Raw genomic sequence first — 55,865 nt, 5'->3', positions numbered from 1 at the left:
GGCGCCCGCGTCACGACAGGGGGCAAGCCGCTTTCGGGGAACGGCTACTTCTATCCACCGACCGTCATCGAAAACGTGCCCACCGACGCCGCCATCGCAGGCGAGGAGATCTTCGGGCCTGTCGCCCCGGTCTACAGGTTCGAAACCGAACTGACGAGAACAATCGCTCCTGAATGGAAAGGAACCCGCCGGTCAGTTCGATAGCATAGCGTCGCTAGACCGGGAGGTGAGCTTGGCACACGAGCTCGCTCTTACGACGAGCCGTCTCCAGGCCCAATTCGATAAACCGGTTCGCGTGGTGGGCGAGCGCGACGTTGTCGTCCCAGAGGTTGCGCCAGATCGCCGTCTTGAGCGACAGGTCCCTGTCGACGATGGTCGTCGAGAACGATTCGAAAGTGACGTAGTCGTCCCAGCCGATCGCAACAAGCGCGTCGAAAATCGCTGCGAAGTCGATCGTGCCCGTTCCGAGATAGCCGCGATGGCTTTCGCCGATATGGACATAGCCGATCTTGTCAGCCGCGTGGCGAATGGCGAGGCCGACATCGGCCTCCTCGATGTTCATGTGGAACGTGTCGAGATGCAGGAGCACGTTGGACGCTCCGGTGTCGCGGATATAGGCCAGTCCTTGTGCCGCGGTGTTCAGCATGTTGCTCTCAAAGCGATTGACGATCTCGAGATTGAGCGTGACGCCGGCGGCCTTCGCCCGGTCCGCCACCTTCGACAGGGCGGAGACACTGGTGTCCCAGGCCTTGCGCGTCAGGCTGTGTTCCTGCTTGCCATGGGCGGAGCTAAGGATGCCGGCCAGTTTCGTGCCGCCCAGGTCGCGCACCAGGGCTACGGCGCGGTCGAGAATATCGACGCCGTTCGCCACGACCGATGCATCCTCGCTGGAAATGTCGCCCTCCGGCGGAAGGCCCATGCTTATCGCTACATCCAGGCCGAGTTCACCGAGGCGACCGGACAGCCATTTCACGTCGACCTGCTCGGGATCGAGATAGGAGAATTCGATGAGCTTGTAGCCGAGCCTGTGGGTGCTCTCGAGCGCCTTCTCAAGATCGCTCCTGGACGAGCCCGCGCTCCAGACGAAGGAATGGACACCGATTTTCGACATAGCCGGCCGCTTTCTGAAAGGAAAAATGGAAGATCGGCCGGGCACGCCGCTTGCGGGGCGCCCCGGCCGTCCGGGAGAAGGATTTAGCGGGCTGCGGTCCAGCCCTTGTAGTCCTTGACATTTTCAGCCGTGATCAGCTTCGGGTCGAGCAGCACGATGGGTTCGGCCGGCTTGTTGCCCTTCAGCACTTCGACGCCAAGCTGCAAGGCCTGGCCGGCCATGACATAGGGATCCTGCGAGGCCGAGGCCTTGATCATGGAATTGCCGCTGGCCAGCGACTTTTCAATGTCCGGCGCGCCGTCAACGGCCGTGAAGAAGAACTCGCTGCGGTTCAGCTGCTTGGCGGCAAGTTCCGCACCGATCGCGGTCGGGTCGTTGATGGCGAAGACCGCGTCGATCTTGTCGAAGCGGGTCAGCAGGCCCTGCATGACGGCAAGACCGCCATCACGCGAGCCCTGGCCGTTCTGGTCGTCAGACAGGATCTTGATGTCGGCATGTTTGCCGAGTGCGTCCTTGCACCCCTGGACGCGCTCGAGGATCGAGGAGGAGGCCGGGCCGTTGATGATGACGACGTCGCCCTTGTTGCCGAGCTTCTCGGCGATGTAGTTGCAGGCTTCTTCGCCAGCCTTGACGTTGTTCGTCATGACGGTGACATCGGCGCCGGGAGCCGAAACGTCGAATGCGGCAACCACGACGCCGGCGGCTTGCGCCTTCTTCACGGCGGGTGCGATGGCCTTGGCATCGACGGCGTTCAGCATGATGATGTCGACGCCGGCGGCGATGAAGCTGTCGACCTGCGAGACCTGCTTGTTCAGGTCGTAGTCTGCCGAGACGGAGATGACTTCGACGTTCGGATTGATTTCCTTGGCTCGGTCCTCGATACCCTTGATGGTTGCGACGAAGAACGGATTGCCGAGCAGGCCGACCGAGATGCCGATCTTGTTGAGGTCCTTGGCGGCGGCGGGCATGGCGATCGTGGCGGCGAGCGCGGTGCCAATGAAGAGCTTCGAGATGAGACGCATGTTTTCCTCCTTTGGTGGCGCGTTTTGCGCCGTTGTCTCCGGTAACGACCGGTTCGTTCAGCCGGACTTTATGTCCGGCCAAGTCCTTTCAGCCTGTACCGATCGAGGCCAACGGCGACGATGATGACGAGGCCCTTGATGATGTATTGCCAGATGTCCGAGACCCCCACGAGAATGAGGCCGTTGGAGAGCACGGCGATGATGAGCGCGCCGATCAGCGTGCCCCAGATGGAGCCGACGCCGCCGACGAACGAGGTGCCGCCGAGAATAACGGCCGCGATGGCATCGAGCTCATAGGCCTGCCCGAGCTGCAGGCCATTTGCGGCATAGAGGCGGGCGGCCGACATGGCGCCGCCGAGACCGGAAAGCAGGCCCGATATCGAATATACGAAGAGCAGCACCAGCGGCACCTTGATGCCGGTGAGACGCGCGGCCTCGGAATTGCCTCCGACGGCATAAATCCAGGTGCCGAGCACCGTGCGCTTGAGGATGAACCAGGAGACGATGATCGTCGCGATCGCGATGATGGCGAGCCACGGTATGCCGAACAGCGTACCGTTGCCGATGAAATCGAACGGCAGATCCGCATTGAAGACGGTCGTGTCGTTGCCGAGCAGGCGGGCAACGCCGCGGATGGCAGTGAGCGAGCCGAGCGTGACGATGAAGGGCGGAAGTTTGAGCCAGGCGATGATCGCGCCGTTGAGAAAGCCGCAGGCAAGGCCGGCAAGGATGGCGGCAGGAACGCCGAGCATGCCGAGATCCGGCACCAGCGAGACGATGACGGCGATCATGGCCGAGGCGGCGAGGATCGAGCCGACCGACAGGTCGATGCCTCCCGTCAGGATGACAAAGGTCATGCCCGCAGCCAGCACCATATTGATCGAGGCTTGCTGCATGACGATCGACAGGTTGTTGACCGACAGAAAGCGGCCGGAAAGCAGATGGAAGCCGATTGCGAGCAGCACGAGCACGGGCAGCATGCCGAGCGCAGTCAGCGTCGAGCGCAGCTTCAGCTTGTCCATTCGGGCCTGTTCGGTTTCGCTTGCAGCCATGGTTTCGTCCCGTTTCTCTGTTTCGTCACGCCGCCGCGCCGGCAGTGCCTGTTGCCAGCGCCATGATGGCTTCCTGTTCGATCGGCTGGCTCACCTCGCCGGCGATGCGCCCCTCGCGCATGACCAGAACGCGGTCGGCAATGCCGAGAATTTCCGGCAGATCGCTGGAGATCACGACGACGGCGATGCCGCTCTGGGCAAGGTCGTCGATGATGCGGTAGATTTCGGATTTCGCGCCGACATCGACACCGCGCGTCGGCTCGTCGAGAATGATCGCCTTCGGCCTGGTTTCCAGCAGGCGGGCCAGCAGCGCCTTCTGCTGGTTGCCGCCCGAGAGCGCGCCGACATTGATCTGCGTGCCGGCCGTGCGGATCGATAGCGCCTTGACGGCGCCGATGGCCCGCTCTCTCGCTTTGGCGAAGTTCAGAGCGCCGCCCGCCTTGGCATCCTCAACGATGACGCCGATATTGATGTTGTCGCTGATCGACATGTCGAGGAAGAGGCCGAGTGCCTTGCGGTCCTCGGTCAAGTAGGCGATGCCGGCATCGAGCGCATCCCTCGGCGAGGCAATCGCCAGGGTCTCGCCGTTCAGCCTGATCTCACCCGAGATGCGGCGGTCGGCACCGTAGACGAGACGGGCGAGTTCGGTGCGGCCCGAGCCGACAAGGCCGGCGATGCCCAGCACTTCGCCCGCCCGCACATCGAAAGTGCAATCATGCACGCGCTGGCCGTCACCGACATTGGTGACGGAGAGAACGGCGGCGCGCACGCCTTCCGCCTGCCGGTGCTCCTTCTTATAGAAGGACGAAAGGTCGCGGCCGACCATCATCGAGACCAGCTTGCCGGCCGAGAGGCCATCGCGCTCCAGCGTGCCGATATAGGCACCGTCGCGCAGCACGCTGACACGGTCGGAGAGCTGGTAGATCTCCTCCATGCGGTGGCTGATATAGATGACGGCGATGCCGTCGGCCTTCAGGCGGGCGATGACGTCGAACAGCCGGTCGGTCTCGCGCGTGGTGAGCGATGTCGTCGGCTCGTCCATGACGATGATGCGCGCATTGGTGGTTAGTGCGCGCGCGATCTCCACCATCTGCCGCTCGCCGAGCGAGAGTTCGGCAACCCGGCGAGTGGCATCGAAGCCGATGCCAAGCTGCTTGAGGATCGGCTCGGCCCGTCGGCGCATCTCGGCGTGATCGGCAAGGCCGAAACGCGACGGCTCGTTGCCGAGGAACATGTTCTGCGCCACTGTGAGGTTCGGCGCGAGCGAAAGCTCCTGATAAATGACGGCAATGCCATGGGCCTTGGCCTTCAAGGGATCGCCGAGCGTGACCGGCGCGCCATCGATCAGCACGGAGCCGCCGGGATCGGCGGTATAAGCGCCGGACAGGATCTTCATCAGCGTCGACTTGCCGGCGCCGTTCTCGCCCATCAAGGCATGCACTTCGCCGGAATGCACCGTGAGGCTGACATGCGACAATGCCCTGGATGCACCAAAGGTCTTGCTGATGTCGCGCATTTCAAGAAGGGGGGTCGTGGCCTGTCCGGTCATGCACGCTTCTCCCTGATCTCGCCCCGCGTCATCACCTCGACCTGCCGACGCCAGTCCTGCCTGTAGGCCTCGATACCGGCGATGGCAGCGGGCGCGGCCACCGCGCAGTCGTTGACGAAGGGATTGCTGCCCGAAGCGTCGAAGACGAGGGCAGCGGCGCCAAAGGCGCTTCCTTCCGGATTGGCGCTGGTATGAACCGTCTGGCCTGGCCTCAAGACGGCGAGGATGGCGGCATAAAGGCCGGTTTTTACCAGGCCGCCATCGATGACTATGGTATTTTGCGAACCGATGAGGTCGAGCGACTGATCGGTCATCAGCGCGACATAGAGCAGGGCGGCGGCGGCACGCTCCTCTCCGTCGACAACAGGGCCGCTGAAACGTCCGGCATGACCCTGCATGGGGCCGCCCGCGGCAAAGGAGGGCAGCGCGAAAGCGCCCTTGGCAATCACCGCGGCAACGGCCTCCACCGAAACCGGTCTGGCCCAGCCGCCGCTCGCGACATCATATTCCCGGCCTCCCATGAAGCGGATGGTGGCGACCGGCTGGTGATCGACCGTGACATTGGCCAGCATGTCGCGCGCGGGATCGAGCCGCTCGAGCGGGCTTGCAGGGTTGAAGACGATCACCCAGGTACCGGTCGAGACCAGCGTGAAATCGGAAAAGCCCAGCGAGCGATAGAAATAGAGCGCCGCATTGCTGTCGTGCACGCCATTATGGACGGCGATTTCCACGCTGCGCCCGTCGTCGAGCGATACGCGGTGCGTGCCGATCAGGCTTCCGGCCCGCGCAAACGCGGGCATCTTGCCGCGCCAGCCCATCCTATCGACAAGGCTGCTGAAATCATCGGCAAGCGGCGCCCACAGATGGGAATGGCAGCCGAGATAGGAAACCTCGGACACCGTGCAGCCTGAAAACTTCCAGCTCCAGAACTGCGGATAGGCCAGAATGGTATCGGCCTTCCCGAAGAGCGCGGGATCGCGCTCGTTCAGCCAGAGAAGGTGGCGGCCATAGTTGAAGCCGAGCGGCAAGGGCGGCGAAAAGGTTTCGCCGAAATCCGGCATGAGCGCATCGATGCGGCCGGCAATGTCCGACGGAGGTTCCTGCTCGTAATCGAGCACGGGATGAACAAGGGCGTCGCCGGCGACAAGCGCGAAAGTGCACCCATGGCCCGAGAAGGTGATCCGGTCGACGCCATGGTTGGCTACCACGCGGGCGAGCTCACCCTCCATCCATGCGAAGAGCGCCGCGTCGTCGAGAACACTCAGATCGCCCAACCGCTTCCAGATTGGGCGGGTGCGCGATTCATCGATAACCTTGCCGTCAGCCGAGAGCACGAAGAGTTTCGAATTGGTCTTGCCGAGATCGAAGACGGCGATGGGGGACGGGCTCAATTTTCCCCTCCCACGGTCGCGATCGTGATGGTGACGCCTGCCTCTTCCAGCATCTTGGCGGCGGCATCGGTCAGGCCGTCATCCGTGATGATGGTGCCGATGCGCGAGAGCGGCAGGGCGATGTTGCGCGGCTGGATGGAGAATTTCCGGCTGTCGGCCAGAAGCACGATCTCGTCGGCGCAGGCCGCGAGCTCGCCGATGACCTTGACGAGCAGCGGATGGGATTCGAGCAGCCCCTTGCTGCTGATGCCCTGGGTGCCCAGAAAGAAGCGCGAAGCGAAGAAGCCCGGCGCGCCGGCCGCCGGATCGTGAATGATACCGGGCTCGCGGTAGAGTTCGCCGCCGGCGAGCGACAGCTGGCAGGTGCCGTGCTCGCTCAGATGGGCGGCAAGCGGCATGGAATTGGTCCACAGCCGCACATTGCGCCGTGCCAGCAGCGTGCCGAGTTGGTAGCAGGTCGAGCCGGCATGCACGATGATGGCGTCACCATCGCGCACCAGTTCGGCGGCTTTCGCTGCAATCGCCCGCTTGGCCTCGACGGCAATGTCGCGGTTCTCGTCGTAGGGGCGGGCCGAGAGCCTGGCGCTGCCACCGGCCTCACCGGCGGAAATGCCACCGTAGACTTTCCGGGCGCGGCCGAGTTCATGCAGCTTGTCGATGTCACGGCGAATGGTGGCGGGAGAGGCGCCAAGGCGCTCCTGCAGATCGCGTACGGACGCAAAAGGCGTCTCGCGCAGCAGATCGATGATGGCCTTGTGGCGCTCGGTATCGTTCAAGACGGATCCTCCCGACGTCTCCCTCGTCGATGAGTAAAGATAGTCACAGAGATTGGAGAATGGCAAGATGCCTGACGTAGAATCTTCATAGTTGACGATTTTCGATCAAATAAATACGATTGCGAAAAAGTTTGCTCACATTCGGGAACCCGTGGGCAGGCGCGAGCTGGTGAGAGGAGGAGGCCGGCATGGCTTCAGGTATTCCGTCGGGCGACAACGCCGCCTTCGAGGCATTTCTTGCGCTTTCCAAGGCTGTCGGCAGCGACATCCTGAAAACGCAGGGCGCCGGTGGCAACACCTCCTTCAAGCGCGATGGCGTGATGTGGGTGAAGGCGTCAGGCATGTGGCTTGCGCATGCCGGCGAGCGTGACATCATGGTGCCGGTGGAGGTCGCTCCACTTGTGGAGGCGCTGAAGGCGGGCGATCCGCGCGCAGAAAAAGCCACCGACTTCGTCTTCGCAGATCTGAATGCCTCGGGGCTTCGTCCGTCGATCGAGACGAGTTTTCATGCCGCCCTGCCGCAGGCCGTCGTCGCGCACTATCATTGTGTGAACGCTATCGCCCTTTCCGTGCTGGAGAACCGTGAAGCGGTGATTGCAGAACGAATGGCGCGCCTGCCGGATCTGACCTGGGCGGCCATTCCCTACCGTCGCCCCGGCACGCCGCTTGCCCGCGAGATTGACCGTGTCGCCGCAAGCCGCCCGGATGTGCTGGTGCTGTTCAACCACGGCGTCATCGTCACGGGTGAGACGGTGGAGGAGGTGCGCGAGCGCATTGCCCGGGTGACGGCGGCGCTGACGGTGGAGGAGCGGCCGGCTACGGCGGCCGATCCGATGGAATTGCAGGTGCTGGCGGACGGGAGCGGTTTCCACCCCGCGAAGGATGCCGGCAGCCACAAGACCGCGCTCAGCCCGATAAGCGTGGCAATCGCGACCCGCGGCTCGCTCTATCCCGACCATGTCATTTTTCTCGGCACGGAAATCGGCGTGCTGGCCGACGGCCAGACGGCGGAAGCCTATGCGGCGAACCGCCGGTCACGGAACCTCCAGGTTCCCAAGATGCTGCTGGCGCCGGGGAAGGGCGTACTCCTGGCCAATGAGCTCACCGAGGGCGGCCGCGTCATGGCGCGCTGCCTCGCCGAAGTGGTTTCCCGTGTTCCGGAGGGCGCTGCAGTCGCCTATCTCGATCCGGCGCAGGAGCACGAGCTGACCCATTGGGAGGCAGAGCAATATCGACAGGCGCTCGACCGCAAGGCGAGCCGCCAGGCATGAGCGTCGCGGCACGGAGCGCCATCGCCCTCGGCATCGATCTCGGCACATCGGGAGTGCGGGCCGCGGCGCTCGCCACGGATGGCTCGCCGCTCGGCATGGCCGCCTTTCCCTTTCCGGATGCGGCGGCCGCGCGCTCGCCGGCCGTCTGGCGGCGGGGGGTCGAGGCATGCCTTGCCGAATTGTCCTCACATCTTTCCTTCGACTCGGTCGAGGGCATCGCGGTCGACGGCACGTCCGGCACGGTGCTTGCAGTCGATGCGGCAGGTGCGCCGGTCGGCGATGTCCTGATGTACAACGACCCCTGTCCCGACAGCGCTGTCGTCGAGCGCATCGCGCAGCGCGCACCGCCGGACAATCCGGCACGCGGATCGACATCTGCGCTGGCGCGCGCCATCCATATCTCACGCCAGCCCGGCGTGAAGGCCGTCCTGCATCAGGCCGACTGGATCCTCATGCAGCTCGGCCTTGCGGAGCGGGCGAGTGATGAGAACAACGCATTGAAGACCGGTTACGACCTGACCGCGGAGACCTGGCCGGACTGGCTGGAGGCCTGCGGCATGGACATTGCCCTTCTGCCCGCTGTCCGGCGCGCCGGGGCACCGTTGTCGGTTACCGGCGCCGCAGGGCGGGCGCTCGGTCTGCCGTTCGGCTGCCGCTACCATGCCGGCACGACCGACGGCTGCGCTTCCTTCCTGGCGACGGGAGCCTCGGCCGTTGGCGACGGCGTCACGGCGCTCGGCTCGACACTCGTCGTCAAGGTTGCTTCGGCCCGGCCGATCGACGCGGCCGACTATGGCATCTATTCGCACCGCATCCTCGATTTCTGGCTTGCCGGCGGGGCCTCCAACTCGGGTGGTGCCGTTATCCGCCATTTCTTCGATGGCGCGCGTTTGAAGGCAATGACGCCGCTGCTTCGGCCGGATGAGCCGACAGGCCTTTTCTATTATCCGCTCCTCAAGCCCGGCGAGCGATTCCCGACAAACGACCCCGCATATTCGCCTCTGCTGGAACCGCGCCCAGCGGACGATCTCGTGTTCTTCCAGGCGCTTCTCGAAGGCATGACGGCAATCGAAAAATCGGGCTATGACCGCCTTGCCGATCTGGGCGGCCCCCCGGTTCGATCCGTCCGCACGGTGGGTGGCGGCGCCGCCAACCCGGCCTGGACACGGATGCGTGAAAAAGCGCTCGGCGTTCCCTTCCTCCCGTCGCGCTCGGCAGAGGCCGCCGTCGGCACCGCCTCGCTGGTTCTTGCCGGAAAGGCCCGCTGGCCATGAGCATCGCGCCATACACGACCCTTGCTGCGCTGGTAGAGCGCTACGATGGTTTTCTCGTCGACCAGTTCGGCGTGCTCAGGGATGACGACCTTGCCTATCCCGGTGCTAACGAAGCGCTGCTCCATCTGAAGGCGCTGGGAAAGGCGATCGTCATCCTTTCAAATTCCGGCCGCAGCGGCGACTACAATGCGGAGCGACTGATCAAGCTCGGCTTCGATCGTGCCGGCTTCGACCGCTTCCTGACCTCCGGTGACGTGGCCCACGATATTCTCGCCGTGGAAACCGCCAACCGCTCCGGCCGCACGCGTTGCCTGACCATTTCCAGCGGCGGTGACCGCAATCTAGCCGACCGCCTGGGTTTCGAGAGCGTCGAGGATGCGGCGCTGGCCGATGTCGTGATCATTTCCGGCAGCGAAGCCGAGCGCATACTGCTTGCGGACTACCGCACGCTTCTCGAACCGGCCGCACGGCGCGGGGTGCCCTGCTATTGCACCAATCCTGATCGTCACAAGCTAGCGAAGAGCGGAGGTATTGCGCCAGGCGCAGGCAGCATCGCGCTTGCCTACGAGGAACTCGGCGGTCCCGTCCGCTGGTTCGGCAAGCCGTATCCGGCGGTCTACCGGCAAGCGAGGGCGCTGCTGAAGACTGTTCCGGCGGAGCGCATCGTCTGCATCGGCGACAGTCTGGAGCACGACATTGCCGGCGCTGCCGGCGCCGGCCTGTCGTCCTGCCTTGTCCGAACTGGCATCCTTGCGGATACGGCGGACTCCGGCCTCGCTTCCATCGCCGACAGCTATGACGTGCGTCCCGATTTCCTGATGGAGCGCTTTGGTCTTTGACTCCGGAGGCCGGGAGCTGCGACATTCTTTCAGACTTTACCAGGCGCTTTTTCTCAGCGAGAGCGTCGAGGGACTGGACGAGGGCGCTCACCTCCTCGAGACCTTCACAGCGGAGGAGCGGGAAAGGCTGGCAATTTTGGGCTCTTGACGGGATATGAACCGGCGGCCCCATTGGTGTTTCGATGCGCCGCGCGATCAATTTGGGGAATTTTTTATCTGGAGAAATACGCCCGCTTATCGAACACCACTCAGACCGACAACTTGCTCAACGATCGCCTCGAACGGCTTGTCGATATCGGCGGCGTACTCGTCTGTCTCCGGCGGTCGAGCGCTGCGAACTGGCTGTCGATGAGGCCGGTCGGCATGAAGTGGCCTGTGCGGGCGCCCATGCGCTCCGTGATCACGTCCTTCGTGCCGGAAAGGTGGACGAAGGTGACGGGCGCGTCGGCCTCCGCGCGGATGCGGTCACGGTAGCAGCGCTTCAGCGCCGAGCAGCCGAGAATGAGAGTGCCGTCCGGTTCGGCGAGCCTCTGGCCGATCAGGGTAAGCCAGGGCCAGCGGTCCTCGTCTGCGCTTGGCCGAGACCGTGAAGCTGTCCACCAGTCCCTTCAGCGTCGTGCTGATCTGCATGAGATTGTGCGTGGCGGCATTGGTCTCCTCGGACCATCGCGGCGTTCTGCTGGGTCATCTGGTCCATGCTGCCGATTCGGCTGACGGGATATTCACTCGAAGACGCACGCCGCATTGCCGACGGTCTTCTCCTGCGAGCGCCAGCGCGCCATCGTCGTCGATACCGTGGGCAAAGCACTGCGTCCGGCTTAAAACTCAGGCATGGGAAGCAAGCAGGCCGATGGTGGCATTGATTGAGATACCGTCAGCACGGATTTCGTGCCATGGCGGCGCACTTGCCGAAATAACATGATTGCAAAATTCATGTTTTTATGCCTATCACACGTCGAGGGCGGCGGTCGAGGGCGCTCGGGTCTTGTGGCGCGGAACGGAAGCTTGGACCGTGACGGAAAGCGCTTGGCGGGCACATGGGCATTCACGGAAACGACACACGCTACGAGACATATGTGGCGTACCGCGCAGAGCTGGTGCGATATGCCACGCCGATCCTCGGCTCGCGCGAGGATGCCGAGGACGTCGTGCAGGAGGCTTTCGTCCGCTTCGTACCGGAGGCGGCGCAATCGCCTTCGCGTCTCAAGTCCTATCTCTACCGCATCGTCCGCAATCTTGCCCTCGACACGCGCCGACGCCGCCGGCTGGAAGCGCACGGGCATCCCGACGACACGCCCTGGTGGGGCCTGCCGCAAGGCCATGAAACACCGGAGGCGCAGGCCCTTCTCTGCGATCACATCCGACAGGTCGAGGCCATCCTGGCGACCATGCCCGCACAGCAGCGCATCGCCCTTGAAATGCATCGCTTCGGCGGCTACCGCATCGAGGAGATCGCCAGCCATCTCGGCGTTTCGACGTCGAGCGCCCACCGGCTGATCCAGTCCGGACTGGTGAAACTCGTCGGAAAAATAGGATGAAGTGGAAAATCTGGCCGAGCCTTGGGAAAAACCGGCGCGCTATTCGTCTTATAGATGACGAACGCGATGGAGCGGGAAAGGCTTCTCGAGGATCATCGACGGAACTAAAGCGATTACCGGCACAGGCGGCACAGGCATGAACATTCCCCAGGAGATTGTCGAGGAAGCGGCCGGCTGGATGATCGCGCTCCAGGAAAAGCCCGAAGATGCCCATTGCCTGCTTCGCTTCGAGCGCTGGCTCGACCAGTCACCGCAGCATCGGCAGGCTTGGGAGCGCCTGCAGACTGCATGGCAGGCATTCGGCGCGACGGCCCCGGCCTTCACGGACGACTGGAAGGATGCGCCGCGCCGCGCCGATCCGCCCCGCGGCTACCGGCCGCGCCGCGCCGGCTTCCCGCGCCGGGCGGGCTTCCTCGGGGCAGCGGCGGCGGCGATGCTCTGTCTCGTCATGGCCGCCGGCCCCTCCCTTCTCCTTCACATGCAGGCCGACTACATGACCGCGACGGCCGAAAGCCGCACGGTGACGCTCGAGGACGGCAGCCTCGTGCATCTTGCCGGCGCCAGCGCCATCGCGACGGATTTCGAGCAGGGCCGCCGTTCCGTGCGCCTGCTTGCGGGCGAAGCCTTCTTCGAGGTGACGCCGGACAAGACCCGCCCCTTCACGGTCGATGCGAACGGCGTCGAGGTCACCGTGCTCGGCACGAAATTCGACGTCCAGACCGGCGACGAGATCACGGCGGTCGCGCTGGCCGAAGGCTCGGTGAAGGCCGTCGTCGAAAGCGCCGCGCAGGGAGAGGCCGAGATTCTCACGCCCGGCGACCTGCTGACGGCCAACCGGGCGACAGGCGAAGTCCTACGCACGACCGTGCCGGTCGGCGACATCGCCACCTGGCGCAGCGGGCAGATATTCGTGGTGGACGCCACCATCGGCTCTGTGGTGGAGCAGATTCGTCGCTACCACCCCGCCTGGCTCTCCCTGCCGGACCGCACGCTGGCCAGCCGGCGCGTGACGGGCTTCTACGATCTTCGCAAGCCCGATCAGGCGTTGGAGGCGCTCGTTGCGCCCTATGGCGGCAAGGTCCGGCATGTCTCGCCGGCCGCGCGCCTCATCAGCCGTTTCTAGAACGCGGTGCCGTCCGTGCGGGCGCAAAGGGCGCCAAAGAAAAAATATGACTGAAATAATCAAGGTTTAGCGCAAAGCCGCCGGAAAGGTGGGAAAAAATCCTGACCTATCCGTCTTTTCGTTGAGTGCCGCATGAGGCGGCCCCTTTTGAAGAGACGGGTAAGCATGCGTTTTCAGTATCCGGCGGTAACGGCCGAAAAGGGCAACGGGAAGAACCGGAGCCGAGCAATATTCCTCACGACGACGGCCTTCGCCGTCCTCTGCGGCGGCATGGAGGCCCCGGCACAAACGGCTCGGACGGCGGAAACGACCACCGAGAGCACCGCCTCGGCGGCAGCCCGCGTTCCCTTCGACATTCCGGCGCAGCCGCTGGCAAGCGCTGTGGGCGCCTTCGGCCGGCAGTCCGGCCTCCAGGTCACCCTCTCCTCCACGCAGGCCGGCGCCATCCGCACCAACGCGGTGATCGGCAGCTTCACGCCGGCCGAAGCCCTCACCCGGATGCTGGCCGGCACGGGCGTGCGCGGCAGCGTCCGGGGCGCTTCCGCCGTCATCAGCCTTGGCGGCGCCCAGGCTCCGGACCTGACGATCACGGACGGCTCGACGGCGCTCGAAGCGATCACCGTCGGAAAGAGCGCGCGCAATGCGGCGACCGGCGCCGGCTTCCAGGGCACGCCGGACTGGGTCTACGAGACGCCCGCGAGCGTCAGCGTCGTCTCCCGCGAGGCCATCGAGAAGAAGCAGCCGCGCAATGCCTATGACCTGTTCTCCGGCGTCTCGGGCGTTTCCGTCGCCGGCGCAGCGCAGAATCCCGGTGTCGCCATCAATGTCCGCGGCCTCCAGGACCAGACCCGCGTGACGACGACGATCGACGGCGCGCGCCAGAACTTCCAGCAGGCCGGACACGGCTACACGTCGAACGTCTATGTCGATCCGGCGCTGGTCAGGACCGTCGAGGTGGAGAAGAACGCGGCCGCCGGCGTCGGCAGCGGCGGCTCCCATGGCGGCGTGGTCGGCTTCCGCACGCTGACGGCCGACGACGTGCTCCTCGAGGGCGAGAATGCCGGCGGCTGGGTCGATGCAACGACGGGCACCAATGCCTACGAGTTCTACGGCTCGGCGGCACTTGCCGCCCGCACCTCCGATGATATCGACATCGTCGCCGCGCTCAGCCGCAAGCATCTTGGCGAATACGCCATCGGCAAGAACGGAACGCTCGTCGGCAATCCCGGCGGCGACAAGCCGGTCTTCACCGGCTCGGACACCACGTCGGGCCTTTTCAAGGCCGGCCTCGATCTTGAGAACGACCAGCGCATCGAATTCGGCTTCGTCGGCTACGACGCATCCTTCACCACCAGCACGGCGCTCGCGACGCTCCAGAACACCAACCATGTGCGCAACCTGACGGGCACGCTGACCTATACCTGGCAGCCGGACGATCCGCTCTTCGACCTCAAGGGCCAGCTCTGGTGGAACCAGACGGAAAACCGGCAATGGCGCTCCGGCCGCAACGACTACGGCGAGTTCGACGTCAAATACGGCCTGACCACCTACGGCTTCAATCTGGAGAACACCAGCACGGCCGAGCTTCCGGCAGGCGATCTCACCTTCCACTACGGAACGGAAATCTTCCTCGACCGCGCCGGCGCGGACGCCGTGAACCACGATGCCGGCGATGCGGACAACACATGGTGGTTCACCGGCCCCAATCCCAAGGGCGACCGCTGGCTTTCGAGCACCTTTGCTTCAGCGAAATACGAACACGAGGAATGGCTCGAGGCATCGGTCGGCGGCCGGTACGACTATTACAAGATCAAGGGCTCATCCGTGATCGATGGCGGCCAGGTCCAGACGGGAACCGAAACATACTGCACTTACCAGATTCCGAATGGCCCTTGCCTAGGCTGGGCCACGCGCCCGATCTACAGCGATGTCATACATGATATAGACATCGATCAATCCGGAGGGCATTTCTCCCCGGAGGCGCTGATTGCGGTCAAGCCGTTGGAAGGCTTTCAGGTCTTCGGCAAATATGCAGAAGGTTTCCGCCCCGGCACGCTCGGCGAAATGCTGCTCGGCGGCTCGCATATCGGCAATCTCATGGACTATGCGCCGAACGCGAATTTGAAGCCCGAGACTTCGCAGACCTGGGAAATCGGCCTCAATCTCAAGGCCGACGATCTTCTCACCGGCGGCGACAGTCTTCGGTTCAAGGCCGCATATTTCGACAAGACGGTCGATAACTATATCGCACTGGGAACGGTGAGCGGCAGCCCTGCGGTCGGCGGGCAGTCCAGCAGCTACTATGCCTACACCAACCTTCTCGGCGACTCCCGGCTGCGCGGGGTCGAGATCGAGGGGAACTACGATGCCGGCCCTTATTATGCCGGCGGCTCCTTCACCTACACGAAGGGTGATTTCTCGACGACCTACAGCGACGACCCCTGGGGCAACGCGACATCCACGGGCAACGGCACGATCCTCTATGTCTCGGTCGCTCCGAAATACCGCTTCACGGCTGATGTCGGCGTCCGGTTCTTCGACGACCGGCTGAATATCGGCGCGCGCGCGAACCGCGTCGTGCCTTCGGAGCAGCTCGGATTGTTCTCGACCACGTATCGGGCAAAGCCCTTCACCACCTTCGACATCTACGGTTCCTGGGATTTCAATGAGAACGCCTCGCTGCGCTTTGCCGTCAACAACCTGACGGACGTTGCCTATGTCGATCCCATGAACAGTTCCGACTTCCCCGCTCCCGGCCGCACGGCGACCCTTTCGCTCAAGGTTCGGTTCTGAGCTTCCATCGCGCCAGGGTCCGCCAGATCCGAAGCGTGAGACCGACTGCGTCCGAGACCCGGAGGCAGTCAACCCCTAGAAAGGAAAGCAAATGGCAACGATCGATTTCAACGACGCCAACAATGACGGCGTGGGCATCAATTTCCTCTCCTATCTCTCGAACTGGGACACCAACTTCACGCCCGGCTACTACGGCTTCTTCTCCGACAATCCGAGCGACTTCGTCGGCAACCAGTTCGCCGTCGCCGACAGCAACAGCACGACCGTCGCCGGCGTGGGTAGCGCCGATACGGTGGTGCTGGATTCCGGCAGCGCCGACGACCTCTACTACGACATGACGTCCCACGTGCTTGCCGGCGCCGTAGACGGCGCGACCTTCGGCCAGGGCCTCGGCTATAATTCGGGCACGGATACCTTCTCCCAGTCCTCCTGGGATATCGATATCAACGGCCTCGGCCTCACGGGCACGGGCCCTGCAAATGCGGTGCACAACTTCGTCTACGGTATCATGCAGGGCGACCCGACCAACCTGCTCAGCGTCCTGAACAGCCAGAACAACACGTTCAACGGCAGCTCGGGCAGCGACGTGCTCTACAGCTTCGACGGGAACGATACCCTGACGGGCAATGGCGGAGCCGACGTCTTCGTCTTCCAGGGCAGCGACGGCAATGACGTCATCACGGACTTCAACGCCGCGCAGGACTTCATCGACATTACCGCATGGGCTGCCGGCAGCGCGCTTTCTGTGAGCTACGCCTACGATGCCGTCAGCGGCCTCTACGACGCCACCGTCACGGACGGCGTCAATGGCAGCATCTCCGTCCAGGACATCGCGAACAGCTCGCTCGTCCTCGGCGTCAACCTGTTCGCCTGAGAAGTTCGCTGTAGTGTTGGTAGCCCCACAGCAGGCGCCGTCGCAGTCTTTGACTGCGGCGGTCGCTTCACCCCTCAGACGAGCATCCGTCGGAATAGCTCTCATCAGTGGCGTGGTCAACGTTCTGGCGCTGACCTCTCCGCTCTTCATGTTGCAGGTCTATGACCGGGTGCTGGCAAGCGGCAGCGTGCCGACCCTCGTCGGCCTCTCGATCCTGGCGGCCGGGCTCTATCTCTTCCAGGCCGGGCTCGACATCATCCGCGCCCGCATCCTCCTGCGCATCGGCGAGCATGTCGACGGCGTGCTGTGCGGCCGGGTACACGATGCCGTGGTGCGCCTTCCCCTTCTCGCGCGCATGCCGGGCGACGGCCTCCAGCCGCTGCGCGACCTTGACAATATGCGCGGCTTCCTTTCGGGCCAGGGACCGACCGCCTTCTTCGACCTGCCCTGGATGCCGCTCTATCTCGGCATCTGCTTCCTCTTCCATTTCTGGATCGGCATGACGGCGCTCGTCGGGGCCGTCATTCTCGCGCTCCTCACCCTTCTTGCCAATGCACTGTCGCAAAGGCCGGTGCGCGACGGCATCGCCCACAATATGGCCCGCAACGGCCTGCTGGAAGCCTCCCGCCGCAACGCCGAGGTCGTGCAGGCCCTCGGCCTCGGGGCGCGGCTGGAGGCGCGCTGGTGCCGGGCAAATGCGGACTATCTCGACGCCAACCGCCGGGCCGGCGACATAGCCGGCGGCCTCGGCAGCCTGTCGAAGACGCTGCGCATGATGCTGCAATCGGCTGTGCTGGGCGTCGGCGCCTGGCTGGTGATCGAGCAGCAGGCGACCGGCGGCATCATGATCGCCAGCTCCATAATGGTGGGGCGGGCGCTCGCCCCGATCGATCTGGCGATAGCGAGCTGGAAGCCCTTCCTCATGGCGCGGCAGAGCTGGAAACGCCTCCAGGACCTGCTCGGCAGGATCCCGCCCGTCCCGGAGACCATGGCGCTCCCCGCACCGCAGAAGGAGCTGCGCGTCGAAGGCGTCACCATCCTGCCGCCCGGCGAGAGGAAGCCCACCGTGACCGGCATCGGCTTTTCCATCCAGGCCGGCAGCGCGCTCGGCGTCATCGGCCCCTCCGGCTCGGGCAAGTCCACGCTGTCGCGTGCCCTCGTCGGCGCCTGGCCGGCGGCCGGCGGCAAGGTGCGCCTAGACGGCGCCAGCCTCGACCAGTGGGATCGCGAGGCCCTCGGCCGCCATATCGGCTACCTGCCGCAGGGCGTCGAGCTCTTCGACGGCACGATCGCCGACAATATCGCCCGCTTCGAGGAGGACCCCGATCCCGAGGCCATCGTCGCGGCCGCGCGGGCGGCGGGTGCCCATGAGCTGATCCTGCGCTTCGAGGACGGCTACGGGACGCGCATCGGCGAAGGCGGCTCCGCGCTCTCGGCCGGGCAGCGCCAGCGGATCGGGCTCGCGCGGGCGCTCTACGGCGATCCCTTCCTCGTCGTGCTGGACGAACCCAACGCCAATCTCGATGCCGAGGGCGAAGCGGCGGTCGTGCGCGCCATCGCCTCGGTGCGCGAGCGCGGCGGCATCGCCGTGGTGATCGCCCATCGCCCAAGCGCCATCGGCGCGGTCGACCATCTCCTGATGATGGAGGGCGGGCGCCAGAAGGCCTTCGGCCCGCGCGATGCGGTGCTGGGGCAAGTGCTGAAGCCCGCGCCGGCCATGACCGGACGCGGATATCCGGCGGGCGGCTTCGCCATGACGCCGCTGCGCGTCGTCGCCAGTCCTGCAAGCGGCCGCGAAGCGGAAACCACGGAGACGCCCGATGCCCAATCCTGAAACGATCGCCGCCGCCCGCTCCATTCGCCGGCACATGGCGGGCGGGCTGCTGGTCTGCCTGCTGCTCGTCTGCGGCGGGGGCGGCTGGGCGGCGGTCACCAGCCTTGCCGGCGCGGTGGTGGCCTCCGGCCATTTCGTCGTCGATTCCTACGTCAAGAAGGTGCAGCACCCGAAGGGCGGCGTGGTCGGCGAAATCCTCGTGCAGGAAGGCGATGCGGTCAAGGCCGGCGCGGTCGTCATGCGCCTCGACGCCACCCAGACGCATGCCAACCTCGCCATCGTCACGAAGCGGCTGAACGAGCTTCAGGCCCGCCTCGCCCGGCTGGAGGCGGAGCGCGACGACCGTGAAGCCATCGCCTTTCCCGCTGGCCTGCTGGAGCAGGCGGCCGGCGATCCGGACGCCGGCGCGGCGGTGCGCAGCGAAACCCGCCTGTTCGAGTTCCGCCGGCAATCGCGCGAGGGCAAGAAGGCGCAGCTTCGCGAGCGCATCGAGCAATACGGGCATGAGATCCAGGGGTTGAAGGCGCAGGAAGTCGCCTATGCCAGCGGCCTCGACGTGCTGCGCTCGGAGATCGCCTCGCAGGAGGGCCTGCACGACAGGGGCATTGTCTCGGTGCAGCGGCTGAACAGCCTCAAGACGCAGGCCGCCACCTATGACGGCGAGCGCGGCGAGAAGATCGCCTTCCAGGCGCAGGCCGAGGGCAAGATCACCGAAACGCGCCTGCAGATTCTCCAGGTCGATCAGGATGTGAAGACCGAGGTCGGCCGCGAACTGCGCGAGATCCAGGGACAGGTCGGCGAATACGTCGAACGCAAGGTCGCCGCCGAGGACGATCTCCGGCGCATCGACATCCTCGCCCCACAAGCGGGCATCGTCCATCAGCTCGCCGTCCATACGGTCGGCGGCGTCATCAATCCTGCCGAGCCGGTCATGCTGATCGTGCCGGAGGGCGACGATCTCGCGCTGGAAGTGCGTATCCAGCCGAAGGACATCGACCAGATCAGGCCCGGCCAGCGGGCAGTGCTCCGCCTCTCGGCCTTCAGCCAGCGCACCACGCCGGAACTCGACGGCCGCGTCTCCCGTATCGCTGCCGACCTCACCACCGACGACAAGACCGGCCTGTCCTTCTATCTCGTGCGCATCGCCGTCCCGCACACGGAGCTATCAAGGCTCGACGGCCTCGCCCTCGTGCCCGGCATGCCGGCTGAAGCCATGATCCAGACCGGCGAACGCACCGCGCTCTCCTATCTCGTCAAACCCCTCTCCGACCAGATCAACCGCGCGTTCAGGGAGGAGTGAAGTCGCACCCCGCTTATCCGAGCTAGGGTTGATATTAGGCACGTTGAGTTTCGTGAGCTCGTTTCGCAAATCCTGCCAATCGAAATAGCAGGCTTCAGATAGGCTGATATCCCAGCACGCCCTGCTGCTCGATGCTCACCTCTGTACCGATCGGCATGATCTTGAGGCTCACGATGACCTTCATCTGGCCTGGAAGGTTGGGATCGTCGAAACTGTTGGTGTAGACGAGATGCTTGCTGGGGACGAATTTCAGACAGGTGCCGCCGAAGGCGTGGCTTTCACCCGAAGTTGCGGAACGATGGCCTGGAGCTTCGGCCCGCGGATCCACCCATCCGTTATGTGTCGGGCAAGCGCGTCGGGTTTCGCTCGGGTCCCTCAACGACCGATAGCAAGCCGGGCGGATATTCGCCGGTGTGTTTCCCCGGCGATGTCACAAAAGCGATGATCGAGGCGTTCAGGGAGCGGTAGCCCTTTGAGCGGCGGGCGCTGGCGGGTGATGGAACCTGTTTAAGATCTGTTGAGATAGTCCAACAGGCGCGCACTTCGGTGGTGTGTCGTTTTCTCGATGGCTCACGCCTTGAAGCGCTCGAAGGCGGTGAGGCGCCGGATCGGAGGATCAGCGTCGGGCCAGCGGTAGATTTCAGCGCGCAGGTAGCGGAGTTCTTCGTCGAGCATGTCATCGGCCACTTCGACCCACCAGGATTTTGGCCGCCCGTCGCTTCCGTCCGACCATCGGTAGCCGCGGGCCTTAAGGTGGTCCTTCATCTCGAAGGGACTGTGCTCGGCAAAGATGCGAACCCGCGAGCGCTGGCTTGTCGCGAACAGTTCGGCGAACGGTGTGTTGCCCTGGTCCGGTCCGCCCTGGGCCAGAACCTCGAGCAGCGCGAAGCAGTCGTCGACGGCACGGTGCCCATCATGGAAGTAACCTGCCTGCCCGATGAGGTAGCCAAGCTTCGTTCCCTCGAACCCCCGTGCCGACCAGTCGATTTCGGAGACCGAGCAAGCCCATGCCTTCGGCGCGAAGACCGGGGAAAAGGTTTCACAGAAGGGACGGTCGAAGCCGGCGTTGTGGGCGATGATCAGATCGGCAGATTCGATCAGGGCCCGTACCCGGGCGATGTCGATCATCTGACCGGCCACCATGGTGTCCGTGATGCCCGTCAGCCGCGTGATGTCAGCAGGAATGGCGACACTCGGTTGCTGCAGTCCGCCATAGACACCGGTGACATCGCCGATGTTTCCGGCCGCGTCGAAGCTGAAGGCGACGATCCCGATCTCGATGATTTCGTCCTTGCGGGGGTTGAGGCCTGTGGTCTCCGTATCGACGATGACACCACGCAATGGAAAGCCGGGCCGCGGCGCATTCGCGATGGTGCGCGGCTCCAGTTTCCGCAGAACGCGATAGCGGCCGGTTCCTTCGAGCCGGCGCACCATATCGAACTCATCCTGAGCACCTTGCACGCCGTCCCTGGGGACGGACTGGGCCTTCACTTCGGGTTCCCTCGCCTTCCCCGTTCCGAACAAGTCGAACTGCTGCTTCATGCCACCCATCTCGCATTGGCTAGCGCATAACGCCGCGCGCTTAAGGGCTTCTTATAGAGCCTGCAGTGAACATTCGAAACTAGCGGATGTCGAAGCCGCAAAACAGGGCTGCGCTTGCTGCCCGAATTCTGAATCGGGTATGGGAGGCGGCTTGCCCTTCTCGATATAGTCGAGGGCCTTGTCGCGCTGAGCCTTGAAGACCATCGGCCCGAGCTGCGTCGCCTCGTCCATCGGATCGCCGATCAGGATCTTTTTTGTGCGTTCCTTGACGCGCGACAGGAATTTATCCTTGGTGCCCTTCTGCACGAAGACGCGCGTGCCGTTGGAGCAGGCCTGTCCCGTCGAATAGAAATTGCCGAACATCGCGCCGCCGATGGCGCTTTCGAGTTCGGCGCCGTCGAAGACGGCGTGCCGACGGTATCCTCGACATACTCGCCGTCGATGAAGTGCGAGGCTTTCAGTTGGGCTTTGAGCATCAAACAAGCCTCCTCCTGAACGTGGTGATCTGGACGGTTCGCCAGATAGAGGGATAAAAGGGCCTGCCCTCGCGGGCAGGCAGGTTCCATTCTCGGGAACGGAGAGAGCGGGGGAGCTGGCAGCTCACGAGCAGATGAGCGTCCGATATCATTCGACCGATCCGCTCTCGTGATACCTGTAGAGGTTGGTTATCGGCTCGATGACGGTCCAGACGCCCTTGATATCGGGTTCGATGGTGACGAAGTCGTCCGGTGGAATTCCGAGCCTTGTGTCGTCGGCGAACGCGATCTCCGCACGCCCGTCCATGACGCAGAAGGACACGGCACGATCATAGTGAATTTCGAAGGGCTCACCGGCGGCGGCCTCCCATTTCGTTCAGGAGGCCACTTCCCTCTTGACCTCGAGTGTGGCGCATGTCCGCTGAATATGTCCCGTCTTGATGTTACGATCCGACTGCATGGTCACGATGCTCCTCGGGCACGGCTTTGTAGTAGGGAACCTCCAACGCAGGCAGCGGTGCCCGGCCTCGGATGAGGTCGGAGGCTTTCTCCGCGATCATGAAGGTGGTGGCGTTGATGTTCGCGCTCGGGATGGAAGGGAATGGCGAGCCCTTTCTCTCCCGTCTGATGCGCGTCGTCGACAGGTCGTTTCCCGGTATCGAGTTGAACGTCATCTGCCAGATGAGCTTCCGGCTGCAGAAGCTCCTGGAGTACCGCAAGCTGGATCTCGCCATCGTCACGCTGCCGAACCAGAAAAGCCATTCGACGCTGCTAAGCCAGCCCAAGCTGGTCTGGGTCGCCGCCGGCGACTACGTCGTGCCCTGGCCGATGGCCTTCTATGCCGAAGGCTGCGCATTCCGGGCCGCCGCGGTTGCCGCACTGAAGAAACACGGCCACGCTGACCGCAAGGTCCTCACCACAGCATCTGGCGAGGTCATTAAAAGCGCGATCAACTCGGGACCCGCCATCACGGTGATGGCGGAGGGGACCGTACCGCCGGCCTTCTCGATCCTCCCGGCAAAATCAGGCCTTCAGGATCTCCCGCACAGCTGCATCCAACTGGTCGAGCGGGAAGACGGCCTGTCGCGGGCCGCCCTTCAGGTCAAGAATTCGATCATGAAGCTTCTTGGACGTGGCGGCTAACTAAATCGGCTCTTGAGCGATGTCGAACCGACGGCCCCGCCGTTGTTCCGCGTCGATCTCATCCGAACTCTTAAGACGTCAAAGACTTAGAACCCCAGTCGAAGCGATTGGGATCAGGCGGCAGAGATATAGAGCGATTGATTGCCGGCTTGCTCACTTCACGACGTTATGCACGGGGCGCCCCCGGAGCGGCGTCGCGGCTTCTATAGCCAAGAGTGAAAGCCTTGTTCCTAGTACCGGCTGACTAAGTTGAATCCTCCGCTCCTATTCGTATTTTTCGTATACGAATATTCTTGACGTGCCTGAATTTCCGGGTACGAATAATCCCATGAAGATCGTATGGGACGAGCCGAAGCGCGAAACGAACATTGCCAAGCACGGCTTGGACTTCGCGGGCCTGTCTTTCGAGTTCTTCCTGTCCGCCAAGGTCGTTCCGTCGACGGATGGCCGTCACCTCGCCATCGGCGAATTCAACGGCATGATCATCATTGCCGTCGTCTTTAAGCTCCTCGGCTCGGAAGCCCTCTCCGTGATCTCGATGCGACCGGCCAGCACCAAGGAAAGGAAGCTGTTATGACCAACAAGTTCTCTTCCAAGAGGCCCCTCACCCCAGAGGAGGAGGCTGAAATTCAGAAGATGATTGCCGCCGACCCGGACAACCCGGAACTGACCGAAGAGCAACTGGCGAAGGCCAAGCCTTTTGCTGAGGTGTTCCCCGGTATGGCGAAGGCTATGGAGCGGGAAGTTGCCAAGCGAGGCCGACCCCGTGCAGACGATCCTAGAGAGGCTGTTACCCTACGGCTGCCGCGATCCGTCCTTGAGCGCTGGAAGCGTGACCCCGATTGGCGGACGAAGATGGTGGAGGCCCTAAAAAGGGCTGCCGGTTGAGGTTCATCTGAACCTACACACTCCAGGCACGTTGTCACTTGGCAAGCACAAGGAGAGCAGCATGGACGACGACCTTATTTCCCGCCTCACTGCCGAGAGTGCCGACTTGCGATCGAGAGCACTGGAAATCGACAAATCTAGCGGCGAACGCGATACCGCCATGCTCATGAAGAGCTTGGCAACCGCCATGGAAGCTATCCGAGCCCTTGCCGCGACTACGGGACGATTGGATGGCCCTCCCGGGCTCGGCAAGAGTGGCGACTGATGAAATTTGAGAAGCCGGGGGGGTAAGCTGCTTTCGCGCGGCACAGGGCAAGGCCGGCCATTGCTGATCGAAATCGACGAAGATGACGGGCCTCAAGGACTCCGCTCTTGGATACGCTTATGCGGCTGTTAAGACGAGACGTCAGATCATCAAGCGCTGAGTACTTATTCTGATTCTTGTTCAGGTATTGACCAAAAGCGAACCTTCGATTTTCAATTTCGAAGATAGGAGACCGACTACCAGCTCACATCGCCGCCATTCGGCGAGATTGTTTGGCCCACCATGAAGCTTGCTTCCTCGGACGCGAGGAAGACGTAAGAGGATGCGATCTCCTCCGGTCTCGCTATTCGACGGATCGGAAGCTGTTGCTGTTTCCATCGCCGCCATTCGGGGTCACTGGCGCGCCAGGTAGCCGTGTCGGTCGGGCCGGGGCATACGCAATTGACAAGGACGCCCTTGGCTGCGACTTCCTGGGCAACGGCGGTGGTCAGCGCGACCACCGCCGCTTTCGTGGCACTGTAGACAGCCGCCCCCGCCGCCGGCTTGTGCGCCAGTTGGGAGGCGGTGTTGATGATGCGACCATATCCTCTTTCCAGCATCGGCGGCAGGCCGTGCCGCAACCCGAACGCGACACCGCGCAGATTGACGTCGAGAAGCCTTTGCCAATCGACCCAGTCCAGCGCGGTGAAATCGCCCGGCGGCTGGCCGATTCCCACATTGTTGACGAGAATATCGATACTTCCGTATAGCGCGACGGTCGTTTCTACGGCCGACGCGACATCCGGCTCGACCGTCACGTCGCATTCAACGGAGAAGGCTCCGCCCCCGTCCGTTGCGATCTCCGCCACGAGGGCCGCGCGTTCGGCCTCGTGGCCCCGGTCGGCAACGACAACGTTTGCGCCCTCACGCCCGAAGGCGAGCGCTACGGCGCGGCCGATACCGATCGCGCCGCCGATAACCAGCGCATTGCGTTTCGCAAGCCGGGGCATGCGGAACCCTCCTCTCCCGCAATCAGGCCGCGGCGGTAACCATGACCTCGACCGTATACTGGGGCGCCGCCAGTCGTGCCTCCACGCATGCTCTCACCGGCGCGCAGCCCTCCGGCAGCCAGGCGTCCCAGACCGCATTCATCTCATCGAAAGTACCGATATCCGTGAGCCAGATCGTCGCTGTCAGAATCCGGCCCTTGGCCGTACCCGCTTCCGCGAGCAATCCGTCGATGCGCGCCAGGATATCGCGGGTCTGCTCGCGCACGCTGGCGCCGGGCGCGCCGCTCGCCACCTGGCCGGCGAGGTAGACCAGGCCACCATGTTTGACGATCTGGCTCATGCGCTGGTTCGTGTAAGCGCGTTCGATGGTCATGTGTCTGCTCCTGAAATTGCGTTGTCTGGTCAGGTGAGGGATTCTTCGCGGCCCCGAACGAGCTGGGAAAGCGCCACGGCGATCACCAGCGCGCCGCCGTAGAAGAGATCCTGAACGAAGGTGTCGATGCCGAGGATGGACAGGCCCGTGATGCCGGTAACGAGGAGATAGACCGCGATCATGGAGCCGAGCGGATTGAAGCGCCCCGGCGAGATCGCGGTCGCCCCGAGATAGGCGGCGGCAAAGGCCGGCAGCATGAGCTGCGTTCCGGAGTTCGGATCCGCCGAGCCGGAGGTGCCGGCGTAAAGCACGCCCGCGATGGCGGCGAAGGCGCCGGAAGACATGAAGCAGATCAGCCTGACGCGCGTGACGGGAATCCCCGAAAGCCGCGCCACTTCCCGCCCGCGCCCGACGAACAACGCCTTGCGGCCGAACGACGTGAACTCGACGACATAAAGAAGGAGCAGCGCGAGGACGAGCGCATAGTAGAAGGCGAGCGGAATGCCCAGGAACCGCGTGAGGATGACCGCGTTGACGAGTCCCCAGTCAACGCCGCCGATCGTCCGCGAGCTGCTGATCCACAGCGTCAGTCCATGCAGGAACGTGCCCGTGCCGAGCGTGACGATCAGCGAGTGAATCCGGAAATAAAGGGTGAAGAACGCGTTCAGCAGACCCGTGAGGACGCCCGCAGCCACCGCGGCCATGATCGCAAGCCCGATTGGCCAGCCATAATTGACGTTCAGAACGGCGATGATCATCGACGAAAGCGTCAGCACCTGCGCGATCGACAGGTCGATATCGCCCGCCGTCAGCGGAATGATCAGTCCCAGCGTCAGGATCACCAGCACTGCCTGGGAGCCGAATATGCTGGAGAAATTCGGCCAGGTCAGAAACGTCTCGGGCGCGATCGCGCCGAAGATCGCGATGATCAGCAGCCAGGCGATCAGGAGCGCGAAGCGCTCGAGCTCCACAAGGAAGCGGCGCCGGCCGTGGCGCGGGACGTCATGGCCCGCAGGGGGATTTTCTGTGACTGCTTTGCTCATCGGGGATTCTCTTCCAGAAGGGCGGGTGCCGCCTCGAGCGTACCCGCAAGGCTGTCGAGGCAGCTTTCGGTGATGGTGGTCTTGTTCACGTCGGCGCCCGTCAGGCTCGCCACGACCCGGCCATGGCTGAAGACGAGGACGCGGTCGCAGATCATCTCGAGCTGCTCATGATCGGAACTGGCGCAGATGACTGCCGCGCCGCGGGCTGCCGCGTCCCGGATGAAGTCGTAGACCTGATGGCGGGCGCCGACGTCGACACCCTGCGTCGGCTCGTCAAGGAGGATGACCGCGGGTTCCGTCTGAAACCATTTGGCCAAAACGACCTTCTGCTGATTTCCGCCGGACAGTTCACGGATGAGGCGCTCGGGATCGCGGGGGCGGACGTCGAAATCCTCCACCAGTCGGGCGGCGTGGCGTGCCACCTGAGCGGCGCGGATGAAGACCGTCGGCAGCGAACGGCCTAATGCCGGAAGGGCGATGTTTTCGGCAACCGTCAGCCCCTCCGCGATCGCCGCCTTCTGACGGTCCGCGGGAACGAGCACCATGCCGCGATCGATCGCCGCCGCCGGCGTCATGCCGGGAAGACTTACCGTCTCGCCCGAGACCGTGAACGTGCCGCTTTCAGCCTTCTCGGCTCCGTAGAGATAGTAGGGGACCCGATCATAGCCCGATCCCACGAGACCGGTGAGCCCGAGCACCTCGCCAGCCTTCACCTCCAGGTCGAGCGATGCCAGTTCGGCCGCCCGAAGGCCATGAACCGATATCGCCAGCTTCCCCTGCGGCTTCGCGGACACCGGCCGTTCCGAGGCGAGATGGCGCCCAACGATCGCAGCGATGAAATCGGCCTTGCTGGCTTCGGGGGTCGTCAGGGTGGCGGCGATGCGTCCGTTGCGCAGCACGGTCGCGCGGTCCGTCAGTTCCTTGACCTCGTCCACGTCGTGCGAGACGAAGATGATGCTGGTCCCCTGCCCCGCAAGCGTGCGGACGAGCGCGAAAAGCCGCTCGACATCCACGCGCGACAGGAACGGCGTCGGCTCGTCGAGAATGAGGAGACCACCCTTGCCGCCCGTCGTCTCCATGATCTCCCTGAAGGCACGGATGATGGCGACCAATGCACGCTCGACCGGAACGAGATCGCTGACGGGCAGGCGCGGATCGATGTCCAGGCCAGCCTCGGCGAGGATCGCGGCGGCCTCGCGATGGGCCGCGCCCCAGCGGATGAAAGGATTGGCCTGCCGCACGAGCCGACGCGCCAGCAGGTTCTCCGAGACCGAAAGCGACGTGACAAGGCCGAGCGCCTGGTGCACGACGGCGATGCCGTACCGGTTGAACTCGCCGGGCGGCAGCGGCAGAGGCAGATCCACCCCCGCCAGCATCACCGCGCCACCGTCCGGCGCATAGACGCCGGAGAGCATCTTGATGAGCGTCGACTTTCCCGAGCCGTTATGGCCGAGGAGGCCATGGATCTCGCCATGGCCGACCGTAAGCGAGACATTGTCGACAACTTTTGAACCGCCGAAGGACTTCGTCAGTCCTTCGACGATCAGATTGGCGGACCTGGACCCCGCCTTGGCCATTATTGCAGGCCCCAGAGCTTGCGGTAGCCGGCGAGATACGCATCGCCATAACCGGTGGAGATCTGCGGCGGCTTTCCGGCGGTGTCCGCGTTCGAGGCATCGAAGATGTAGAGCGGTACCTTGGGATCCTCGACCGGCGGCAGGCCGCACAGCATGCGCATCTCGGCATCGACGATGGCATGGGCGACCCAGTCGATGCTTTCGCCGATATCCATCTCGACTTTGCCCTGCTGGACGAGTTGCAGCACATAGGGGCTTCCGTTGAAAGTCGCGATCTTCACGCGGTTCGCCGACTGCGTCAGTTCCACGGCCGGAACGACGAACTGCGCCATGCCGTCATAGATCGGCAGGATATAGTTGACCGAAGGATCGCGCAGCAGCGCCGACTGAACCGTGGACTGCATCCGGGTCGCCCAATCCGTCACCGGCACGTTGATGTACTGGACCTTGCAGTCCTCGCACTCGTCCATCACCTCCTTGATGCCGTTCTGCAGGGAGTTGGCCGAGAAGGAATCCTCGGCGACGATGGCAAGGACGTTCGCCTTGCCCTGCGTCTTCAGGATCGCCCACTGCGCCATGAGGCGGCCGGCCTGGGTATAGTCGATATGCACGTTCTGGAACGGCTCCGGGGCCGGTGTATCGAAGCCGGAGGCATGCGCCGCGACGACCTTCAGCCCGGCCTGATCGACCTGCATGGCCTGCGGAAGCAGGACGCGCGGATCCGACATCAGCACGTCCACGAGATCGTAGCCCTGCGTGACGGCCTGATTGATACCCTGTATCCATTGCGATGGCTGGCCCTGTGTCTGGTAGTGGTCGTACTGGAAGCCGATTTCCTTGGCGATCTCGGTCATGCGGGTGGCCACGCCACCGGTGAACTCGACGGCGCTGGAGAACGACACCACCATCAGCTTCTTGTCCGCCATGCAGGTCTTGGCATCGAAGGGCTCGCCCGCGGGCACGAAGGCCGGCAGCTTCTGGTGCTCGGCGATGGTGGCCCCGATGGCATCGAGATCCGCCGCGCCGGCCGTAACCGGAATAGCGGCCATGGAGGAGAAAAGTGCGAGCCCCGCAAGGTTCGTGAGAAGTTTCGTCGTCATCTGCTTTCCCTCTGGATGAACCGCTGTCGCGGTGCGTTTTCTATTTTTTTGCAACAAGGCGTATCCGCCGTGAAACCAAGTGTTCCGCTCTGCCGCCAGGGTAGGATCGTAACCTCTGACATTTCATGCAATCGAATTGATTTGATGAAGACGCTTCAAGTTTCCTGAAGTAGTGCGGCCGCGTATGACCGGATACCCTCCGGCAGGGTGATACGCGCGCGCCAACCGAGATCCAGGGCCGCCGCATCCAGATCGTACGGACCTTGCGGATCGGAGAGCGGGTCGTCCCCTACGCCGACCGAGACGGATGGTCCCGGTACGATCATCCGGACAAGCTCTGCCAATGCACCCATCGTGATGCCCCGATCCGACGCGATCGTGTAGGCGGGCTTCCGGATGGAACCGGCGCGAGCGGCCGCCACGATGGCCTCGGCGACATCCTCGACATGGATGTAGTGGTAGCGCCGGTCGCGCCCATGAGGCAGCGTGACCGATCTTTCCTCCTGCCCTGCGAGGATCATGTCCCGGATGACGCAGGGCGTCCTGCGGCCCGGCCCGTAGACAGCCGCGATGCGAAGGCTCACGCCCGAAAGGCCGTATTGGCGTGAAAAGGCCTCGACCAGCGCCTCGCCGGCAACCTTGGTGGCGGCATAGACCGAGGCCGGATGCAACGGCCGCTCCTCTTCCACCACCACATCCTCCGGCGTCCGACCATAGACGGCAGCCGAGGAGGCGAAGACGAAACGGGGTACGCCGCGCGCGACGGCGAGTTCCAGCAGGTTCACGGTGCTTTCGATGTTCGTCCGCGCCACATGGCCGGGATCGTCCCGGTGCAGGGCGGGCCCCGAGACCGCGCCACAATGGACGATGGCCGCGAATTCACGGGAATGCGTGATCGCCGCGAGCTGCCGCGCGTCGCACAGATCGCAGGCAATCACGTCGCCTTGCGGATCGCCGGCAAGGTCGAGGCCAAGCACCGCGGTCCCGCCCCGTCGAAGCGTGGAGGCCACGGCTCTCCCGACGAGACCGGCCGCACCGGTGACGAGAACGACGCCGCTCATGACCGGGGCGGATGCGTCTTGCGCCAATGGTCGGCGATGTCGATCCTGCGGGTGACCCAGACGTCGTCCGCGGCCGCGACGTGATCGAGGAACCGCTCCAGATCCGCCGCCCGGCCGGGCCGGCCGACGATCCGGGTATGCAGGCCGATGCTCATCATTCGCGGAGAAACCTGCGCTTCCTTCCGCAGAAAGTCGAACGCCTGGATCAGGTAGGCGGAGAAGCTCGGCGACTGGTAGCCGAAGGTGTTCACGTAGCGTCCGTCGTTGTTGTCCAGCGTATAGGGCACGACGAGATGATCCTGCCCCTCCACCTCGACCCAGTAGGGCAGGTCGTCGGCGAAGGAGTCGGCATCGTAGGTGAAGCCGCCGGCCTCGATGAGCAGGCGGCGCGTGTTGATGCTCATCCGCCCGGTATACCAGCCGGTCGGCCGCGATCCCGTCACCTCGGTATGGATGCGGATCGCCTCGGCGATCTGCGCCCTCTCCTGCTCCTCGGGCATTTCGGCATATTGAATCCAGCGCAGCCCGTGCGAGGCGATCTCGAAATTCGCCTCCTTCATTGCGGCCACGGCTTCAGGATTCTTCTGCAATGCCGCCGCGATGCCGAAGATGGTCACCGGAAAATTCCGCTCGGTGAACATCCGGTAGAGCCGCCACCAGCCGACGCGGCTGCCATATTCGTATTGCGACTCGACATTGATGTTGCGGATGTTCGCGAAGGCGGGCGTCGGCTCCTCCGTGAGGAACGCCTCGCTCTGCCGATCCCCGTGCAGAACCGAGTTCTCGCCACCCTCCTCATAGTTGATGACAAACTGCACGGCGAGCTTCTTGCCGCCCGGCCACGAGGGATCGGGCGGATTGCGTCCATAACCTTTAAGGTCACGCGGATAGGCCATGGGATGTCTCCTTTTGTTCCTTAATATGCCAAGGCATGCAGCCCCGCGGCCAACACGCGAACCCCGGCCACGATATCCTCGATCGACGAGAATTCATCCGGCGTATGGCTCCGGCCGTCCTTCGACCGGACGAAGATCATCGCGACGTCCGCAATGGCCGCCATCTGCTGCGAATCGTGGCCGGCACCGCTGGCCATCGTCATGAATGGCACACCCTGCTCGGCGGCGACACGCTGGAGGGTCGACACAATGGCGGGATCGGACGGAGAGGGCTTGTGATCGAGCATGACCTCCCAGTCGATCTCCAGGCCGCGCCGCGCGGCGACCTCGTGCATCAGCCCCTCATGCATCGCGTAGAGCCTGTCTCGCACCTGCGGATCGGGATGGCGCGCATCGATGGTAAAGCCGACCTTGGCGGGGATGATGCCCGGAAAATTCGGCTCGACTACGACGCGGCCGATCGTCGTGACGGCCGGCCGGCCGATGCGGTGGGCCGTGTTGATCATCCCCGAGGCGATTTCGGCGAACCCGGCAAGCGGGTCGTGGCGAATGTCCATCGGGAAGGCGCCGGCGTGGTTCTGCACGCCCCTGATCTCGCCGCGGTAATGGCGGATACCGGTGATGGCATCGACGATGGCGACGGGAAGGCCGGCCTGTTCGAGGATGGGGCCCTGCTCGATATGCAGTTCGACGAAACTGCCAATGTCGTCGCGGCGCGCTTCGGGGATGCGCGCCGGATCGAGCCCGACATCGCGCATCGCCTGCGCGATGGTCTCGCCGGAAAAGGCGATGACGCGCTCGGGATCCTCAGGCGAGATGCGCCCGGTAACGGCGCGTGAGCCCCAATAGTTCGCATTCGGGAACCGGCTGGATTCCTCCTCGCAGAACGCAACGGCCTCGATCGTCCGCCTCGGCGTGCCGAACTGTTCCTTCAATGCCTTGAGGGCGATGAGCGCGGCCAGCGCACCCAATGTTCCGTCATAGCGGCCACCGGGCGTTTGGGAATCGATATGGGAGCCGGAGGCGACCGATTTCTCGTTCGTCGATCCTCTCAGCCTGCCCCAGACGTTGCCCACTGCGTCCCGGTGAACCTCCAGCCCCGCCGCAGCGCAGGCATCGGCATAGTAATCCGTCGCCCCGACCCATTCCGACGAATAGACCGTGCGGGAAATTCCCGTCTCCCCTACTGCCCCGAACGCGGAAATTTCCAGGATTGTTTTCTCGACGAATGCTGGGTCGATCTCGATGTACTTGGTAGACACGTTTCCTCGCTGTCTCTCGTATTTGTCCAGCAGCAGGCCCACGACCATAGCCGGGCGGTACGAAATTCATTCCACGCGGGGTATCTCAAGAAAAACGAATTCTTTGATTGACGAAATATCAGGAAAATTGAAGTATCCTCGAAAGCTTCGGGAGCGGGCATGAACCACCGGCATATCGAGACGTTCTATTGGGCCGCACGGCTGGGCAGCTTCGCTCAAGCCGCCCATCGCCTGAACGCAACTCAATCCGCCGTCTCCATGCGCATCCAGGAACTGGAGATGCGCATCGGCGTGCCGCTGTTCGATCGCTCGCAACGGACGGCGCGCCTGACCAACCAGGGCGTGCTGCTGATGCCCTTTGCCGAGGAGATCCTGCTGGCCGCCGAACGCTTCCGGCAGGCGGCGGCAGCCAAGGAGGAAGTGGTCGGCTATATCCGGCTTGGCGTGGCCGAGATCGTCGCCCTGACCTGGCTGCCCGAACTGATCAGCGTGGTGCGCCGCACCTATCCGCGGCTGCAACTCGAGATCGAGGTCGCGCTTTCGCATGTCATCGAGGAAAAGCTCGATGCGGGAGTTCTCGACATGGCCTTCGCAGCCTGCGAAATGCCCCAATCCAGATTTGCATCCACGATCCTCGAGTCGATCGATTTCTGCTGGATGTGCAGTCCGTCCGTTCCCGAGATACCGGACACAATCACACCGCGGAGCCTCAGCGAACTGCCAGTCGTCGCCACCTCGCGGGAATGGCAGTTCCGGGGCTCGACCCTGAACTGGATAACGACGAACGACGTGCATTTCCGTAACCTGACAATTTGCAATACATTCCGCACGGCAGCCGACCTGGTGATCGCCGGTCTGGGGCTCGCTTATCTGCCCGAGCGGCTCTATCAGTTTGAACTCGAGCACGGGCGGCTGAGGCGGCTGCGCTCCGATCCGAAGTCGGCTCCCTTGCAGATCTATTCGATAAGGCCGATCAACAATGGGCTGCCGGCCCATCAGTTGTTGGAGGGAACCGCTGAGGCTGTTGTGGCGGCCAACGGAAAAGGCGATGCTCGCTCCGGCGCCGAGACCGACCCTCCCGTTGCGCATGACGGTCACCATCAATCTCCACCCAATCAGACCATATGATCTTTACTTCGCAGGCCGCGCCGCCGCGGCTGCAGCGCGCCGAAGGCCATGCCCGGCTCGCCTTCCACCGCCGCCATGGGGCGGCTTGGCTGAGGACGCTCTACCAGGAAGGCTGCGTCAAGATCCGCCTTCCGAGACCCTTCCCCGGCCAACCGCCCGAAGCGGTCCTGATCAACATGGCCGGCGGGCTTGCCGGTGGCGACCGGATCGTCACTGAAATCGACATCGCGGAGACAATGGTGGCAACGGTCACCACGCAGGCCTGCGAGGTTCGCGCATGCGGTAGCTGAAAAGACGGCCTTGTTTGCCTTAGGTCAGCTGATCGATGTTCCCCGAATGCTTTACATCGGCAATGCAGATAGCTGACTCAGACGGCCAGTCGCCTCAACCGTCATCACGGCACGCTTGTCGAGCCAGCGGCATTGTCGATGCTTCCGGGCTTCAGCCCACCGGCTTGAAGCCGCCCTCATCAATTTCGATGACAAGACGGCGGCGGGCGGCGGACGCTTCCAAGCAGATAGGTCTTTGCCCCTTCGTCGACCGGAGATAACTGCGCTTCGGAGCGTTTTCCTCCCTACACGCCAAAACAGGATTATTAGCGGAATCGGAGACATTACAGCTAGGAAAGCTTGGTGGGTGTTCAGCTAGCATTCCCCAATGCGGCGTGATGAATCCGCCGGCGTAGAAAGGTTCCGCCGAGTATTCACAGAGAATGAGAGCGCTACCGCGGAGCACCATTTCGGCATCGACCGTGGAAATCATGTCGCTCGCGGCATCTTAGACACTCGGCATCCCTCTCATTTGCAGCAGCAACATTCGAGCGCCCGACAGATAGTCATGCGAACACTCGTTGAAAGGACTTGCCTCATCCGAGATCGCGCCGGGGACCAGCCCCCAGAGACAGTAGTAATTCTGGGTTCGGGCGTAGTTTTTGAGCTTGCGGAAAACCGGATCGGATTCCTTCGCGTCATCGGCGAGGCGGAGAATGGCGCCATAGTAGTCATCAAGGACCAGCAGGGCGCCGTGGGACATCCTTGGTATCTCAAGGCCGGTCGCATTGTAGGAAGCCGAGCGACTATACGCCTATGTCGACAACGCCTTCACCACCGACGCACCGGGTCGAGAGATCAGCATGCGCCTGGGTTACAAGTGGTAGCAGAAACCCATCCGCCGGCATTCGACCGAATGCTGGCGGTTTATCGCGGCAGGAATGCAGCCCGAAGCGAGGCGATGTTGCGCTCCACCGTCGCAGCGATGTCGGGCTCTTCTCCTTCAACGATAGAAAGCCTGACAAGCCTGTACCCTTTCAGGGTATCCAGAAGCGCCGGCCCAGTTTCGCTATCCAGAAAGACGACCGATACGTCATTGGTCTTCAGCCAGTCCGCCAGTTTGGCCGCGCGTTCGGGTGTCCATTCGTTCGGGGCTGCGGTGATCGACGCCCGCAGGTCGATACCCAGATCGGTGGAGAGATAGGCGAAATGTGGCGAGAGCGCGATGGCGGTAAGGTCGTCGGCCTCGGCAAGGGCCACGTCGCTCTGGGCCTTGAGGGCGAGAAGCTTCTGTTTCAGCGCGGCAAGATTGGTGGCGATGGCCACCGCGGAAGAAGGGTCCAGGCGGGATAGATCGGCTGCGAGCACGTCGGCCATGCGGCCGAGACTGCTCGGCGCCAGCCAAGGGGCTGAGCCTTCACCCGTCGCCGGCATCGGCGCGAGGTCTAGCGCGGCATAGATAGCATCGTCATCCGAGGGTCCAGCGATGGCGATGCCGTTGAGTGCGCCATCGAGCGGGCGGCCGGCATCGATCTCGACGATGCGGATATTGCTGCGGCGCGCATGGGGATAGAACGGATCCTCCGGCCAGAAGGAGCGGAAGGTGATGACCGCATCTGCATCCCCGGCCGCCTTTTCCAGAGCCGCCTTGCCCCGCCCGGAAAGATAGGAGGCGAGCCGCGTCGCCGGCAGCTTTATCGGCTGGATCGCCTCCACGGTGATGCCGCTCTCCCGAACGAGCAACGATGTCAGCGCGAAGGCGGCAGGATGCGCCGTCAACACTTTCGCCGCGCGCGTCTCCTGCGACGCCGCGACCGGCCGGCTCAGGGCGGGCATGGCAATCATGGTGGACAGCATGGTCCGCCGAGAAAGCAATCCGCTCATGCGGCATCTCCTTTGAGAGCGGGAAGCAGCGCGCGGGCGGCCGTGCAGCCGAGAAACAGGAAGCCGGCCGACAGGATGATCGCGGCTCCCGAGGGGATCGGCAGGTCGAGTTCCATGGGGATCATGATACCGGCAACCGTCGCGACGAGCGCGAAGAGGACGGAGAGCGCGAAGAAGCTCTTGAGCGAAGTTGAAACAGTCCGCGCCGCGGCTGCGGGAATGACGAGCAGCGCGCCGACCAGAATGGCACCGATAATCTTAACGCTCGCCACCGTCACCACCGTCACCAGCATGACGAAGAGATAGTCGAGCGCCTTCACCGGCAGCCCGCGCACCGCCGCCAGCGTCGGATTGAAACTCGCCACCATGAAGCGGTTGAAGAACAGAACCGTCAATGTCAGCACAAGCAGGCCGACACCGGCGAGAATGGCGATATCCGTGCCGGACACGGTCAGGATCGAGCCGAACAGCACGTTTTCCAGGATGTGGATGTTGATCCGGCCCGCCAGCACGAGAAGGATGCTGGCGCCGAGCGCCAGCGACATCGAGAGAAACACGCCGATCAGCGTATCGGCCGAGAGGCCGGTGCGGTTACGCAGATAGTTGAGCGCGATGCCGAAGATCAGGCAATAGCCGAACAGTGAACCATAGGGTCCGGCATAGGGCTCGCCGAATAGAATACCGATGGCCACGCCCGTCAGCGCCGCATGGCCGACGGCCTCGGAGAAGAAGGCGTGCCGCTTGACCACCACCAGCGTGCCAAGCCCGCCCAGCACCGGCCCGGCGATGAGGCCGGCCAGCAACGCATTGACCGCAAAACCATAGGCGAGCGAGGGCGGCACGTACCCGTTCGCCGCGAGCGCCATCACAGCCTGGCGGAAAGCCTCGAACCAAACGCTCATGCCGCACCTCCCGCCCGGTGCGAGAACAGCGCCAGCGCCCGTTCCGGGGTCAGCTCCGCCTCCGGCGGACCATCGAAAAGCACGGTGCGGCTGAGGCCGGTCACGCGGCCGGCGAGCCGCCGGACGGCGGCAAGGTCATGTTCGACCCAGAGGATCGTGGTACCGCGCGCCTTCAGGACGTTGATCAGTCTTTCGAAAATCCGCGCGCCCGCCTCATCGAGCGCTGCCATCGGTTCGTCAAGCACGAGGAGATCAGGCGCCGGCATCAGGCCCTGTGCCATCATCACACGCTGGCGCTCTCCGCCGGAAAGGGCCCCCATGCGCCGCCCGGCCTTGCCCTCCATGCCAACCTCAGCCAGCGCTGCAAGAATCATCGCCTTAACCGATGCTTTCGGCGACAGGAACGCCGGCCGGTTCGCCACGAGGGCAGCCAGAAAATCCATGACCGTCATCGGCAGACCGCGGTCGAACTCCAGCGCCTGCGGAACATAGCTGATCCGGCCCGGCTCGCGCGGCCAGTCGATGGCGATCGCGCCCGTATGCGGCGCCTGGCCGAGCAGGCAGCGGATCAGCGAGGACTTGCCCCCTCCATTGGGGCCGACAATTGCATGCACCGTACCCGGTTCGCCCCGAAGTGAGACGTCGGAGAGAACCTCGGTGCGCCCAAGCACCAGCGAGACCCGGTCGAACACGATGGCAGGACCTGATCGAACAACCGTTCCGGAAGGCACAGGCTGTGGGATGAATGCATTCACGGGCCCGCCTCCGCGCCGCCCTGTTCGCGGATCGCCTTCACCACCGTCGAAAAGTTTTCGGCCATCTCGACCTCAAACTTTTCCGACCGGTAATCGCCGTAGATGATGTGGGAAAGCGAATAGAGCCTGATGCCCGTCTCGCGCTCGATGGTCTCGACATAGGTCGAGGGAAAATTCAGCTCGGAGAAGATGACCTTCACGTCGAGCGCTTTGATCGCGTCGATGGTCTTTGCAAGCTGCGCCGGGCTGGGTTCGATGCCATGCGCCGGCTCGACCACCGCCGTCACCTCGAGGCCGAACTCGCGCAACAGGTAGTCGTAGGCACCATGGATCGTCGCGACACGGAAGCTGGCGCCGGGCATCGCGGTGAGTTCGGAGAGTGCTGCAGCCCGGATTTTCCGCAGGCGCTTCGCATAGACGCGGGCATTGTTCGTATAGTCGGCGGCATTATCCGGATCGAGCTTGCCAAGCTCGCGGGCAATCGTCTGGACCTGCTGGATGGCACCGGCAATCGACAGGAAGGTGTGCGAATTGACCACCTGGCCGGAAATCGTGCGGCTGTTGCCCATGCGGCTCGAAACGCCACCGACGGCTGCCAGCAGCGGCACGTCGCGATTGGCTTCGATGATCGGGATGGACGGTTTCTCCGAAGCCGCGATCATGCGTTCGGCGAAGTCGTCATGGCCGATACCGTTCAGCACCACCACGTCGAGCGTACCGATCTGGCGGATATCCTCGGCACGCGGCTCGTAGGCGTGCGGATTGAACCCGACCGGGATGAGCGGCACCACCTCGGCCTTGTCGCCGACGATATTGGCGACATAGGAATAGTAGGGGTGCAGCGTCACGCCGACCCTGAGCTTCCTCGCGGCTGCGGGAGTTGCGGCCTGCGCAGTGGAAAGGGAGAGGGCCATCGCACCCGCCAAGAGCGTGCGCCGCGAGAGGAGAAACGTCATTGGTCGGCTCCTCGTGTCACTGATGCATCGTAGCGGCTGACGATTTCCTTCCAACCGGAAGCGATCAATGCCTCGTTGGACAAGCCGGAAACGGCAGCATCCGCTGAACGGTACAGCCAGACGGAAGAAGCACCCTCCTCAGCGTGCCCATGCCCATCTTCGGCCGTCGCGATGCGCAGAAGCAGCGAGCCGGCGGTCTCGGCCGATGCCGTCGTACCGAGCCAGCCGGCAAATGCACTATCGGCCGGCACCAGGCTCCAGACATGATCGCCGCGTCCCTTGCTCGTCGCATCCTTGGTAAAGGGTGGCAGTGCCTCCTCGGCAAGCTCTTCCGGCGTCGGCACGCTGCCGGCGGCAAGCACGGAGGCGATCTCGTCCGCTGCCACCTTCATATCCGCATTGAGACCCTGCTCGGCCGCCGTCAGCCCATCGCGGGCATCGACCTGCCATTCGGCAATCGACACCACGTCCGGCGCGCGCGTGCGCAGGCTAACCACCGTTCCCGCGACAAGCACGATGGCGACACAGAGCAACATGACGAAGAGCGTCTCCCGCTCGGCACCGGCAGGGCGGACGAGGACACGCTTACCATTCTCCAGGGTCATGGGGCGAGCCCGTCAATATCCCGCCAGTCCACTTCCACGACATGGCCGGGACCGGCATCGAAGAGCACGTAGAATTCGCCGGATGGCCGGTCGAAGCGCACGACGGAATCGGACCCGAACTTGCCGGGAACCAATATCTGCTCGTCATAGGAGATGACGTCAAGCGTCACACCCTCGGCGCCCGTTCCGTCCGAAAAGCCGCCCTTGCAGGCCACCTTGCCATCCTCAAGCGCACAAGTGCAGTAGGGGTAGTGAGCCGAAGCCGGCGAGGCGATCACTGCGGTCAGCACGGCAGCGAGCCAAAAAATTCGGTTTCGCATCGCGTCTCTCCGCGCTGTTTCAGCCACACGATTGTGGCGGGGGATGCTTCATCGAGGGAGATAGCCGCCTGATGCACCGTGCCGTCCCATCCTTCGACGGTAAGCCACAGGGCATCGGCGGGTTTCGCGCGCTCGGGGATTGGCACATCCGCCATCTGGCGATAGGGACCGCCCGACAGGACGACGCCGGCGGCACGTAGCGAGCGCGGCTTTCCGATCCGGAAATAGCTCGCCTTGATATGATCCGCATCCCCGGGGTTCCAGCGGATCGCGAAGGTCTTCATGTGACCGGCAAGGCCCTGATCGGTCGGCGCGCTGGTCATGTATTCCGCAATATGCACATGCCAGGGACCAATCGCCTTCTCGCCGAGCTCCCGCTGGCCGAGACCGGAATCGCCGAAGAACAACGCCTCTTCCCGAAAAAATTTCGGGCCGAGCAAGATGGGGATAACAAGCAGCAGCGCGCTCAGATGAAAGCACCAGCGATGCCGCCCGCCGGGAAGGCCGGCATGCGGGTTCGTCTTGACCTTCGCGCCCGTCATTCCGCAGCCTCCCGCACACCGTCAACTGATGGCAGGGATCGATCCGCGCTGATGTCACGCACCAGCTTGGCCGTCGCAAGCGCCGTGCGCTTCAACCAGATCATCATGCCGGAGAACACCATCATGGTGAGCAGCAGCCCAAAGAGGAAATAGACAAGCTTCAGCCAGAGGCCCGCGAAATCACCGGTGTGGAGCGGACGCATGCTCTCGGTCACGAGTTCGAGCGCCGAACGGTCGGAGACGCGGCGCGCCCATTCGACCTTGCCGTTGTAGGGGTTGACGTTGGCCGTCTCGAAGATCAGCGGATAGGCCCCCCGCCCGCCAACGACGATGTGACTGAAGGCATTGCTCGGCAGCGAGACGAAATCCGGGCTCAGATCCGGAAATTTCTCCCGCACCAGTTCGCCTGCCCGGTCGAGCGAAATCCAGGGTGCCTTCGCGCCGCCTTCGGCCGGAACGTCTTCGCGCGCCACGACGGGCGGGACACCCGCCGTCGATACGGTGATGTTGTTGTCCGCAAGGATCTGCTGGATCAGGAACCACCCTGCCGTCACCGCCATGATGGCAATGAACGGCACCGACCAGATACCGGCGAGACGATGGAAATCGCCCCAGAAGATACGCGCGCCATTGCGCAATCGCAGGCGCGGATTGAGATAACCGCGCCAGAATTTCTTGTAGACCACAAGCCCTGTCACGAGCGACCCCAGCATCGGGATGGACAGGGCGGATACCAGATACCACCCCCAACTCGTTGCGCCGACGAAGGGCACGAGCAGCCAGCCGTGCAGCGCACGCATGAAATAGCGGAAATCGAACACACCGCCCACACCCTGGATCGCCCCCGTATACGGATTGACGAAGAGCGAGCGCGTGCGCCCGTCCGGGTAGCTCACGAAGACGTCCAGCGCGAAGATCGATTTGACCGGCCGCGAGATGAAGCTCACCGCCACGCCGGGCTCGGCCTCCTCGACGGCTGCGAGGATGGCGTCATAGCCCAAGGGCACGGCATCGGATGTCGGCCGGTTCGCCCGCACCTCCGGTTTGGCCAGCCAGACGATTTCCTGGCTCACCGTGGCGATCGTTCCCGTCAGACAAACGAAGAAGATCAACACCCAGAGCGGCAAGGCCAACCAACTATGGACGATCAACCACAGGCGCGTCGCCTTCTTCTTTTCCTTCGCCGGCCGTGTCGTTTCCATCAATTCCAGACTTCCAAGATCATAAGTGGACAGTGGCTCTCCTGTATTAGACGAACAGAGGCCAGCCGTGTCCCACCTCCAAAAGTGAAATAATTTTCCAATATGACGGCGGCCGATACCACGACCGCCGTCCCGGCTCTTGTCAGAAGGTGCTACGCAGCGTCAGGAGGAAGTTTCGCGGCTCGCCATAGACGTTGTTCTTCGCCAGAGAACCCAGTTGCGAAAAGTACTTCTCGTTGAACAGGTTGTTGACGTTGAGGGTCACTGACGTGGTTGCATTGACGTCATAGCGGAGGCTAACATCCGCAACCGCGTAGGCCCCTTGGGACAAGGTGTAGGGGATACCGATCGAGCCACCGGCACCGTCGGAAACATACTCGGTACCCTTCACGGTCGTCCTGCTCTGGGCACGCACACCGGCGCCCAGCGTCCAGGCTGAATATTCGCCCGGCAGATTGTAGGCGGCCCACAGTTTCACGAGGTGCTTTGGAGTGATAGCGCCGTAGAACGTGTCCGCCCCTTTGTTTTCATTAATGTTCAGCGTGTAACCGGCAAACAGCTGAAGACCGTCGACAACCTCGCCGCTCATCTCAAGATCGATACCCCGGCTGACGACGTCGCCCGATGCCGTGTAGCAGCAACTGCTGCCATTGTCGGGATTGTAGGCGCCGGTGAACGTCGGATCGTAAACCGCCTCACCATTCCTCGTCGTGTGATAGAGTGCGATGCCGGTGTTGAGGCCACTATTCAGAAGTTCGCCCTTCAGGCCCACTTCGTAAGTTCGGCCGGTCACCGGCTCCAATGGCGTGCCGGGTTCAGGTCCCCTGAGATAGTGCGCCTGCGACTTGTAGATATCGGCATAGCTTGCATAGGCCGTCCACTGGTCGGTGATGTCGTAGGTCACCGCGCCAAACGGCGTCAGCACGCCGTTGTCATTATAGTCGAGCGCCTCCGTCCAGTTCACCGAGCCATCGCGATTGTAGCTCGCCCGATGGAACGTCATGCCATAGTTGCCATATCGCGCGCCGACGATGACGTGCAGCGGGTCGGCGATCTCGAACCGGCCGCGCGCATAGGCGCCATAATGCTCTTCTCCGTAGGGGTAGAAATTGAAGTAATAGTCGGAGGGGAACGCGGGGGTATCGCTGTCCGACCAATAGGACGATTTGAGATCGTCGAGATTGACGGCAGGTCCGGCGAATTCGCCGCGTCTTACATTGGAGCTGTGCTTCGAGTAATCCAGCCCGACGACGATTTCGTGCTCTCGACCGAAGGCTTCGAACGCGCCGTCCACATGCGTGTCGAGCTGAACCTGATAGCCGTCGCCCCAATTGTAGGAGCCGTTGTAGGACAAGCCATCCTTCGTGACCGGGTCGACCACCCCTGTCACGAAACCATATTTGGCATCGTATTTGTGGCCGGCATAGGATCCGGTCGTGGTCCATGTCCAACCGTTATCAAATACGTGTTTGACTTCACCGAACACCTCCCAGTTCTCATGGTGAAGATAGCTCCAATCCGTCCCGAGGCTGGTGGATATCGGAAAATCAATCGCCGAGCCGTCGGCATAGCGCGGCAAGCCCACCGTCCAGGGCGTGCTGTCCTTCTTGTCGTAGCTCCCACCGAGCATGACGCTCGTATTGTCGGTCACGTCGGCTTCGAGCACGCCATAGAGCGCAAGGTTCCGGCTGTCGCTGATATCGTAGAAAGCATCGGTACGATCGAAAGCGCCTACGAAGCGTCCACGCAGGCCGTCGCCCTGCGTCAATGGCCCGGTTACGTCGAAGACGGACTTGACCGTGTTCCAGCTTCCGGCCGACAGTTCGCCCGATGCCTGGAATGTATCGAGCGGGCGCTTGCGGGCGAGGCTAATCACCCCTCCAGCTTCGCCATTGCCGGAATAAAGACCATCGGCGCCGCGCAGAACTTCGACCCGGTCATATTTCACAAGATCGACTGCCGAGATCGTGTCGAAAGCGCTCGTCACGCCCACGGCCCCGCCATCGACCCGGATGTTATTGATTTCGAACCCGCGCGAGAAAAAGCGCCCGCTGCCATAATACTGGTCAGGCGTCACGGTCACGCCTGTTGCCGTATCAAGCGCCTCGGCAAGGGTGGTAATGCCACGATCCTGAATCTGCCTTGACGTAATGACGGTCACCGATTGCGGCGTCTCGCGCAGACTCTCCGATGTCTTGCCTATCGTGCTCTCGCTGGTCGTATAGGAATTGCTGCCTTCGGTGGTTGCGCTGCCCCCGACCGTGATGGTTTCGAGCGCAGTCGAGCCGTCAACCGCGCTACCGACGGCCCCGGCGGCGACCGGATCGACAATCGTCACCGTATTGCCGTTGATGCGGGTCACGAGGCCTGTGCCCGCCAATATCCTGTTCAGCGCATCCGAGCGGCTCAGCGCCCCCTGCGCCCCGCCCGAGCTTTTACCGCGAACCAGATTGGCGTCGTAGAAAAGCTGAATGCCGGTTGCATTGGCGAACTGCACCAGAGCGCTCGACAAGGGCTGAGCGGGAATGGCGAATGCGGCCGCCCGCGCGGTACGACCGGATGTCGGCGTCTGCGCATGGGCCGGCATGTAGAGCGAGGCCGCTATGGCCAGTCCGCTCGTCATCATCACGAGAGCAACACTCCCCGATCTGCGTTGCTTGCGCTCACCGCAAGCGCCCGCGCCTGCCGTTCCCCATCCAGCCCCCATGGCATCACCTCTCGTCAATGGGCCTGCCACAGCAGGCGTATTTGTCATGCGGAGGCGCCCATCGAGCGCCCCTCATGAAAAAAGACACCCGGCGAGGGCTGACTAATGATCGATAGCGCAAATTATTTTCGGACTAGCGGCGGTAGACGACAGCGACGAAGCCGCCGGGATTCAGGACGCGGATCGACAAGGTTTCGGCGATCGTCCGCAGGGCCTGTTCGGCCTGCCGCGTCTCGAAGATCGCGGTGACGGGCATGTCGCCGATACTGTCATCCATGAGTAGGATGCGGCCGCGCCGGTAGCGTTCCAGCTCGCGCAGGACGCGCCGCAGCGGAACGTCTTCGAAGACGATCCTGTCCTTGCGCCAGGCAGTGACCTGCTCTCCGTCCACCGCCTTGGGCGCGCCGATCCCATTTGCGCTGTAGCTCACCTGCCAGCCTTCATCGACAGCGACGGTCCTGCCGGCATCAAGCGCCACGGCGACTGCATGTTCGGTTACCGACACCGTAACAGCGTCATCCGCAAGCTTGATGTCGAAGGCCGTCCCGAGTGCCTGCGTGGCTCCCGGACCGGCTTCGACGATGAAGGGGCGTCCCTGATCCGGCGCCACCTGGAAGAACGCCTCGCCGCGGTGAAGCACAATGCGCCGCTCCCGGTCATTGAACTGCACGGACAGAGCGGAATAGCTGCCGAGTTCGACGACGCTGCCATCAGCAAGCTGCAATGTCCGTCGTTCCGCAACATCGGTCGCATGGTCAGCAAAGAAGCCGGGCCGGGAAAGAACGTAGCCGCCGGATCCCACAGCGAGGATGGCAAAGCCGCCGAGCATCAAGGTGCGGCGGCTGAGCCCGCCCGACGCGCGCATGCGGTCATATTCCGGCTTAACGATATCAAAGCGGTCCCATAGCCGCGACGCCCGCTCGAAGGCCGCGACATTGGCCGGGCTCGCGGCGAGCCAGGCCGTGAAGGCGTGCCGGTCCTGCGCATTCGCCTTGTCGTCCTTCATCCGGACGAGCCATTTGAGGGCTTCGTGATAGATCGGGTCTGTCTCGGGGTCCGTCATGCTGTTTCCGCAGGGGCGTCTGCCTTCACTCCTAAAACACTTCACGCGCCGGAACCAATGACCGACAGCGGGTATTTTTTAGAGCCGGCGGTCAAGTTCGGCGAGCGCCGCAACGATCTGGGTAATCACGGTATTGCGCGATATGCCCATGCGGCTTGCCACCTCGTCATAGGAAAGCCCTTCGATGCGGTTCATCACGAAGGCTTCCCGCCGACGCGGCGGCAAGGCGGCCACGGCCTCCAGCAGCCGCCGCAGCTCACTACGGTAGAGCGCGATTGTCTCGGGAGACGGCTTCGTATCGGCGATCAGTTCCAGATCGAGCCCCGCCTGCTCGATATCTCCGCGCCGACGCGTGTCACGCAGATGATTGAGCGCAAGGTTTCGCACCGCCTGAGTGACATAGGCCGCATTCGGGGCAACCGGTTGTTCCGCTTTTCCAAGAATATTGGCGAAGACTTGCTGAACCACATCTTCCGCCGCAGCCGGATTACCGACGATCCGGCGCACGAAAGCGCGCAGACGCCCATGCTCCTTCTCGTATAGTCTGGCGATCTCCAAAGCGCGCGACGTCATCGCAGAGTTGCCCCTTACAGTTCCTCCTTCCGGTTAGAGAACCGGGTTTTCGAATGCAAACACATTGATTTAGAGGGATTCTAAGAGGTAAAGAATAAACTTGATTTATAAACTCATATTTTTATTGAAAAACATCGACTTCCCCCATCAGAGACCATCAACGAAGCAGACAAGCATGCACCGACGACATCGATCGTTCGTGGCTTGCCGTAGCAAAAATACCACATGCGGCACACGCGGCCGTCTAGCGGCCGCGTGTGTCCGGGGATATCAGAACGTCGCCTTGGCGGTGAGCAGGAAGTTCCGAGGTGCGCCGAACGAGTTCGAGCCTTCGAAGCCGCCAATGCTCTCGTAGTATTTCTTGTCGAGCACGTTGTTGACATTCAGCTGAAGATCGAATGTGTCGTTCACCTTGTACCCGATCACGAAATCCAGCACGGCATAGGGTTTCTGCACGACCGGCGTCACGCCGAGAGCGGGCCAGGTGTCCTTGAGCGAAACGGACGTCATCTTGCTTTGCCAGCGCAGGGCGCCGCCGATCCGCCACTTATCCATCTCGTCGGGAAGATGGTACATGGTGGAAAGCTTGAACTGATGCTGCGGCAGAAAGGTGTTGTAGAGGTCTCCGACAGCACCCGTGCCGGAATCCTTCGTGACCTGCGCATGCGTATAGGTGTAGCCGGCCATCAGGTTCCAGCGCGGCAGGATTTCACCGGACACCTCGAAATCGATGCCCTTGCTCTCGACCTCGCCGACACCCCGATAGCATTCCCAGCCGATTGCGCATTGTGCGCTCGGCAAGGATTCGGGAAGATTCTCCTGAAGAGTGTAGAAGAGGGAGGTGCCGATGTTCAAGCGCTCGTCGAGGAAGGTCGCCTTGGCGCCCACCTCGTAGTTCGTGCCCGTGACCGGATCCAGACCGCCACCCGACGCACTGGTATAGCCGGATTGCGGCTTGAAGACGCTCGTGTAGCTGGCATAGACCGAATAGGTGTCGTCGATATCGTAAATGAGCCCCGCGTAGGGCGTGAACTGGGCGTTCTGACTGAAGGTCTTGTCGACGATCCAGCCGGCATCGTCCGTCGTCGAATGATATTGGTACCAATCGAGACGGGCGCCGGTGATGAGCTTGAGGTCATCCCTCAGGGAAAACCGCCCCGTTCCGTAGACCGACGTCTCCTTGACCTCCTGCGTTCTCGACCACTTGCCCCAATAGCCGAGAACATCCGGAATGGGGAATGAATGTGGATCCCATGTATAGGGATCGATCGTCGTCAGGTCGAAGCCACCCGTCGCTGTGTTGTACGCGGATCCGACGTCATAGATCTCGCTGGTCCGGTGGCTTGCGCCGAATGCCAGCTCGTGCTCCTGGCCAAAAAGCTCGACGGGACCGGACGCGTAGGCGTCGAAACTGCGCTGGTCGCGCTCGTATTCATAGGCACCGCCACGCATGGCATAAACGGTGTTGCCAGCGGCATCGTAGGTCGGCACCTGAAGGAACGTGCCCTTCATGTCCATCGTCGTATCGAGCGCGCGCGCCGCAATCTTGGCCGTCCAGCCGTTGTCGAATTCGTGTTCTAGTTCGACAAAGCCACTTGCGCCAGCCTTATCCCAATAGGCCCAGGACGGAGACAACCGGGTTGAGCGGTCGATGTCGAGGAATGTGCCATCCGGGTTGGTGCCGAGGCCGTTCCAGTCGGCACCGGGATTGTCCTCGCGGTTGTAATAGCCCCCCAGGCTGAGCGTCGTGCTTTCCCCCAGGTCGAATTCCAGCGTGCCGTAGTAGAGTTGCCGCTTGTTCTCGTAGTCCTGGATGAAACTGTTCTTGTCCTGCAGGCCGGAGACGAAACGGCCTCGGATCGTGCCTTCCTCATTGAGAGGGCCGCCGGTATCGAGTTCCCCACGATAGTTGGCCCAGCTGCCGATGCTGGTCGTGACCGATGTTTGCGCCTCGTCGCCCGGCCGTTTGCGAACGAAATTCATGGTGCCGGACGGATCGCCGGTGCCGGTGACCAGCCCCGTCGCACCGCGCACAACCTCGACATGGTCATACATCGACAGCGTCCCGTCGGTGAACGTGTCCGGCTCGTAGTTCACCGGAAGTCCGTCCAGCATGAAATTGTTGATCGTGAAGCTGCGGGAATAGTATCGCTGGCGCTCGCCACCCCACTTGCGCAGGCTGAGACCGGTCGAGTTGCGGACCACATCCTCCACCGTCGTCATGGCCTGATCGTTCATCTTCTGCCGCGTGACGACCGCAACGGCCTGCGGCGTATCGTGGACGGCGAGCGGCAGCTTGGTTGCCGCGCCCATCGCTCCCGTCGTGTAGGATCCCGTGCCTTCGGTGACTGAATTGCCCGCGCCGACAACTGTGATGGTTTCAAGCTCCGTCGAACCATCATCGACACCCTCGGTGGCGCCGGTTGCTGCCGGGTCGATGATGGTGACCGTGCTTGCATCCGGAAAACGGTAGGTGAGACCGGTGCCGCTGAGAAGGCGATCGAGTGCCTGTTCACGGGTCAGTGCAGCCGAGACGGCCGTGCTTCTCTTCCCGCCGACAACACTCGAAGGCAATAGAAGACGCAGCCCGGCACGATCTGAAAAGAGCGTCAACGCGGCGCCGAGATCCTGCGCGGGAATGTCGAAAGCAGCGGTTACCGACCGCGCCGTCTTCGCCTGTGCCCCGGCAATGTCAGGCGCTCCCGCCACCGCGAAGCAACACGCGGCCGTGGCAAGCCATCCTTTTTTCCGCCACGACGCTCGCGCGTCGACCGTTGCTGTCATCTTGCCCATGAAACTGCGTCCCCTGCTCTCATCGATGCCAAGGACCTTCGTGCCCGCCGATCGGCTGGCCTCGTGTCCCCTCATAGCCAAGGACGACGCGGCATCAGCGATCTTGCAGTGCGAACTTCAAGAGAGATGATTTTTCAGTCAACAACGCTTATCGCAGGATCGTGACAAGCGGCAGATAGGAGATGCGGACAGGCAGAGTCGCCTCGATGGTGCGCAGGATCGCATCCGGATCGTTGAGATCGAACACGCCTGTCACCTTCAGCGCACGCAGTCTGTTGCTCAAGATGACAATCTCGCCGCCGCGATAGCGCCGGATTTCCGCGACGACCTCACCGAGAGGCTTGCCGTTGAAGATGAGTTTGCCGCGGCGCCAGGCTGTTTCGCTCTCCGCATCCACTGCCTCAGCGTGCAACGCATGGCCGATAGCATAGCGGACCTGATGGTTGGCACTCGCCATAACCCGTTCGCCGCCGGTCCCGTCCGTCGAGACGGCGACAGTTCCTTCAACCACCGTGACGACCACTTCGGCGGGGCGCATGTTCACGTCGAAGACGGTGCCTATGGCCTGTGTCGACCCATTCGCCGCCGCAACCACGAAAGGCCGGCTGGGATCGTGCGTTACGGAGAATGTCGCCTGCCCGTAGTAGAGGGTGAGCGAACGCCGGCCGGGGGTGAAATCAAAGGACAGAGCAGTGCGCGCATTCAACCGCACCGTCGAACCGTCCGGCAAGGTCTCCGTCCGCTGCTCACCCATCCCGGTCGTGTAATCGGCAAAGAGCGCGGGGCCGAGAAGGCCCGAGCGATAGGCTGCAGCACCAAGGAATACGACACCGGCAGAACCGAGAAGTGCCCGGCGGGTCGTAACGCGGCGTCCCCTGCCCCGCGCCTCGTTGCCCACGACACCGAGGCCATGCCAGATGGTTTCGGCCTCCTCGGCCGCAAGGGCGTGCTCCGGGGACCGTTCGCGCCATGCGGCGAAGGCCGCACGGTCGACATCACCGGCCTTGCCCGAATGGAGCAGCACAAGCCATTCGATCGCCTGATCGCTCAGTGCAATATCTGCCTGTTTCCGTTTTTTCCCGGACACGTCTCGCCCTCTTCCGACTTGCATCAGCCTATAACAAGGACGATGCCGCCTGTCCCGATTTGCAGCGGAAGAACAAAACGATCATGCGGTCGCGCGAAAATGATTGCGGCAGTGGCGCAGCGCCTGCGCCAGATACTTCGCCACCATGCTTTCCGAAACACGCAGCTTTCCGGCGATCTCACGATGGGAGAGGCCATCGCAGCGGCTAAACAGCAGGGCCTCGCGGGCTCTCGCCGGCAACTCCGCCAGCGCCAGCGCCAGAAACCGCAGCTGGTCCCGGTCGATCGCAAAGACCTCCGGCGAGGGATAGGTATCAGCGATCGCCTCGTAAAGCGCGTCGTCGCTCACGCAGCGGGCGCGATGGCGGTTTTCCCGGCGAGCAAGATCGATGGCGATATTGCCGGCGATGCGCAGGAGAAGCGCCTGATGATCATGAATGACGGCAGGTTCGTCCTTCATGCGCGACAGGCGGATCCAGGTCTCCTGCATCGCCTCCTCCGCCAGTTCATGCGAACCGGTGCGGCGCTTCAAGGCGCTGCGCAGCATCTTCCAATGCCGCAGATAGACCGACATGAGGTCGTCTTGAAGGTCGGTTACGGAGGTGGTCATTGCGTCGGGCTCGTGCGGGAAATCGGTGCCCAAGCCGCCGACCCGATAGTGCACGTCCGGACAGTTGGAGCCCCGAACCTATAAAGTTGCATTAAAATGTCAAGTTTATAGGTTCGGGATTCTTTCCTCTCTCCCCAAACTGGCGGCCCGGCGGGCCGCCCCGGTGACCTAGAACTTATGGGTGCCGGTCAGCATGAAGCTGCACGGTGCACCGAGAATGTTGGCATTGTCCGTATAGCCGACGCTCTTGTAGTAGGACCTGTCCAGGAGGTTGTAGACGTTGAGTTTGAACTCGGTGCGTTAATTCGGCTTGTACGCCGCCATGAGATCAACAAGGCCATAACCACCTTTCTTGGCATTGCCTTCGATCGCGCTCTGGACGCGGGCTGCGCCACGGCCGGTCGTGTTGCAACAAGAGTTCGGCCATTGGCCGTAACCCGCCGCCTCGGCACTGCGCTCGGCGATCGACTGGGACCAGGCCTTCTTCGACACCGTTTCTCAGATCGAGGTGCCGAAATGGTCGAAAGGCCGCATCGCGCTGCTCGGCGATTCCGCCTGGTGCCTTACCTTCGCCGGTCAGGGCACCTGCACCGCAATGGCCGGCGCCCACATCCTCGCCGCGGAACTTGCCCGCAAAGGCTACACGGAAGCGCTGGAAAGCTACAAAGCCCGAATGCGGCCGCTGGTGATGAAGATGCAGGCCGTCTCACGCTAGATCGGCGGGCACTACATTCCGCAGAGCGCCTTCGGCATGCGGGTGCAGTCCTGGATACTCCCGGTCATGCTGTCGCGTCCCTTCATCAGATTCACATCGAGCCGGCTTGCGGCGCCGCCTCTGGAGCCCGATTGAGGAAACGCACAAATAACTTGACTATCATAGTCATATATTGTGATCGTTCTCCGATTGAAACATGCATCGCGGCACACGGCCTCACGCCGGTTGTGACGCATCCCTCTCCTTCGGAGAACGCCGTGGAGATCATCCGCGCCTGTGGCCTCAACATCTTCCTGGAGACCGCCAGCGTGCGGCGGGAAATGGTATGGGAAAGCATCACGCCGCCCGGCCATTGGCTCGGCACCCTGCTGGAAGGCAGCCTTTCCGTGCGGCAGGAAGGCTTCGGCGAGCACCTATGGGAGAGCGGCGGCGGCACCATCTTCTCCGCCAGCGAAGATGTCGCGACGCGCCATGTCGTCCTGCGCGACGGCAGCGTGGCGGCCGTCTTCGTGCAGATCGAAGCGGAGATGGCCGAACCGCTGGTCGGCGGCGACACGCTGGCGCTGATCTCGCGCAAGACGCCGGATCCGCGCCTTTGCCTGCCGGAAGCGGCGCGCACCATCGCCTGGCAGATGCTCGGCTGCCCGCTGCAAGGCCCGGCCCGCCGCCTCTACATGACCGGCAAGGCAATGGAGATGGTCGCCCATGTCCTCGATGACGCTACCGCGCCCACCAATGCCGGCATCACGGCAGGATGGCCGGCGCGCGACATCGCCCGGGTGCACGAGGCGCGCAGCATCCTGCTTGCCGAACTCGCCTCGCCGCCCAGCGTGCCGGAGCTTGCCCGCCGGGTCGGCACGAATGCCAAGAAGCTGGGCAGCGGCTTCCAGGCGCTGTTCGGCACCAGCGTCTACGGCTTCGTCAAGGCGAACCGGCTGGATGCCGCCCGTATGCTGCTGGAGGGCGGCGAGACGTCTATCGCCCGTGTCGCCCGGCGGGTCGGCTACCAGCCGCAGCATTTCGCCACGGAGTTCCGCCGCCGCTTCGGCGTCGCGCCCACCACCATCGCCGGCAAGGCCCGCTGACCGATAGTCCGTTTCCCGAACGTCTTTGCCGCGATCCCGAACGGCCCTGCGATTGTCCCTCCCGCCGGCCCCATGCGAAGACCCTCGCAAACATGAGGGAATTTCATCATGAATGGAAAACGCCACGCCGCCCTGCGCGCCGCGACCGTCCTTGCGGCCACGGGCCTCGTTCTCATCGACGCCGGCTCGCCTGCCGCGCAGGAGCAGGAGGCCAGCGGCACCACGTCCGGGGCAACCGTCCTCGAACAGATCGTCGTCACCGCGCGGCGGCGCGAGGAGAAGATCCAGGAGGCGCCCGTCGCGGTGACCGCCATTCCCGAGGAGCTCGGCAAGGGCCGGACGGACACGATGGAGGATGCCGCCTTCAGGACGCCGAACGTGCTCTTCAACGGACAGGGCGGCCCGGTCAGCATTCGCGGCGTGACGTCGCTCGGCATTTCCGGCGGCGTCGACAGGCAGCCTGCCGTCGGCATGTTCCTCGACGACGTCTATCTCGCCCGGCCGATGGGCTATCCCTTCATCCTCGAGGACCTGGAGCGCGTCGAGGTGGTGCGCGGCTCGCAGGCGACGCTCTACGGCAAGAACACGATCGGCGGGGCGGTCAACCTGATCTCGCGCGAACCCGGCGACACCGCCGGCGGCGAATTCTCCGCAACCATCGGCACGGACCTCGACAGGCGCTTCAAGGCGGCCTTCGAGACGCCCATCGAGGGCACGGACTGGGCGGTACGCGCCTCCGCCGCCTGGAGCGGCAATCGCGGCTATATCGAAAACCTCGTTACCGGCGAGGATGTCAGCGACACCGATCTCTTCTCCGGCCGCATCGTCGCCACCGGCGAAGTCGGCGACGGCACGAAGATCAGGATCATCGGCGATTACACCCGCGACCGCAGCGACGGCGGGCTCTGGTATGCGCCGCTGCCGCTCGCCTTCGACCACGAGGCGACCCACGATTTCGAGCCAGAGAACAGCGTCGACAGTGGCGGTCTCTCCGTCCGCATCGACCATGAATTCGAAACTGCGCGGCTGACCTCCATCACCGCCTTCCGCGGCCACGAGATGAGCAGCTACCTCGACGGCGACTTCACCGCCACGCCCTTCATCGGCCAAGCCCAGGAAGAGACGCAGCGCCAGTTCAGCCAGGAAATCCGCCTCTCCTCGCTGGACGACGACGTCTTCCGCTGGAGCGGCGGGCTCTTCTACATGCATGAACGCTTCGAGGGCAGGCAGTATTTCGACCTCGCGGCCTTCCCGCGGGATGTCTGGAGCCGGGACGTTTTCGAGCAATCGGCGGACACGGTGTCGGTTTTCGGCGAGGCCGGCTATTTCCTGACGCCGCAATGGGAGCTTTCGGCCGGCGGGCGCTACACCTACGACCGAAAGTCGACGACGAGCGAGATCTCCTCGCCGAGCGGCAGCTCCATGTTCGGCACGCCCGGCCGGGCCGAGGGCGACGTGTCCTTCTCCAACTTCTCTCCGGAAGCGGCCCTCACCTATCACCTGTCCGAAGGCAACATCGCCTATGCCAAGATCAGCCGCGGCTACAAGTCGGGCGGCATCAGCCCCTATATCGAGGCGGACGGCACGGCGAACCGCTACGACCCCGAGACCACCACGTCCTACGAGCTCGGCACCAAGGCGACCTCGGCCGACGGCCGGTTCACCCTGGCGGCATCGCTGTTCTTCATCGACTGGAAGGACCAGCAGGCGGTGATCTACACGACGCCGTTCACCCGCGTCTATCGCAATGCCGCGGCGGCGACGTCGAAGGGCCTGGAGATCGAGGCCACCGCGCAGCTCACCGAAGAATTCGGGCTGCGGTTCGGCTATGGCTACACCCGTGCCGGATACGACGATTTCGTCGATACGGTGATGGGCGCGGTCTATACCGGCAACGACCTGCCCTTCGCGCCGCGCCACAGCGTCAGCTCGGGCCTGCGCTTCGAGCGGGAGCTCGAAGCCGGCGCCGTGCTGAAGGCAGGTCTCGACTATACGTTCCGCAGCTCCTACGCCTTCACCGCCGATAACGGATACCGGCAGGAACCGACGCATCTGGTGGATGCCCATATCGGCATCGAGAAGGACGGCTGGAGCGCCAGCCTCTGGGCGAAGAACCTGACGGACGAGCGCTACCTGAAGAACTATTTCAGCTATAGCGGCACCGACATGGGCGTGGCGGCCCCCGGCCGGACGATCGGCATCACGCTGGCCAAGGTGTGGTGACATGGGCGGGAAAGACAATACCATGCTCCTCGCCGCCGCCGCGCCTGCTCCGGCGCAAACCGGCCGGCTGCGCTTCTTCGTGATGATCGGCGCGCTCTACTTCACGCAAGGCTTGCCCATGGGGCTTTCCATGGAGGCGGTGCCCGTGCTGATGCGCCAGAGCGGCGTCTCCATGGACATCATCGCGCTGGTGCCGCTCGCCGGCCTGCCCTGGATCGTCAAGTTCCTCTGGGCACCGGAGGTCGACAACCACTGGAATGCAAGCCTCGGGCGCCGCAGGAGCTGGATCGTGCTGATGCAGGTAATCCTCGCCGCCTGCCTCCTTCTGCTCGCCTTCCTTCCGCTCGAAGGAGCCGGCCTCTGGATGGCGGTGACGGCGCTCATGATCGGCTCGATCGCCAGCGCCACGCAGGACACCGCGACGGATGGCCTCGCTGCCGAACAGCTTGCCGGACGCGGGCTTGCCTATGCCAATGCATTGCAGGTCGGCGGCATGATGGGCGGCTTCATGGTGGGCGGCGGCGGCGTGCTGATGGTCGCCGACACACTCGGCCAGCAAGGCATATTCCTGCTGCTCGCGCTGTTCCCGGTCCTGACCGTCGCCATCGCCCTCTCCTGGCGCGAGCCGCCGCGTCCCGCCACGGCGCAAGGCGGCGGCAAGGCCCGGCTTGCCGATACGTTCCGCCGCCCCGGCATCGCACTGCTTCTCGTGCTCGCCTTCATCTATGGCGGCGCCCATGCGGGCGGGCTCAGCGTCAGCAGGATCTTTCTCGTCGACCAGGGCTGGTCGAACCAGGATACGGGTTTCGTCGCCACGCTCAGCGGCCTTGCGATGCTGATGTTCGGCTGCCCGCTCGGCAGTGCGCTGACGGCCCGCAACCGCTGGCTCGCCATGGGAATGGGCATGACACTTGCCGCCCTCGCCTTCGCCCTCTTCGGGCTCATTGCCGCGGGCATCTTGCCGATAGGCTGGTCTTCCGTCCTGCCAGCCATCGGCGTCCTGTCGGTCGCGAGCGGCTTCATCGCCGTCTCGGCGGCGACGATCATCATGGCCTTCGGCGGCGCGGGAAAACAGGCGGGCACGGACGTGACCGTGCTTCAGAGCGCCAACGTGCTCGGCGAGATGGCGATTGCCGGCCTCGTCGTCTGGGTGGCGGGGCGCACCGGCTATGTGCTCGCCTTCGGCGGCGCGGGCATGGCGCTCGTCCTTGCCCTTCTCTTCGTCTCGCGCGCCGCGCGCTCCATCCCCGTGACCCGATAATCGAGGATCATCCATGCTGAAGCTTTCCTCCACCATGGTCGACCGGATCGCGCGGCGGCCGGGCGGCTTTCTTGGCTATATGCTCTACCGCTTCCCCCTCGGCCACAAGATCGGCTTCGATCTGACGCTCAGGCAGCTTCCGCCGCAAAGGAGTGACCTCGTCCTGGAGGTCGGCTGCGGCGGTGGCGTCTTCCTGCGCCGGCTGCTGAAAAGCGGCTGTCGCGCCGTCGCCATCGACCACAGCCCGGACATGATCGCCAATTCCGGCCGGTTGAACGCCGGGGCGCTCGCCGAAGGCCGCCTGACATTGCACGAGGCCGACGCCGCGGCCCTGCCCGTCGCGAGCGGCACGATCGACAAGGTCTATTGCCTCAACGCCTTCTTCTTCTTTCCCGAGCCGTCCGCAAGCCTGAAGGAGATGGCGCGCGTGCTGAAGCCCGGCGGCCGACTGGCGCTCATCACCTCCCCGCCGGCCTTCCGGAAGCAGATCGCCAGGATCTCCGCCAGCATGGCGGAGACCATGCGCTTCGACGAACCGGAGACGCTGGCCCGATGGGCGCACGAGGCCGGCCTGATGCCCGTCGAGACACGCGAGGTCGCGAGCGCCGGCATTCTCTTCATCGCCCGCAAGGAGGACATGTCATGACGAAGGAGCCCTTCATCGAGGCACCCGGCTTCCGCGGACGCATCACCGGAAAGCTCGGCGACATGCTGGTGATCGACGCTGAGGTTGAGGCCGACATTCCCGCGCATGCGGGCGACACGGCGGAATTCGCCATCGTCGTGAGCGGCCGCTTCGAGCTGTGCATGAGCGGATCCACGCT

The 55,865-nt window shown here is 63.5% G+C and carries 54 protein-coding genes and 2 pseudogenes (2 of these 56 only partly in view); 22 read left to right on the top strand and 34 right to left on the bottom strand.

Annotation, left to right across the window (positions count from 1 at the left end):
* Positions 1 to 150, top strand: a pseudogene (locus ShzoTeo12_RS20005) (aldehyde dehydrogenase family protein); its annotated part reaches 561 nt to the left of the window's first position; the annotation flags it as partial.
* Between the two features lie 64 nt (positions 151 to 214).
* On the opposite strand, the gene ShzoTeo12_RS20000 reads toward ShzoTeo12_RS20005, so the two are convergent.
* The 6 genes from ShzoTeo12_RS20000 to ShzoTeo12_RS19975 all read right to left on the bottom strand — a co-directional run bounded on the left by ShzoTeo12_RS20000 (position 215) and on the right by ShzoTeo12_RS19975 (position 6,901).
* On the bottom strand, positions 215 to 1,111 hold the full coding sequence (locus tag ShzoTeo12_RS20000) for a sugar phosphate isomerase/epimerase (protein WP_318913864.1): 897 nt from the start codon (positions 1,109 to 1,111) through the stop codon (positions 215 to 217).
* A gap of 83 nt (positions 1,112 to 1,194) precedes the next feature.
* Complete coding sequence (locus ShzoTeo12_RS19995) at positions 1,195 to 2,133, bottom strand: ABC transporter substrate-binding protein (RefSeq protein WP_119254639.1); 939 nt, start codon at positions 2,131 to 2,133, stop codon at positions 1,195 to 1,197.
* 68 nt (positions 2,134 to 2,201) lie between these two features.
* Positions 2,202 to 3,185: an ABC transporter permease subunit gene (locus ShzoTeo12_RS19990; protein WP_318913862.1), complete on the bottom strand. Its 984-nt coding sequence runs from the start codon at positions 3,183 to 3,185 to the stop codon at positions 2,202 to 2,204.
* A 25-nt stretch (positions 3,186 to 3,210) separates the two neighbouring features.
* A complete protein-coding gene (locus tag ShzoTeo12_RS19985; RefSeq protein ID WP_318913860.1) occupies positions 3,211 to 4,734 on the bottom strand; it encodes a sugar ABC transporter ATP-binding protein in 1,524 nt (507 codons plus the stop codon).
* Positions 4,731 to 6,125 (bottom strand): carbohydrate kinase, encoded by a 1,395-nt coding sequence (locus ShzoTeo12_RS19980; protein WP_318913858.1) that lies wholly within the window; start codon positions 6,123 to 6,125, stop codon positions 4,731 to 4,733. Before ShzoTeo12_RS19980 ends, ShzoTeo12_RS19985 begins: the two co-directional genes overlap by 4 nt.
* Positions 6,122 to 6,901: a DeoR/GlpR family DNA-binding transcription regulator gene (locus ShzoTeo12_RS19975; RefSeq protein WP_318913857.1), complete on the bottom strand. Its 780-nt coding sequence runs from the start codon at positions 6,899 to 6,901 to the stop codon at positions 6,122 to 6,124. Before ShzoTeo12_RS19975 ends, ShzoTeo12_RS19980 begins: the two co-directional genes overlap by 4 nt.
* 188 nt (positions 6,902 to 7,089) lie before the next feature.
* Between ShzoTeo12_RS19975 and ShzoTeo12_RS19970 the strand changes: the two genes are divergently transcribed.
* The 9 genes from ShzoTeo12_RS19970 to ShzoTeo12_RS19925 all read left to right on the top strand — a co-directional run bounded on the left by ShzoTeo12_RS19970 (position 7,090) and on the right by ShzoTeo12_RS19925 (position 19,747).
* Positions 7,090 to 8,172 carry a class II aldolase/adducin family protein gene (locus ShzoTeo12_RS19970; RefSeq protein WP_318913855.1) on the top strand — a complete coding sequence of 361 codons (1,083 nt, stop codon included), beginning with the start codon at positions 7,090 to 7,092 and terminating at the stop codon, positions 8,170 to 8,172.
* Positions 8,169 to 9,446 (top strand): FGGY-family carbohydrate kinase, encoded by a 1,278-nt coding sequence (locus ShzoTeo12_RS19965; RefSeq protein ID WP_318913853.1) that lies wholly within the window; start codon positions 8,169 to 8,171, stop codon positions 9,444 to 9,446. Before ShzoTeo12_RS19970 ends, ShzoTeo12_RS19965 begins: the two co-directional genes overlap by 4 nt.
* Entirely contained in the window at positions 9,443 to 10,285 is an 843-nt protein-coding gene (locus ShzoTeo12_RS19960; protein ID WP_318913851.1) for a TIGR01459 family HAD-type hydrolase, read from the top strand. The genes ShzoTeo12_RS19965 and ShzoTeo12_RS19960 overlap by 4 nt, the downstream gene beginning before the upstream one ends.
* A 1,037-nt stretch (positions 10,286 to 11,322) precedes the next feature.
* On the top strand, positions 11,323 to 11,823 hold the full coding sequence (locus tag ShzoTeo12_RS19950; RefSeq protein ID WP_318913849.1) for an RNA polymerase sigma factor: 501 nt from the start codon (positions 11,323 to 11,325) through the stop codon (positions 11,821 to 11,823).
* 136 nt (positions 11,824 to 11,959) lie between these two features.
* Positions 11,960 to 12,946 (top strand): FecR family protein, encoded by a 987-nt coding sequence (locus tag ShzoTeo12_RS19945; protein ID WP_318913847.1) that lies wholly within the window; start codon positions 11,960 to 11,962, stop codon positions 12,944 to 12,946.
* A 165-nt stretch (positions 12,947 to 13,111) separates the two neighbouring features.
* A complete protein-coding gene (locus tag ShzoTeo12_RS19940; protein ID WP_318913846.1) occupies positions 13,112 to 15,739 on the top strand; it encodes a TonB-dependent receptor in 2,628 nt (875 codons plus the stop codon).
* A gap of 91 nt (positions 15,740 to 15,830) precedes the next feature.
* Positions 15,831 to 16,613, top strand: a complete 783-nt coding sequence (locus ShzoTeo12_RS19935) for a hypothetical protein (protein WP_318913844.1) — start codon at positions 15,831 to 15,833, stop codon at positions 16,611 to 16,613.
* 112 nt (positions 16,614 to 16,725) lie between these two features.
* Positions 16,726 to 18,447, top strand: a complete 1,722-nt coding sequence (locus ShzoTeo12_RS19930) for a type I secretion system permease/ATPase (protein WP_413251182.1) — start codon at positions 16,726 to 16,728, stop codon at positions 18,445 to 18,447.
* Positions 18,434 to 19,747: an HlyD family type I secretion periplasmic adaptor subunit gene (locus tag ShzoTeo12_RS19925; protein WP_318913842.1), complete on the top strand. Its 1,314-nt coding sequence runs from the start codon at positions 18,434 to 18,436 to the stop codon at positions 19,745 to 19,747. Before ShzoTeo12_RS19930 ends, ShzoTeo12_RS19925 begins: the two co-directional genes overlap by 14 nt.
* 94 nt (positions 19,748 to 19,841) lie before the next feature.
* On the opposite strand, the gene ShzoTeo12_RS19920 is transcribed toward ShzoTeo12_RS19925, so the two are convergent.
* The 4 genes and pseudogenes from ShzoTeo12_RS19920 to ShzoTeo12_RS19905 form a co-directional block, all read right to left on the bottom strand.
* The gene (locus ShzoTeo12_RS19920) at positions 19,842 to 20,075 is read right to left on the bottom strand and encodes an SRPBCC domain-containing protein (protein WP_318913840.1); all 234 of its coding nucleotides are present in this window, start codon (positions 20,073 to 20,075) and stop codon (positions 19,842 to 19,844) included.
* Positions 20,076 to 20,317: 242 nt separating this feature from the next.
* Positions 20,318 to 21,289, bottom strand: coding sequence for a 3'-5' exonuclease (locus ShzoTeo12_RS19915; RefSeq protein WP_318913838.1), 972 nt, complete (start codon positions 21,287 to 21,289; stop codon positions 20,318 to 20,320).
* 150 nt (positions 21,290 to 21,439) lie between these two features.
* A pseudogene (locus tag ShzoTeo12_RS19910) lies at positions 21,440 to 21,694 on the bottom strand (aldehyde dehydrogenase family protein); the annotation flags it as partial.
* Between the two features lie 219 nt (positions 21,695 to 21,913).
* Entirely contained in the window at positions 21,914 to 22,087 is a 174-nt protein-coding gene (locus ShzoTeo12_RS19905) for a hypothetical protein (RefSeq protein WP_318913836.1), read from the bottom strand.
* A 236-nt stretch (positions 22,088 to 22,323) separates the two neighbouring features.
* Here ShzoTeo12_RS19905 and ShzoTeo12_RS19900 point away from each other — a divergent pair, with 236 nt between their 5' ends.
* The 4 genes from ShzoTeo12_RS19900 to ShzoTeo12_RS19885 all read left to right on the top strand — a co-directional run bounded on the left by ShzoTeo12_RS19900 (position 22,324) and on the right by ShzoTeo12_RS19885 (position 24,061).
* Entirely contained in the window at positions 22,324 to 22,908 is a 585-nt protein-coding gene (locus ShzoTeo12_RS19900; protein WP_318913835.1) for a LysR substrate-binding domain-containing protein, read from the top strand.
* A 328-nt stretch (positions 22,909 to 23,236) separates the two neighbouring features.
* Positions 23,237 to 23,485: a BrnT family toxin gene (locus tag ShzoTeo12_RS19895; protein WP_318913833.1), complete on the top strand. Its 249-nt coding sequence runs from the start codon at positions 23,237 to 23,239 to the stop codon at positions 23,483 to 23,485.
* Positions 23,482 to 23,796: a BrnA antitoxin family protein gene (locus ShzoTeo12_RS19890; protein ID WP_318913831.1), complete on the top strand. Its 315-nt coding sequence runs from the start codon at positions 23,482 to 23,484 to the stop codon at positions 23,794 to 23,796. The genes ShzoTeo12_RS19895 and ShzoTeo12_RS19890 overlap by 4 nt, the downstream gene beginning before the upstream one ends.
* A gap of 61 nt (positions 23,797 to 23,857) precedes the next feature.
* Positions 23,858 to 24,061: a hypothetical protein gene (locus ShzoTeo12_RS19885; RefSeq protein ID WP_318913829.1), complete on the top strand. Its 204-nt coding sequence runs from the start codon at positions 23,858 to 23,860 to the stop codon at positions 24,059 to 24,061.
* 236 nt (positions 24,062 to 24,297) lie between these two features.
* On the opposite strand, the gene ShzoTeo12_RS19880 is transcribed toward ShzoTeo12_RS19885, so the two are convergent.
* From ShzoTeo12_RS19880 to ShzoTeo12_RS19845, 8 genes are all read right to left on the bottom strand, one after another.
* Positions 24,298 to 25,050 (bottom strand): SDR family NAD(P)-dependent oxidoreductase, encoded by a 753-nt coding sequence (locus tag ShzoTeo12_RS19880; protein WP_318913827.1) that lies wholly within the window; start codon positions 25,048 to 25,050, stop codon positions 24,298 to 24,300.
* Between the two features lie 22 nt (positions 25,051 to 25,072).
* On the bottom strand, positions 25,073 to 25,423 hold the full coding sequence (locus ShzoTeo12_RS19875; RefSeq protein ID WP_313192324.1) for a RidA family protein: 351 nt from the start codon (positions 25,421 to 25,423) through the stop codon (positions 25,073 to 25,075).
* Between the two features lie 29 nt (positions 25,424 to 25,452).
* Complete coding sequence (locus tag ShzoTeo12_RS19870; protein WP_313192323.1) at positions 25,453 to 26,466, bottom strand: ABC transporter permease; 1,014 nt, start codon at positions 26,464 to 26,466, stop codon at positions 25,453 to 25,455.
* A complete protein-coding gene (locus tag ShzoTeo12_RS19865; protein ID WP_318913824.1) occupies positions 26,463 to 28,043 on the bottom strand; it encodes a sugar ABC transporter ATP-binding protein in 1,581 nt (526 codons plus the stop codon). The genes ShzoTeo12_RS19870 and ShzoTeo12_RS19865 overlap by 4 nt, the downstream gene beginning before the upstream one ends.
* A complete protein-coding gene (locus tag ShzoTeo12_RS19860; protein WP_318913822.1) occupies positions 28,043 to 29,143 on the bottom strand; it encodes a sugar ABC transporter substrate-binding protein in 1,101 nt (366 codons plus the stop codon). The genes ShzoTeo12_RS19865 and ShzoTeo12_RS19860 overlap by 1 nt, the downstream gene beginning before the upstream one ends.
* 155 nt (positions 29,144 to 29,298) lie before the next feature.
* Positions 29,299 to 30,204 carry an NAD(P)-dependent oxidoreductase gene (locus ShzoTeo12_RS19855; RefSeq protein WP_318913820.1) on the bottom strand — a complete coding sequence of 302 codons (906 nt, stop codon included), beginning with the start codon at positions 30,202 to 30,204 and terminating at the stop codon, positions 29,299 to 29,301.
* Positions 30,201 to 31,100, bottom strand: a complete 900-nt coding sequence (puuE, locus tag ShzoTeo12_RS19850) for an allantoinase PuuE (RefSeq protein WP_318913818.1) — start codon at positions 31,098 to 31,100, stop codon at positions 30,201 to 30,203. Before puuE ends, ShzoTeo12_RS19855 begins: the two co-directional genes overlap by 4 nt.
* Before the next feature lie 20 nt (positions 31,101 to 31,120).
* The gene (locus ShzoTeo12_RS19845; RefSeq protein ID WP_318913816.1) at positions 31,121 to 32,362 is read right to left on the bottom strand and encodes a hydantoinase/carbamoylase family amidase; all 1,242 of its coding nucleotides are present in this window, start codon (positions 32,360 to 32,362) and stop codon (positions 31,121 to 31,123) included.
* Between the two features lie 159 nt (positions 32,363 to 32,521).
* On the opposite strand from ShzoTeo12_RS19845, the gene ShzoTeo12_RS19840 reads away from it, so the two are divergent.
* Positions 32,522 to 33,490 carry a LysR family transcriptional regulator gene (locus ShzoTeo12_RS19840; protein WP_318913814.1) on the top strand — a complete coding sequence of 323 codons (969 nt, stop codon included), beginning with the start codon at positions 32,522 to 32,524 and terminating at the stop codon, positions 33,488 to 33,490.
* Positions 33,487 to 33,780 carry a hypothetical protein gene (locus tag ShzoTeo12_RS19835; RefSeq protein ID WP_318913812.1) on the top strand — a complete coding sequence of 98 codons (294 nt, stop codon included), beginning with the start codon at positions 33,487 to 33,489 and terminating at the stop codon, positions 33,778 to 33,780. Before ShzoTeo12_RS19840 ends, ShzoTeo12_RS19835 begins: the two co-directional genes overlap by 4 nt.
* 487 nt (positions 33,781 to 34,267) lie before the next feature.
* On the opposite strand, the gene ShzoTeo12_RS19830 is transcribed toward ShzoTeo12_RS19835, so the two are convergent.
* The 16 genes from ShzoTeo12_RS19830 to ShzoTeo12_RS19755 form a co-directional block, all read right to left on the bottom strand.
* Complete coding sequence (locus ShzoTeo12_RS19830) at positions 34,268 to 34,522, bottom strand: hypothetical protein (RefSeq protein ID WP_318913810.1); 255 nt, start codon at positions 34,520 to 34,522, stop codon at positions 34,268 to 34,270.
* A gap of 164 nt (positions 34,523 to 34,686) precedes the next feature.
* A complete protein-coding gene (locus ShzoTeo12_RS19825) occupies positions 34,687 to 35,643 on the bottom strand; it encodes a metal ABC transporter solute-binding protein, Zn/Mn family (RefSeq protein ID WP_318913808.1) in 957 nt (318 codons plus the stop codon).
* A complete protein-coding gene (locus tag ShzoTeo12_RS19820; RefSeq protein ID WP_318913806.1) occupies positions 35,640 to 36,545 on the bottom strand; it encodes a metal ABC transporter permease in 906 nt (301 codons plus the stop codon). The genes ShzoTeo12_RS19825 and ShzoTeo12_RS19820 overlap by 4 nt, the downstream gene beginning before the upstream one ends.
* Positions 36,542 to 37,276 (bottom strand): metal ABC transporter ATP-binding protein, encoded by a 735-nt coding sequence (locus ShzoTeo12_RS19815; RefSeq protein ID WP_318914330.1) that lies wholly within the window; start codon positions 37,274 to 37,276, stop codon positions 36,542 to 36,544. The genes ShzoTeo12_RS19820 and ShzoTeo12_RS19815 overlap by 4 nt, the downstream gene beginning before the upstream one ends.
* A gap of 20 nt (positions 37,277 to 37,296) precedes the next feature.
* A complete protein-coding gene (locus ShzoTeo12_RS19810; protein WP_413251181.1) occupies positions 37,297 to 38,256 on the bottom strand; it encodes a metal ABC transporter solute-binding protein, Zn/Mn family in 960 nt (319 codons plus the stop codon).
* The gene (locus ShzoTeo12_RS19805) at positions 38,253 to 38,861 is read right to left on the bottom strand and encodes a DUF6162 family protein (protein ID WP_318913804.1); all 609 of its coding nucleotides are present in this window, start codon (positions 38,859 to 38,861) and stop codon (positions 38,253 to 38,255) included. The genes ShzoTeo12_RS19810 and ShzoTeo12_RS19805 overlap by 4 nt, the downstream gene beginning before the upstream one ends.
* On the bottom strand, positions 38,858 to 39,181 hold the full coding sequence (locus ShzoTeo12_RS19800; protein WP_318913802.1) for a hypothetical protein: 324 nt from the start codon (positions 39,179 to 39,181) through the stop codon (positions 38,858 to 38,860). Before ShzoTeo12_RS19800 ends, ShzoTeo12_RS19805 begins: the two co-directional genes overlap by 4 nt.
* The gene (locus tag ShzoTeo12_RS19795) at positions 39,145 to 39,723 is read right to left on the bottom strand and encodes a thiamine pyrophosphate-binding protein (RefSeq protein ID WP_318913800.1); all 579 of its coding nucleotides are present in this window, start codon (positions 39,721 to 39,723) and stop codon (positions 39,145 to 39,147) included. Before ShzoTeo12_RS19795 ends, ShzoTeo12_RS19800 begins: the two co-directional genes overlap by 37 nt.
* Positions 39,720 to 40,925, bottom strand: a complete 1,206-nt coding sequence (locus ShzoTeo12_RS19790; RefSeq protein WP_318913798.1) for a PepSY-associated TM helix domain-containing protein — start codon at positions 40,923 to 40,925, stop codon at positions 39,720 to 39,722. Before ShzoTeo12_RS19790 ends, ShzoTeo12_RS19795 begins: the two co-directional genes overlap by 4 nt.
* 142 nt (positions 40,926 to 41,067) lie before the next feature.
* On the bottom strand, positions 41,068 to 43,551 hold the full coding sequence (locus tag ShzoTeo12_RS19785; protein WP_318914328.1) for a TonB-dependent siderophore receptor: 2,484 nt from the start codon (positions 43,549 to 43,551) through the stop codon (positions 41,068 to 41,070).
* A gap of 214 nt (positions 43,552 to 43,765) precedes the next feature.
* Positions 43,766 to 44,638, bottom strand: coding sequence for a FecR family protein (locus tag ShzoTeo12_RS19780; protein WP_318913796.1), 873 nt, complete (start codon positions 44,636 to 44,638; stop codon positions 43,766 to 43,768).
* Positions 44,639 to 44,773: 135 nt separating this feature from the next.
* Positions 44,774 to 45,268 carry an RNA polymerase sigma factor gene (locus ShzoTeo12_RS19775; RefSeq protein WP_318913795.1) on the bottom strand — a complete coding sequence of 165 codons (495 nt, stop codon included), beginning with the start codon at positions 45,266 to 45,268 and terminating at the stop codon, positions 44,774 to 44,776.
* A gap of 270 nt (positions 45,269 to 45,538) precedes the next feature.
* A complete protein-coding gene (locus ShzoTeo12_RS19770; RefSeq protein WP_318913794.1) occupies positions 45,539 to 48,061 on the bottom strand; it encodes a TonB-dependent siderophore receptor in 2,523 nt (840 codons plus the stop codon).
* A gap of 148 nt (positions 48,062 to 48,209) precedes the next feature.
* Entirely contained in the window at positions 48,210 to 49,148 is a 939-nt protein-coding gene (locus ShzoTeo12_RS19765; RefSeq protein ID WP_318913793.1) for a FecR family protein, read from the bottom strand.
* Positions 49,149 to 49,229: 81 nt separating this feature from the next.
* Complete coding sequence (locus tag ShzoTeo12_RS19760; protein WP_318913792.1) at positions 49,230 to 49,757, bottom strand: RNA polymerase sigma factor; 528 nt, start codon at positions 49,755 to 49,757, stop codon at positions 49,230 to 49,232.
* Between the two features lie 300 nt (positions 49,758 to 50,057).
* On the bottom strand, positions 50,058 to 50,249 hold the full coding sequence (locus tag ShzoTeo12_RS19755) for a hypothetical protein (RefSeq protein ID WP_318913791.1): 192 nt from the start codon (positions 50,247 to 50,249) through the stop codon (positions 50,058 to 50,060).
* A 16-nt stretch (positions 50,250 to 50,265) separates the two neighbouring features.
* On the opposite strand from ShzoTeo12_RS19755, the gene ShzoTeo12_RS19750 reads away from it, so the two are divergent.
* The 6 genes from ShzoTeo12_RS19750 to ShzoTeo12_RS19725 all read left to right on the top strand — a co-directional run.
* A complete protein-coding gene (locus ShzoTeo12_RS19750) occupies positions 50,266 to 50,472 on the top strand; it encodes an FAD-dependent monooxygenase (protein ID WP_318913789.1) in 207 nt (68 codons plus the stop codon).
* 257 nt (positions 50,473 to 50,729) lie between these two features.
* Positions 50,730 to 51,557 carry an AraC family transcriptional regulator gene (locus tag ShzoTeo12_RS19745; protein WP_318913787.1) on the top strand — a complete coding sequence of 276 codons (828 nt, stop codon included), beginning with the start codon at positions 50,730 to 50,732 and terminating at the stop codon, positions 51,555 to 51,557.
* A 108-nt stretch (positions 51,558 to 51,665) separates the two neighbouring features.
* Entirely contained in the window at positions 51,666 to 53,780 is a 2,115-nt protein-coding gene (locus tag ShzoTeo12_RS19740; protein WP_318913786.1) for a TonB-dependent receptor, read from the top strand.
* Between the two features lies 1 nt (position 53,781).
* The gene (locus tag ShzoTeo12_RS19735; protein WP_318913785.1) at positions 53,782 to 55,041 is read left to right on the top strand and encodes an MFS transporter; all 1,260 of its coding nucleotides are present in this window, start codon (positions 53,782 to 53,784) and stop codon (positions 55,039 to 55,041) included.
* 13 nt (positions 55,042 to 55,054) lie between these two features.
* Entirely contained in the window at positions 55,055 to 55,687 is a 633-nt protein-coding gene (locus tag ShzoTeo12_RS19730) for a class I SAM-dependent methyltransferase (protein WP_318913784.1), read from the top strand.
* Positions 55,684 to 55,865: the 5' portion of a cupin domain-containing protein gene (locus tag ShzoTeo12_RS19725; RefSeq protein ID WP_318913783.1), read on the top strand. It continues 100 nt past the right edge of the window; only the first 182 of its 282 coding nucleotides appear in the window; it begins with the start codon at positions 55,684 to 55,686; its stop codon lies beyond the right edge, outside the window. The genes ShzoTeo12_RS19730 and ShzoTeo12_RS19725 overlap by 4 nt, the downstream gene beginning before the upstream one ends.

It is taken from the genome of Shinella zoogloeoides, assembly GCF_033705735.1.
GTDB classification, from domain to species: domain Bacteria; phylum Pseudomonadota; class Alphaproteobacteria; order Rhizobiales; family Rhizobiaceae; genus Shinella; species Shinella zoogloeoides_A.
This window is presented reverse-complemented; position numbering and strand designations above follow the sequence as displayed.

Excerpts from the sequence above, each read along its gene's own strand:
- ShzoTeo12_RS20000 (WP_318913864.1), bottom strand. The coding sequence starts at position 1,111 with ATGTCGAAAATCGGTGTCCATTCCTTCGTCTGGAGCGCGGGCTCGTCC.
- ShzoTeo12_RS19995 (WP_119254639.1), bottom strand. The coding sequence starts at position 2,133 with ATGCGTCTCATCTCGAAGCTCTTCATTGGCACCGCGCTCGCCGCCACG.
- ShzoTeo12_RS19990 (WP_318913862.1), bottom strand. The coding sequence starts at position 3,185 with ATGGCTGCAAGCGAAACCGAACAGGCCCGAATGGACAAGCTGAAGCTG.
- ShzoTeo12_RS19985 (WP_318913860.1), bottom strand. The coding sequence starts at position 4,734 with ATGACCGGACAGGCCACGACCCCCCTTCTTGAAATGCGCGACATCAGC.
- ShzoTeo12_RS19970 (WP_318913855.1), top strand. The coding sequence starts at position 7,090 with ATGGCTTCAGGTATTCCGTCGGGCGACAACGCCGCCTTCGAGGCATTT.
- ShzoTeo12_RS19965 (WP_318913853.1), top strand. The coding sequence starts at position 8,169 with ATGAGCGTCGCGGCACGGAGCGCCATCGCCCTCGGCATCGATCTCGGC.
- ShzoTeo12_RS19960 (WP_318913851.1), top strand. The coding sequence starts at position 9,443 with ATGAGCATCGCGCCATACACGACCCTTGCTGCGCTGGTAGAGCGCTAC.
- ShzoTeo12_RS19950 (WP_318913849.1), top strand. The coding sequence starts at position 11,323 with ATGGGCATTCACGGAAACGACACACGCTACGAGACATATGTGGCGTAC.
- ShzoTeo12_RS19945 (WP_318913847.1), top strand. The coding sequence starts at position 11,960 with ATGAACATTCCCCAGGAGATTGTCGAGGAAGCGGCCGGCTGGATGATC.
- ShzoTeo12_RS19940 (WP_318913846.1), top strand. The coding sequence starts at position 13,112 with ATGCGTTTTCAGTATCCGGCGGTAACGGCCGAAAAGGGCAACGGGAAG.
- ShzoTeo12_RS19935 (WP_318913844.1), top strand. The coding sequence starts at position 15,831 with ATGGCAACGATCGATTTCAACGACGCCAACAATGACGGCGTGGGCATC.
- ShzoTeo12_RS19925 (WP_318913842.1), top strand. The coding sequence starts at position 18,434 with ATGCCCAATCCTGAAACGATCGCCGCCGCCCGCTCCATTCGCCGGCAC.
- ShzoTeo12_RS19915 (WP_318913838.1), bottom strand. The coding sequence starts at position 21,289 with ATGAAGCAGCAGTTCGACTTGTTCGGAACGGGGAAGGCGAGGGAACCC.
- ShzoTeo12_RS19900 (WP_318913835.1), top strand. The coding sequence starts at position 22,324 with ATGAAGGTGGTGGCGTTGATGTTCGCGCTCGGGATGGAAGGGAATGGC.
- ShzoTeo12_RS19895 (WP_318913833.1), top strand. The coding sequence starts at position 23,237 with ATGAAGATCGTATGGGACGAGCCGAAGCGCGAAACGAACATTGCCAAG.
- ShzoTeo12_RS19890 (WP_318913831.1), top strand. The coding sequence starts at position 23,482 with ATGACCAACAAGTTCTCTTCCAAGAGGCCCCTCACCCCAGAGGAGGAG.
- ShzoTeo12_RS19885 (WP_318913829.1), top strand. The coding sequence starts at position 23,858 with ATGGACGACGACCTTATTTCCCGCCTCACTGCCGAGAGTGCCGACTTG.
- ShzoTeo12_RS19880 (WP_318913827.1), bottom strand. The coding sequence starts at position 25,050 with ATGCCCCGGCTTGCGAAACGCAATGCGCTGGTTATCGGCGGCGCGATC.
- ShzoTeo12_RS19875 (WP_313192324.1), bottom strand. The coding sequence starts at position 25,423 with ATGACCATCGAACGCGCTTACACGAACCAGCGCATGAGCCAGATCGTC.
- ShzoTeo12_RS19870 (WP_313192323.1), bottom strand. The coding sequence starts at position 26,466 with ATGAGCAAAGCAGTCACAGAAAATCCCCCTGCGGGCCATGACGTCCCG.
- ShzoTeo12_RS19865 (WP_318913824.1), bottom strand. The coding sequence starts at position 28,043 with ATGGCCAAGGCGGGGTCCAGGTCCGCCAATCTGATCGTCGAAGGACTG.
- ShzoTeo12_RS19860 (WP_318913822.1), bottom strand. The coding sequence starts at position 29,143 with ATGACGACGAAACTTCTCACGAACCTTGCGGGGCTCGCACTTTTCTCC.
- ShzoTeo12_RS19855 (WP_318913820.1), bottom strand. The coding sequence starts at position 30,204 with ATGAGCGGCGTCGTTCTCGTCACCGGTGCGGCCGGTCTCGTCGGGAGA.
- puuE (WP_318913818.1), bottom strand. The coding sequence starts at position 31,100 with ATGGCCTATCCGCGTGACCTTAAAGGTTATGGACGCAATCCGCCCGAT.
- ShzoTeo12_RS19840 (WP_318913814.1), top strand. The coding sequence starts at position 32,522 with ATGAACCACCGGCATATCGAGACGTTCTATTGGGCCGCACGGCTGGGC.
- ShzoTeo12_RS19835 (WP_318913812.1), top strand. The coding sequence starts at position 33,487 with ATGATCTTTACTTCGCAGGCCGCGCCGCCGCGGCTGCAGCGCGCCGAA.
- ShzoTeo12_RS19830 (WP_318913810.1), bottom strand. The coding sequence starts at position 34,522 with ATGTCCCACGGCGCCCTGCTGGTCCTTGATGACTACTATGGCGCCATT.
- ShzoTeo12_RS19825 (WP_318913808.1), bottom strand. The coding sequence starts at position 35,643 with ATGAGCGGATTGCTTTCTCGGCGGACCATGCTGTCCACCATGATTGCC.
- ShzoTeo12_RS19820 (WP_318913806.1), bottom strand. The coding sequence starts at position 36,545 with ATGAGCGTTTGGTTCGAGGCTTTCCGCCAGGCTGTGATGGCGCTCGCG.
- ShzoTeo12_RS19810 (WP_413251181.1), bottom strand. The coding sequence starts at position 38,256 with ATGACGTTTCTCCTCTCGCGGCGCACGCTCTTGGCGGGTGCGATGGCC.
- ShzoTeo12_RS19805 (WP_318913804.1), bottom strand. The coding sequence starts at position 38,861 with ATGACCCTGGAGAATGGTAAGCGTGTCCTCGTCCGCCCTGCCGGTGCC.
- ShzoTeo12_RS19800 (WP_318913802.1), bottom strand. The coding sequence starts at position 39,181 with ATGCGAAACCGAATTTTTTGGCTCGCTGCCGTGCTGACCGCAGTGATC.
- ShzoTeo12_RS19795 (WP_318913800.1), bottom strand. The coding sequence starts at position 39,723 with ATGACGGGCGCGAAGGTCAAGACGAACCCGCATGCCGGCCTTCCCGGC.
- ShzoTeo12_RS19790 (WP_318913798.1), bottom strand. The coding sequence starts at position 40,925 with ATGGAAACGACACGGCCGGCGAAGGAAAAGAAGAAGGCGACGCGCCTG.
- ShzoTeo12_RS19785 (WP_318914328.1), bottom strand. The coding sequence starts at position 43,551 with ATGATGACGAGCGGACTGGCCATAGCGGCCTCGCTCTACATGCCGGCC.
- ShzoTeo12_RS19780 (WP_318913796.1), bottom strand. The coding sequence starts at position 44,638 with ATGAAGGACGACAAGGCGAATGCGCAGGACCGGCACGCCTTCACGGCC.
- ShzoTeo12_RS19775 (WP_318913795.1), bottom strand. The coding sequence starts at position 45,268 with ATGACGTCGCGCGCTTTGGAGATCGCCAGACTATACGAGAAGGAGCAT.
- ShzoTeo12_RS19770 (WP_318913794.1), bottom strand. The coding sequence starts at position 48,061 with ATGGGCAAGATGACAGCAACGGTCGACGCGCGAGCGTCGTGGCGGAAA.
- ShzoTeo12_RS19760 (WP_318913792.1), bottom strand. The coding sequence starts at position 49,757 with ATGACCACCTCCGTAACCGACCTTCAAGACGACCTCATGTCGGTCTAT.
- ShzoTeo12_RS19740 (WP_318913786.1), top strand. The coding sequence starts at position 51,666 with ATGAATGGAAAACGCCACGCCGCCCTGCGCGCCGCGACCGTCCTTGCG.
- ShzoTeo12_RS19735 (WP_318913785.1), top strand. The coding sequence starts at position 53,782 with ATGGGCGGGAAAGACAATACCATGCTCCTCGCCGCCGCCGCGCCTGCT.
- ShzoTeo12_RS19730 (WP_318913784.1), top strand. The coding sequence starts at position 55,055 with ATGCTGAAGCTTTCCTCCACCATGGTCGACCGGATCGCGCGGCGGCCG.